This window comes from Streptomyces cellostaticus (assembly GCF_023630175.1).
In the GTDB taxonomy this organism is placed as follows: Bacteria; Actinomycetota; Actinomycetes; order Streptomycetales; family Streptomycetaceae; genus Streptomyces; species Streptomyces cellostaticus_A.
The window spans coordinates 1-57,140 of sequence record NZ_JALLIN010000033.1; the positions used below are offsets into that span (position 1 = coordinate 1).

The 57,140-nt window shown below is 70.4% G+C and carries 54 protein-coding genes (1 of these 54 running past the window's edge); 11 read left to right on the plus strand and 43 right to left on the minus strand.

What is annotated here, in order from left to right; genetic code table 11:
• The 4 genes from MXD57_RS21050 to MXD57_RS21065 all read right to left on the minus strand — a co-directional run.
• On the minus strand, positions 1–207 hold a 207-nt coding region (locus tag MXD57_RS21050), incomplete at its 3' end, for a hypothetical protein (RefSeq protein ID WP_250403274.1).
• Positions 208–469: 262 nt separating this feature from the next.
• On the minus strand, positions 470–1,246 hold the full coding sequence (locus tag MXD57_RS21055; protein ID WP_250403276.1) for a TIGR03936 family radical SAM-associated protein: 777 nt from the start codon (positions 1,244–1,246) through the stop codon (positions 470–472).
• 46 nt (positions 1,247–1,292) lie between these two features.
• Positions 1,293–2,384, minus strand: coding sequence for a hypothetical protein (locus MXD57_RS21060; protein WP_250403278.1), 1,092 nt, complete (start codon positions 2,382–2,384; stop codon positions 1,293–1,295).
• A gap of 260 nt (positions 2,385–2,644) precedes the next feature.
• Positions 2,645–3,244: a hypothetical protein gene (locus MXD57_RS21065; protein WP_250403279.1), complete on the minus strand. Its 600-nt coding sequence runs from the start codon at positions 3,242–3,244 to the stop codon at positions 2,645–2,647.
• 165 nt (positions 3,245–3,409) lie between these two features.
• Between MXD57_RS21065 and MXD57_RS21070 the strand changes: the two genes are divergently transcribed.
• From MXD57_RS21070 to MXD57_RS21080, 3 genes are all read left to right on the plus strand, one after another.
• The gene (locus MXD57_RS21070) at positions 3,410–4,657 is read left to right on the plus strand and encodes an alpha/beta hydrolase family protein (protein ID WP_250403280.1); all 1,248 of its coding nucleotides are present in this window, start codon (positions 3,410–3,412) and stop codon (positions 4,655–4,657) included.
• Between the two features lie 86 nt (positions 4,658–4,743).
• The gene (locus MXD57_RS21075; protein ID WP_250403282.1) at positions 4,744–5,097 is read left to right on the plus strand and encodes a DUF805 domain-containing protein; all 354 of its coding nucleotides are present in this window, start codon (positions 4,744–4,746) and stop codon (positions 5,095–5,097) included.
• Positions 5,098–5,490: 393 nt separating this feature from the next.
• A complete protein-coding gene (locus MXD57_RS21080; protein WP_250403284.1) occupies positions 5,491–6,402 on the plus strand; it encodes a hypothetical protein in 912 nt (303 codons plus the stop codon).
• 74 nt (positions 6,403–6,476) lie between these two features.
• Here the strand turns inward: MXD57_RS21080 and MXD57_RS21085 are convergent, their stop codons facing one another.
• From MXD57_RS21085 to MXD57_RS21095, 3 genes are all read right to left on the minus strand, one after another.
• Positions 6,477–9,128: an amino acid permease gene (locus tag MXD57_RS21085; RefSeq protein WP_250403285.1), complete on the minus strand. Its 2,652-nt coding sequence runs from the start codon at positions 9,126–9,128 to the stop codon at positions 6,477–6,479.
• Between the two features lie 113 nt (positions 9,129–9,241).
• Positions 9,242–9,517, minus strand: a complete 276-nt coding sequence (locus MXD57_RS21090; RefSeq protein ID WP_250403288.1) for a hypothetical protein — start codon at positions 9,515–9,517, stop codon at positions 9,242–9,244.
• Positions 9,518–9,602: 85 nt separating this feature from the next.
• Positions 9,603–10,484: a hypothetical protein gene (locus MXD57_RS21095; protein ID WP_250403291.1), complete on the minus strand. Its 882-nt coding sequence runs from the start codon at positions 10,482–10,484 to the stop codon at positions 9,603–9,605.
• A gap of 526 nt (positions 10,485–11,010) precedes the next feature.
• Here MXD57_RS21095 and MXD57_RS21100 point away from each other — a divergent pair.
• From MXD57_RS21100 to MXD57_RS21110, 3 genes are all read left to right on the plus strand, one after another.
• A complete protein-coding gene (locus tag MXD57_RS21100) occupies positions 11,011–11,523 on the plus strand; it encodes a hypothetical protein (RefSeq protein ID WP_250403294.1) in 513 nt (170 codons plus the stop codon).
• 201 nt (positions 11,524–11,724) lie between these two features.
• Positions 11,725–12,009: a hypothetical protein gene (locus tag MXD57_RS21105; protein ID WP_250403296.1), complete on the plus strand. Its 285-nt coding sequence runs from the start codon at positions 11,725–11,727 to the stop codon at positions 12,007–12,009.
• 129 nt (positions 12,010–12,138) lie between these two features.
• Positions 12,139–12,426, plus strand: coding sequence for a hypothetical protein (locus MXD57_RS21110; protein ID WP_250403297.1), 288 nt, complete (start codon positions 12,139–12,141; stop codon positions 12,424–12,426).
• Between the two features lie 194 nt (positions 12,427–12,620).
• Here MXD57_RS21110 and MXD57_RS21115 read toward each other — a convergent pair whose 3' ends face one another.
• From MXD57_RS21115 to MXD57_RS21140, 6 genes are all read right to left on the minus strand, one after another.
• A complete protein-coding gene (locus tag MXD57_RS21115; protein ID WP_250403299.1) occupies positions 12,621–12,965 on the minus strand; it encodes a hypothetical protein in 345 nt (114 codons plus the stop codon).
• Between the two features lie 224 nt (positions 12,966–13,189).
• Positions 13,190–13,486, minus strand: a complete 297-nt coding sequence (locus MXD57_RS21120; protein ID WP_250403301.1) for a hypothetical protein — start codon at positions 13,484–13,486, stop codon at positions 13,190–13,192.
• 138 nt (positions 13,487–13,624) lie between these two features.
• A complete protein-coding gene (locus MXD57_RS21125; protein WP_250403303.1) occupies positions 13,625–13,969 on the minus strand; it encodes a hypothetical protein in 345 nt (114 codons plus the stop codon).
• 54 nt (positions 13,970–14,023) lie between these two features.
• Positions 14,024–14,266 carry a hypothetical protein gene (locus MXD57_RS21130; RefSeq protein ID WP_250403305.1) on the minus strand — a complete coding sequence of 81 codons (243 nt, stop codon included), beginning with the start codon at positions 14,264–14,266 and terminating at the stop codon, positions 14,024–14,026.
• Positions 14,267–14,464: 198 nt separating this feature from the next.
• Entirely contained in the window at positions 14,465–15,877 is a 1,413-nt protein-coding gene (locus MXD57_RS21135) for a condensation domain-containing protein (protein WP_250403306.1), read from the minus strand.
• A gap of 382 nt (positions 15,878–16,259) precedes the next feature.
• Positions 16,260–17,891, minus strand: coding sequence for a serine hydrolase (locus MXD57_RS21140; protein ID WP_250403308.1), 1,632 nt, complete (start codon positions 17,889–17,891; stop codon positions 16,260–16,262).
• A 957-nt stretch (positions 17,892–18,848) separates the two neighbouring features.
• Between MXD57_RS21140 and MXD57_RS21145 the strand changes: the two genes are divergently transcribed.
• Positions 18,849–19,505 (plus strand): hypothetical protein, encoded by a 657-nt coding sequence (locus tag MXD57_RS21145; protein WP_250403310.1) that lies wholly within the window; start codon positions 18,849–18,851, stop codon positions 19,503–19,505.
• 172 nt (positions 19,506–19,677) lie between these two features.
• On the opposite strand, the gene MXD57_RS21150 is transcribed toward MXD57_RS21145, so the two are convergent.
• A complete protein-coding gene (locus MXD57_RS21150) occupies positions 19,678–20,169 on the minus strand; it encodes an SRPBCC family protein (RefSeq protein ID WP_250403312.1) in 492 nt (163 codons plus the stop codon).
• Between the two features lie 205 nt (positions 20,170–20,374).
• On the opposite strand from MXD57_RS21150, the gene MXD57_RS21155 reads away from it, so the two are divergent.
• Entirely contained in the window at positions 20,375–22,726 is a 2,352-nt protein-coding gene (locus MXD57_RS21155; RefSeq protein WP_250403314.1) for a sulfatase-like hydrolase/transferase, read from the plus strand.
• A 32-nt stretch (positions 22,727–22,758) separates the two neighbouring features.
• On the opposite strand, the gene MXD57_RS21160 is transcribed toward MXD57_RS21155, so the two are convergent.
• The 8 genes from MXD57_RS21160 to MXD57_RS21190 all read right to left on the minus strand — a co-directional run bounded on the left by MXD57_RS21160 (position 22,759) and on the right by MXD57_RS21190 (position 30,021).
• Positions 22,759–23,754: a formylglycine-generating enzyme family protein gene (locus MXD57_RS21160; protein WP_374114735.1), complete on the minus strand. Its 996-nt coding sequence runs from the start codon at positions 23,752–23,754 to the stop codon at positions 22,759–22,761.
• A 228-nt stretch (positions 23,755–23,982) separates the two neighbouring features.
• Positions 23,983–24,147, minus strand: coding sequence for a hypothetical protein (locus tag MXD57_RS21165; protein ID WP_250403318.1), 165 nt, complete (start codon positions 24,145–24,147; stop codon positions 23,983–23,985).
• 64 nt (positions 24,148–24,211) lie between these two features.
• Positions 24,212–25,441 carry a DUF418 domain-containing protein gene (locus tag MXD57_RS21170; protein ID WP_250403365.1) on the minus strand — a complete coding sequence of 410 codons (1,230 nt, stop codon included), beginning with the start codon at positions 25,439–25,441 and terminating at the stop codon, positions 24,212–24,214.
• 83 nt (positions 25,442–25,524) lie between these two features.
• On the minus strand, positions 25,525–25,890 hold the full coding sequence (locus MXD57_RS32045) for a twin-arginine translocation signal domain-containing protein (protein ID WP_374114736.1): 366 nt from the start codon (positions 25,888–25,890) through the stop codon (positions 25,525–25,527).
• Positions 25,891–25,955: 65 nt separating this feature from the next.
• Complete coding sequence (locus MXD57_RS21175; RefSeq protein WP_250403320.1) at positions 25,956–27,110, minus strand: low temperature requirement protein A; 1,155 nt, start codon at positions 27,108–27,110, stop codon at positions 25,956–25,958.
• A gap of 148 nt (positions 27,111–27,258) precedes the next feature.
• A complete protein-coding gene (locus tag MXD57_RS21180) occupies positions 27,259–28,197 on the minus strand; it encodes an alpha/beta hydrolase (protein ID WP_250403322.1) in 939 nt (312 codons plus the stop codon).
• A gap of 67 nt (positions 28,198–28,264) precedes the next feature.
• Positions 28,265–29,254 (minus strand): alpha/beta hydrolase, encoded by a 990-nt coding sequence (locus MXD57_RS21185; RefSeq protein WP_441350706.1) that lies wholly within the window; start codon positions 29,252–29,254, stop codon positions 28,265–28,267.
• Positions 29,251–30,021, minus strand: a complete 771-nt coding sequence (locus MXD57_RS21190; protein WP_250403324.1) for an SDR family oxidoreductase — start codon at positions 30,019–30,021, stop codon at positions 29,251–29,253. The genes MXD57_RS21185 and MXD57_RS21190 overlap by 4 nt, the downstream gene beginning before the upstream one ends.
• Before the next feature lie 331 nt (positions 30,022–30,352).
• Between MXD57_RS21190 and MXD57_RS21195 the strand changes: the two genes are divergently transcribed.
• Both MXD57_RS21195 and MXD57_RS21200 read left to right on the plus strand, forming a co-directional pair.
• On the plus strand, positions 30,353–31,240 hold the full coding sequence (locus MXD57_RS21195; protein ID WP_250403325.1) for a helix-turn-helix domain-containing protein: 888 nt from the start codon (positions 30,353–30,355) through the stop codon (positions 31,238–31,240).
• Positions 31,241–31,277: 37 nt separating this feature from the next.
• Entirely contained in the window at positions 31,278–32,141 is an 864-nt protein-coding gene (locus tag MXD57_RS21200) for a helix-turn-helix domain-containing protein (RefSeq protein ID WP_250403326.1), read from the plus strand.
• Positions 32,142–32,832: 691 nt separating this feature from the next.
• Here the strand turns inward: MXD57_RS21200 and MXD57_RS21205 are convergent.
• The 17 genes from MXD57_RS21205 to MXD57_RS21285 form a co-directional block, all read right to left on the minus strand.
• Positions 32,833–33,510: a contact-dependent growth inhibition system immunity protein gene (locus tag MXD57_RS21205; protein WP_250403327.1), complete on the minus strand. Its 678-nt coding sequence runs from the start codon at positions 33,508–33,510 to the stop codon at positions 32,833–32,835.
• A 21-nt stretch (positions 33,511–33,531) separates the two neighbouring features.
• Positions 33,532–33,831 carry an RNase A-like domain-containing protein gene (locus tag MXD57_RS21210; RefSeq protein WP_250403328.1) on the minus strand — a complete coding sequence of 100 codons (300 nt, stop codon included), beginning with the start codon at positions 33,829–33,831 and terminating at the stop codon, positions 33,532–33,534.
• Between the two features lie 52 nt (positions 33,832–33,883).
• Positions 33,884–34,372 (minus strand): hypothetical protein, encoded by a 489-nt coding sequence (locus tag MXD57_RS21215; protein ID WP_250403329.1) that lies wholly within the window; start codon positions 34,370–34,372, stop codon positions 33,884–33,886.
• Positions 34,373–34,391: 19 nt separating this feature from the next.
• On the minus strand, positions 34,392–36,086 hold the full coding sequence (locus MXD57_RS21220; RefSeq protein ID WP_250403330.1) for an RNase A-like domain-containing protein: 1,695 nt from the start codon (positions 36,084–36,086) through the stop codon (positions 34,392–34,394).
• Complete coding sequence (locus MXD57_RS21225) at positions 36,086–36,397, minus strand: WXG100 family type VII secretion target (protein WP_250403331.1); 312 nt, start codon at positions 36,395–36,397, stop codon at positions 36,086–36,088. The genes MXD57_RS21220 and MXD57_RS21225 overlap by 1 nt, the downstream gene beginning before the upstream one ends.
• Before the next feature lie 58 nt (positions 36,398–36,455).
• Entirely contained in the window at positions 36,456–36,899 is a 444-nt protein-coding gene (locus tag MXD57_RS21230; protein ID WP_250403332.1) for a WXG100 family type VII secretion target, read from the minus strand.
• 443 nt (positions 36,900–37,342) lie between these two features.
• The gene (locus MXD57_RS21235; protein WP_250403333.1) at positions 37,343–39,304 is read right to left on the minus strand and encodes a TIGR03960 family B12-binding radical SAM protein; all 1,962 of its coding nucleotides are present in this window, start codon (positions 39,302–39,304) and stop codon (positions 37,343–37,345) included.
• A 70-nt stretch (positions 39,305–39,374) separates the two neighbouring features.
• Complete coding sequence (locus MXD57_RS21240; RefSeq protein ID WP_250403334.1) at positions 39,375–40,880, minus strand: CYTH and CHAD domain-containing protein; 1,506 nt, start codon at positions 40,878–40,880, stop codon at positions 39,375–39,377.
• A 66-nt stretch (positions 40,881–40,946) separates the two neighbouring features.
• Positions 40,947–42,146 (minus strand): rod shape-determining protein RodA, encoded by a 1,200-nt coding sequence (rodA, locus tag MXD57_RS21245; RefSeq protein WP_250403335.1) that lies wholly within the window; start codon positions 42,144–42,146, stop codon positions 40,947–40,949.
• On the minus strand, positions 42,143–44,392 hold the full coding sequence (gene mrdA, locus MXD57_RS21250; RefSeq protein WP_250403336.1) for a penicillin-binding protein 2: 2,250 nt from the start codon (positions 44,390–44,392) through the stop codon (positions 42,143–42,145). The genes rodA and mrdA overlap by 4 nt, the downstream gene beginning before the upstream one ends.
• A 116-nt stretch (positions 44,393–44,508) precedes the next feature.
• Positions 44,509–45,183 carry a rod shape-determining protein MreD gene (gene mreD, locus MXD57_RS21255; RefSeq protein ID WP_250403337.1) on the minus strand — a complete coding sequence of 225 codons (675 nt, stop codon included), beginning with the start codon at positions 45,181–45,183 and terminating at the stop codon, positions 44,509–44,511.
• 13 nt (positions 45,184–45,196) lie between these two features.
• On the minus strand, positions 45,197–46,144 hold the full coding sequence (gene mreC, locus MXD57_RS21260) for a rod shape-determining protein MreC (protein WP_250403338.1): 948 nt from the start codon (positions 46,142–46,144) through the stop codon (positions 45,197–45,199).
• Between the two features lie 164 nt (positions 46,145–46,308).
• On the minus strand, positions 46,309–47,328 hold the full coding sequence (locus MXD57_RS21265) for a rod shape-determining protein (protein WP_116151120.1): 1,020 nt from the start codon (positions 47,326–47,328) through the stop codon (positions 46,309–46,311).
• 314 nt (positions 47,329–47,642) lie between these two features.
• Positions 47,643–48,056, minus strand: a complete 414-nt coding sequence (gene ndk, locus MXD57_RS21270; protein WP_104780585.1) for a nucleoside-diphosphate kinase — start codon at positions 48,054–48,056, stop codon at positions 47,643–47,645.
• Between the two features lie 63 nt (positions 48,057–48,119).
• A complete protein-coding gene (locus tag MXD57_RS21275) occupies positions 48,120–48,491 on the minus strand; it encodes a DUF4233 domain-containing protein (RefSeq protein ID WP_250403339.1) in 372 nt (123 codons plus the stop codon).
• A 10-nt stretch (positions 48,492–48,501) separates the two neighbouring features.
• On the minus strand, positions 48,502–50,016 hold the full coding sequence (gene folC / locus MXD57_RS21280) for a bifunctional tetrahydrofolate synthase/dihydrofolate synthase (protein ID WP_250403340.1): 1,515 nt from the start codon (positions 50,014–50,016) through the stop codon (positions 48,502–48,504).
• A gap of 135 nt (positions 50,017–50,151) precedes the next feature.
• Positions 50,152–52,809 (minus strand): valine--tRNA ligase, encoded by a 2,658-nt coding sequence (locus tag MXD57_RS21285; protein ID WP_250403341.1) that lies wholly within the window; start codon positions 52,807–52,809, stop codon positions 50,152–50,154.
• A 137-nt stretch (positions 52,810–52,946) separates the two neighbouring features.
• On the opposite strand from MXD57_RS21285, the gene MXD57_RS21290 reads away from it, so the two are divergent.
• Positions 52,947–53,876, plus strand: coding sequence for a hypothetical protein (locus MXD57_RS21290; RefSeq protein WP_250403342.1), 930 nt, complete (start codon positions 52,947–52,949; stop codon positions 53,874–53,876).
• A 68-nt stretch (positions 53,877–53,944) separates the two neighbouring features.
• Here MXD57_RS21290 and clpX read toward each other — a convergent pair whose 3' ends face one another.
• The 4 genes from clpX to tig all read right to left on the minus strand — a co-directional run.
• Positions 53,945–55,231: an ATP-dependent Clp protease ATP-binding subunit ClpX gene (clpX, locus tag MXD57_RS21295; RefSeq protein ID WP_199210539.1), complete on the minus strand. Its 1,287-nt coding sequence runs from the start codon at positions 55,229–55,231 to the stop codon at positions 53,945–53,947.
• 170 nt (positions 55,232–55,401) lie between these two features.
• Positions 55,402–56,067, minus strand: a complete 666-nt coding sequence (locus MXD57_RS21300; protein ID WP_250403343.1) for an ATP-dependent Clp protease proteolytic subunit — start codon at positions 56,065–56,067, stop codon at positions 55,402–55,404.
• A 70-nt stretch (positions 56,068–56,137) separates the two neighbouring features.
• Positions 56,138–56,743: an ATP-dependent Clp protease proteolytic subunit gene (locus MXD57_RS21305; protein WP_143632556.1), complete on the minus strand. Its 606-nt coding sequence runs from the start codon at positions 56,741–56,743 to the stop codon at positions 56,138–56,140.
• Between the two features lie 288 nt (positions 56,744–57,031).
• Positions 57,032–57,140, minus strand: the 3' end of a protein-coding gene (tig, locus tag MXD57_RS21310; protein WP_250403344.1) for a trigger factor. The gene runs 1,259 nt beyond the window's last position; 109 of the gene's 1,368 nt are visible here — the last part of the coding sequence; the start codon falls outside the window, past its right edge; its stop codon occupies positions 57,032–57,034.

Below are 57,140 nucleotides of genomic sequence, written 5' to 3' on the forward strand. Positions count from 1 at the left end.
CTCGGCAGGGGCCGCCACGGCCTCCGCCTCGGCCATCTCGTCCACTTCCGCGGCCGGTATGGCCGGCACGGTGACCTCGGCGGGAGCCTCGGCCGCGCCGGGCGGGCCGGCGGGGCGGGAGGCGGCACGGCGACGCCTGCGCGGCGGCAGGGTGTCGCTCGGCGTGTTCAGTTCGGAACCCTCGTTGGGTTCGGTCGGTTCGAGCATGCGGGCGTTTCTCCCGTCAGGCTCCCGGGCGCCGCGCCTGGTCCGGCGCCGGTCCCGAGGGACCGTTCACCGTTGACGTCCGCGGTCCGCGCGATGCGCGGTGACCGCCGTCCGGGGCGCGGGCGCCGCACGGGAGCACTCTGTGTCCTGTCTCGCCGGTTCCGTACGCCTTGTCGGTACGGCCTGGCGAAAGTCTTCTGGTAGGTGCGCTGCCCGACCCAGGTGGCTCCCGAGTACGAGGGCGGCGCTACGGCGGCCGTCCCTACGCGGAACCTTCCGGCGTCGGCGCCGTCGCGGCGGCGGCCGGTGCGGCCGTCAGGGCCTCGGCTGCCTCGCGGTCGGGCGCGAGCGGGTCGGTCACCGTGCCGGTCTCTTCATCGAACAGCCCCTGCGCCAGCCTGGTCACCGCTGCGGGGACCGGCGGCGCCAGGTCGGCCACGGCGCGGAGACCGGACAGGACGTCGTCGGGTCGTACGGCAGGCGTCACGTGCCGAACAACCAGGCGCAGTATCGCACAGGGCCGGTCGGTCGGCCCATCAGCCCGCGAGCCGTGCGTTTCCAGGTTGGCGACCGCCTGGCGGGCGTCGAAGGTGCGGACGCCGTTCTTGGTGGTGCGCTGCACCTCGACGGTGTCGGCCGCCATGAAGGCCTCGACGGCGCGCCGGGCGTCCAGCGGGTCGACGCCGTCCAGCCGCAGCTCCCACACGGAGGCCGTGAGCCGGTCGGCGAGTCCCGAGGTCCGTGCCTCGACCGCGTCGACGACGTCCAGCCCGGTGGGCAGCGACTCGTCGAGGAGGACGCGCAGGGTCTCGGGGTCCCGCGCCGCGGTCAGCGCGATCTCCAGGTACTCCGCCTCACTGCCCGTGCCGGTGGGTGCGGCATTGGCGTACGACACCTTCGGATGCGGTGTGAACCCCGCCGAGTACGCCATGGGCACCTCGGCGCGGCGCAGCGCACGCTCGAAGGCGCGCTGGAAGTCACGGTGGCTGGTGAACCGGAGGCGGCCGCGCTTGGTGTAGCACAGTCGGATGCGCTGCACCGCGGGTGCGGGCGGCGGGCCTTCGGGCTGTCGCTTGCCCAGTGTCCTAGTCCTTCGTGAGTGCGGTGGTACTCCTACCAAGAGTACGTGTCCCGCGGCCCGTGGGTTCCCGCCGGTCCGCGGGAGCCGCCGGCCGGGGCCCGCCGAGCAGCGTCCGCCCGAGCTCCGCGCGGGCCCGCCGCACGGTGTCACGGGCGGCGGCCCGAGCCTGCCGTACGCTCCGCCCCACCGCGCGCGCCGCCTCGGCGGCGGGCCGCAGCACATGGTCCCGGAGGACGTGCCCGGCGGGCGTGAGGACCGTCCGGTACACCTGGCGCGCCGGCTCCACGAGGACCCACCGCACGAGGATCCCCAGCACCCGCCCGGCGGCCCGGGAGATCCGCCCGGCGATCCGCCAGGCGTGTCCGAGGGCCTGCCCGGTCTCCCGCGCGACGACGGCCAGGACCCGGCCCACGGGCACCAGCACCCGGTGCCACAGGGCGCGGGCGGGCAGGACGAGCAGGACGCGGGCCGTCCGGTACAGGGCGGCGCCGGTCCCGGTGACGACGGCGGTCACGAGCCACGCCAGGGCCCGCCCCGCGGGCGCGAGCACCCGTGCGTACAGCCACCGCGCCGGGACGACCAGCAGATACCGCCCCAGCCGGGCCACGACGGCGCACACCACCGCGCCGACCGCCGCGAGCAGCAGGCCGGCGCCCTCCAGCAGCCGGGCGATCCCCCGCCCGACCGGAGCCAGCACGCGCGCGTACAGCCACCGGAGCGCGGCCCCGGTCACCCGCGCGACCCGGACGAGGCCATGCCCGAGGGGCGTCAGCACGTACCGGTACAGCCATGACCCCGGTACGACGACGAGCACGTTCCCGAGCCACCCCAGCACCTTTCCGGCGGGCACCAGGACCCACCGCCACAGCGCGACGAACGGCCACACGAACAGGGCCCGGCCGAGCCACCGCAGCGCGCGGCCGAGCGGACGCAGCACCGTGCGGGACAGGAAGCGCCCGGCGACGGTCAGCGCGTCCCACGCCAGCCGCACGGGCACCACCAGCACGAGCACGACGATCCGTACCGGAACGCGGATCGCCACGGTCAGGCACCCCTCCGCGTGCTGCGGCCGGGCGGGCGGCTTGTCGAGGTCCATACCCGTACGGACGCGGCGGGCACCCCCGTGGATGCGCCAGGTGCACAGCCCTGTGAGGTCGGGGACGCGGCCGGCCGAAGCCGCCGGGCAGGCCCTGAGGGCTGTCCCGCAATTCCCGGCGGGCGCACGAATGACGGCTACGGCACCTCGCCGCGTTGCCGGATCGCCCGAACACACCCGGTATGAGGCCGACCCTCCGCCGTGCGACGCACCGCATCCGACGCCGCGCGCCGACCCGACCGGGGATTACGGGACAGCCCTCAGGCCACGCGCGCCTTGTACGACTCCGGGTAGCGCTCGGTGAACCTGATGACCCCGACCAGCAGGACGATCGGGACGACCCAGTTGAGCCAGTCGTCCATGGACGGGTTCCGGACGGCCAGCCAGGTGGAGAGCGCCATGAGGGCGAAGACCACGCCCCAGGCCGCCGTCAGCACCCGGTTGATGTGCGCGAAGACGGGCGAGTCCCAGTACTCGCGGGGCGTCTGCTGCCGGGCGTACTGCGCCGTGAAGGGATCGGCGAACAGCGATCCCAGCGCGACGACGGCCACGACACCGTTGGAGACGACCTGGGCGTAGGTCTCCAGCCAGATGAGCTGTGAGCGGTCCAGGGCGAGCGCCAGGACCGTGATGACCGCGAAGAACACGATGCCGACCATGTCCAGGAGGTAGAACCTGCCCCGGAGCGTGTCCTTGCCCGACAGCGCGACGGCGGCGATCAGCGCGGCGAGTGCCGCGTACTGCCAGGTGCTGGGGCCGGCGACCACGCCGAAGATGATCCAGGGGGCGAACGAGAAGAACACTCCGCCCGTGCCCGCGGGCCTGCGGGTCGGTGCCCGCGTCGTCGTCTGCCGGGCCATGGGAGTCCTCCCGTCGGATGTCGGGACCGCCCCACCTCGCACCTCCATCGTCGCGTGGCCGGACGCGTGCCGCCCGTCGTGCGCGGCGGGCGGCCGGCCCCTACGGTGGGAGACGCGGTCCGGACGTGCGGGGGGATGCCGTCACGGCCTGTCCCGGGAGCCGCCATGCCCTACCGATTCAGCGAGAACGTCCAGTTCGACTACGAGATCCGGCTGGCCCTGGGCTCGGCCTGGCGCCAGGGGGCGGATCCCGGCGAGGTACTGGCCACCGCCGCGGCCGTCGCGGACGCCGACGGGCAGCGGTGGTTCGACGCCTGGGCGGGCCTGGGCCGCGCGGTCCGGGAGCAGGCCGACCGCGACACGGCGGGCGGGCACACGGTGAGCGCCCGGGACGGTTACCTGCGTGCCGCGGGCTACTTCGGCACGGCCCTGGTGGCCGTCGACGCGGTCACGGATCCCGGGACACGGCCGGTCGAGGTGTTCCGGGAGCACCGCGCGTGCTTCGACCGCTTCCTGCGGGCCTGGGACCCGCCGGCCGAGCCGGTGGCCGTGCCGTACGAGGGCACGTCGCTGCCCGGATACCTCGTCGGCCCGCCCGGCGCGGGTGGGCCGCTGCCGACACTGATCGCCAACAACGGCAGTGACGGCGCGGTCAGCTCCGCCTGGACACTGCTCGGCGCGCCGGCGGTGGCCCGCGGGTACCGGGTCCTGCTCTTCGACGGGCCCGGCCAGCAGTCGACGCTCTTCGAACGCGGGATGACCTTCCGGCCCGACTGGGAGAACGTCGTCACCCCGGTCGTGGACTTCCTCCGCGCCCGACCCGACGTCGACTCCCGGCGGATCGTCCTGGCCGGCATCAGTCAGGCCGGGTACTGGGTGCCGCGCGCCCTCGCCTTCGAGCACCGGATCGCCGCCGCGGTCGCGGACCCGGGTGTGGTCCGGGTGGCGGACGGCTGGTGGCCCAACCTGGGTCCGGAGCTGAGGGAGTTGTGGGAGTCCGGCGACCGCGAGGCCTTCGACGGCTTCCTCGGGGAGGGCCTGGCGCAGGACCCGGCGCTCGCCGCGATGTGGCGCTGGCGGGCCAAGCCGTACGGCATCGACTCGCCCTTCGATCTGCTGACGGAGATCTCCCGGTACGACGTCACGCCCGTCGCCGGCCGGATCACCACCCCGCTGCTGATCACCGAACCGGACGGCGAGCATTTCTGGCCCGGTGCTTCCAGGGAGTTGTACGACCTTCTGCCCGGCTCCGGGCAACTGGTGCGCTTCACCGAGGAGGAGGGTGCGCACCTGCACTGCGAGCCGCTGGGCCGGGCCCTGTTCGAGCAGCGTGTCTTCGACTGGCTGGACGCCCGCGTCGCCACCGCCGGGGCGTCCCTGTCACCGAACGACCACAGCCGGATAACACATTGACCAGCCCACGCCAAAGGCATGGTTTCCAGTCACCGTGACTGGTTCGATGGTAGGCCAACTGAGCTTGCCACCTGGGGGGGACAGCCATGCACTGGTACATCGACGTCCTGAAGAAGTACGCCGTGTTCAGCGGCCGCGCGCGGCGGCAGGAATACTGGATGTTCTTCCTGTTCAACATCGTCATCAGCATCGTGCTGACGATCATCGACGCGGCCATCGGCTCGAGCGTCCCCGCCGTCATCTACTCGCTCGCCACCCTGCTGCCCGGTCTCGGCGTCGCGGTCCGCCGGCTGCACGACACCGGCCGTTCGGGCTGGTGGCTCCTGATCGGCTTCGTCCCGCTGGTCGGCATGATCATCCTGATCGTCTTCCTCGCCACCGAGGGCAAGCCGGAGAGCAACCAGTACGGCCCGAACCCGAAGTACGCCCAGGCCGCCTGAGCGGGCATCGGCACGGGGGCCCGCGGGAGCCGGCGCTTCCCAGGGGTCGCCGCCGCACGTGATCGTGTTGATCACCCCGCGAGCGGTGCACGCAGGACGCTCGGCCGTGGTTTCCCGGCCGAGCGTCCGGCGTGGGCGGCCGTCGAGTCCGGCTGCTAGGCCCCCGGGGCCGTCCCGGTGCGGCCCGCGCCCACAGCGCGGCGGAGGGCCGGGAGGCAAGCCCGGTACGGCCATCGGACGCACAGTGCGGGCCCATCGGATGGAGACCGGCCGGTAACCGGCGAACCCCGGTGGCCTCGCGGGGAGTGCTGTTTCGACCTCCTGCCCGAGATGGTCCGGGGCCCTTTCGTACGGCCGGACGCTCGCGGCGGGCACGACTCGGAAAGGCCCCCCATGCTTACTCGGAAGTCAGTCGCCCGGACCGCTCAGGTGCTGTGCATAGGCGTCGCCGCCACCTTCGCCCAGACCGCGCTTGCCCCCGCGGCGTCGGCCGCCACCCTGCCGGTGGCATGCAGCCAGACCGCCCTGGTCAATGCGATCAACACGGCCAATGGCACCGCCGCGAGCGACACCCTGAAACTGGCCCGTGGCTGCCGGTACTCGCTGACCGCCGAGCTGCCCGCGATCACCTCTCCCATCGTCGTCAACGGCAACGACGCACTCATCACCCGTGCCGTTACGGCCCCCGCCTTCCGCATCCTCACCGTCGACGGCGGCAACCTGACCCTTCGGGCGCTCAGAGTCACCAACGGCGACGCCACGGGCAGCCCGATCGCGAACGGTGCCGGCGGCGGCATCGTCGTCACCAGTGGCGGCACCCTGACCGCCAGCGCCGTCGTGGTTCGGGGCAACCAGGCCAACTTCGGTGGCGGTATCAGCAACTTCAGCGGCTCCACCACGACGGTCAACGCCAGCGTGGTCTCGGACAACACCGCCGCGAACAACGGCGGCGGCCTCGTCAGCGACGGCACCCTGACCGTCAGTGCCTCGAACGTCTCGAGGAACACGGCCGGCGTCGCGGGCGGCGGCATCGCCAACATCGGACAGCTCACGGTGCGCGCCAGCAACATCAGGAACAACAACGCGAACACCGGCGGCGGGCTGGCCAACGGCGTGCCCAGTGTCGCCGGCGGCACCTCCACGGTGAGCGTCAGCAACATCAGCAACAACACCGCCGACGGCACCAACCCCGGTGGTGTCTACAACAACGGCGGCACCGTGACCCTGTACCTGAGCACGGTCTTCAACAACACCCCCAACAACTGCGCGACCAGCCCGAGCCCGGTCCCCGGCTGCTTCAACTGACCGGTCCCGCACAGCACGAGGTACCCCCTCCGGTCGATGATGCGGCTGGTGGGGGCGCCCGCGTCCGCTCGGTCTCACGCGGCGCGGGGGGACCGGCCGTCCGGCGACGGCAGGTCCTGCTCCGTCCAGAGGGTCTTGCCGGTGGGGGTGTAGCGGGTGCCCCAGTGGTGGGTCATCCGGGCGATGATGAACAGGCCCCGGCCGCCCTCGTCGTCGCTCGCGGCGTGGCGCAGATTGGGCGTGGTGTGCCCGGTGTCGGAGACCTCGCAGATCAGCGTCCGGTCGCGGATCAGGCGCACCTGGATGGGGCCGCCGACATAGCGGATGGCGTTGGTGACCAGTTCGCTGACGATGAGCTCGCTGGTGAACGCCAGGTCCTCCAGCCCCCAGTCCCGCAACTGCTTGCTGACGGCGGTACGGATACCGGCCACCCCCGCCGGGTCCGGCGGCAGCTCCCACTGGGTGAACTGGCTCCGGTCGAGCAGCCGGGTGCGGGCCACGAGCAGCGTGGCGTCCACGTCCACCGGCCCGGGCAGCAGGGCGGACACCGCCCGGTCGCACAGGCCGTCCAGGGACGTCCGGTCGCCGGCGAGCACCCCGGACAGTCGCGCGAGCCCGTCCGCGCGGCCGGCGGTGGCCTGCAGCAGGCCGTCCGTGCACAGCACGACGAGACTGCCCGGCGCCAGCCGCAGCTCCGCGCTCTGGTAGGGGGTGCCGCCCACGCCCAGCGGTGGTCCGGGGGGCAGCTCCGGGTAGCCGACGACACCCGTGTGCGGTTCGACCACCGCCAGCACCGGATCCCCGGCCCGCGCCAGGCTGCACCGGCCGGAGACCGGGTCGTACACCGCGTACAGGCAGGTCACACCCCTGGCCTCGTCGGCCTGCGATCTCCGGGGACCCGGATCGCCGTGGCGGTCGCCGCGCTCGTGCGCGGTCTGCTCGACCAGGTCCTCCAGGCGGGAGAGCAGCTCGTCCGGGCTCAGGTCGAGGCGGGCCAGCACACGCACCCCCGTGCGCAGGCGGCCCATCGTGGCGGCGGCGCGCAGGCCGTGCCCGAGCACGTCCCCGACGACCAGGCCGACCCTGGTGCCCGACAGGGGGATCACGTCGTACCAGTCGCCGCCCACCCCGGACCCGTTGTCGGCGGGCAGGTAGCGGCTCGCCGAGTCGAGGGCGGTGTGCGGTGGCAGGCGGCGCGGCAGCAGGCTGCGCTGGAGCTTGAGGGCGACCCCGTGTCCGCGCGTGACCACCGGCATCAGCAGCAGACCGAGCAGCAGGGCGCCGAGACCGATGACGGTGACCCCGCCGGTCGGCCCGAAGAGCGGCAGGTCGATGCTGGTGGAGCCGTATCCCGGGGCCGCGTAGACGTAGGTGGCGTAGACGAACAGGGCGAGCATGATGAGCCCGCCCAGGCCCGGCAGCACACCCTTGAAGACGAGGTCCTTGGTGCTGCGGTCGAGGATCTTGCGGTAGTACCAGAGGCAGGCGAAACCGGTCAGACCGTAGTGGAACGTGATGGCCAGACCGACCGAGTCGACCGAGTCGGCCAGTACGTTCCCGCTGAAGGAGGTCAGCAGCACGAGGAAGGCGACCGAGACCGCGCCCATCCCGATCGTCGACCAGGTCGGGGTGAGGAACCGGCGGTGCACCCGGGCGAACCGGGCGGGGACGGCCTTGTGCACGGCCATGGAGAAGACCGTCCGGGCCAGGGGCAGGATGGTGGTCTGGGTGGACGCCAGCGCCGAGGTCAGCACCATGAGGATCAGCAGCCTCGTCAGCACCACGCCGGTCTCACCGGCCCCGAACACGGCCTCGCCCAGCCCGGAGAGGACGTCGTCCGAGTTGCGGGCGTTGCCGAGCCCGACGCCCGAGACGCCCGCTCCCGCGAACGCCTGCGCCGAGGTGGAGACCAGCGCGTACATGATCAGGAGCAGCACCGTGGACAGGACCGCCGCGCGGCCGGGGATGCGGGTGCTGTCGACCGTCTCCTCGTTGATCGAGACGGCGGTGTCCCAGCCCCAGTAGATGAAGACCCCGGCCAGCAGGCCCGAGGTGAGGGCCTTCACCGAGGTCACCTCGAAGGGGTTGAACCAGGAGGCGGAGACGTGGAGCGCGGTGGGCGGGGCGTCGGTGTAGACCCTGACCAGCGCGGCGACGGCGAAGACGAGCAGCATCACGACCTCGAGGCAGAGCAGCCAGCGCTGCAGGGCGGCCGAGAACTGGATGCCGACGTAGCAGACCGCGGTCATCACGGCGATCCACACGATGCCGGCGACGGTGGTCCACAACCGGTCCTCCGCCAGCCCGTCCAGGCCCACCAGCCGGAATCCGTACGCGCCGGCGATCTCGGCGAGGCTCGCCATCACGATCACGTTGGCGACGACGATGCCCCAGCCGCCCATCCAGCCGGTGCGGGGGCCGAAGGCACGGGTCGCCCAGGTGAAGGTCGTTCCGCAGTCGGCGTTGCTCGCGTTGAGTTCCCGGAAGGCGTAAGCGATCAGCAGCATCGGGACGAACGACAGCATGATGACGATCGGGGCCTGCAGGCCGACCGCCGCGACGATCAGGCCCAGTGTGGCGGCGAGGCTGTAGGCGGGAGCGGTGGAGGCAAGGCCGATGACCACCGAGGAGAACAAGCCCAGCGCGTCGTTCTTGAGCCCCTTGCGACCGGCCCCCGTCCCGGGAGCGAGGCGGTCGGCGGACCCGGCGCCGCCAAAAAGCCACACACTCGATTCCAACGCCGGGTCACGGACCCCGCAACAGCGCGGGCGCCCGCGAATCCCTGGTTCGCGGGCGCCCTGCGGCCGGCCGGAGCCGGTCCGTCACCGGCCGGGGTAGGTCAGAACGCCTGGTTGTTGCAGCCCATGTTCGAGCCGAGGTGGCTCTGCTGCGCCCCGGGGTTGCCCTCGCCGTTCAGCAGGTTGCCCGCGGCGCCGGTGAGGGCGCCGACGCTGCCCAGCACCTCGATGTTCATGTCGTGCGAGCGGCACTCGACACCCTGGGTGACGTCGATGTCGTGGCCGGGCTCACCGTGTGCGAAGGCGCTGCCGGCGCCGAACGAGCCGACGCTGCCGAGCATGGCGCCCACGAGGACCGCCTTGTGGAACGTGCGCATGGGTTCTCCGTTGTTGGGGGGATGGAAACTGCGACGGATACGGATCGGGTCGTGACCGCTGGGCCGCGGGGGCCGCGGCAGGGGGTCAGCCGAGCTGGGGAAGCCCGAACTGGCCGACCGGCGGTGCCGCGATCCGGCCGAGACCGACCGGGGACAGGCCGGGGGCGGTCGGGGGCGCGACGACCGGGTTGACCAGCGGGTTCACCTGGGGATTGACCTGCGGGTTCACCTGCGGGGCGACATGCGCCGGCGGTTCCTGGCTGACGGCCGGAGGCATGGCCACCTGCGGGGCGACCTGCGGCATGACCTGGGGCATGACCTGCGGGATGACCTGCGTCGGCTGCGCGGGAGCGGGCTGCTGGTAGGGCGCCTGCTGCTGGTACGGCTGCTGCTGCGGGTAGGGCGCCGGCTGCGCGTACGGCTGGGGCTGCGGCTGCGCGTACGGCGACGCGGTGGCCTGGGCCGAGCCCTGCGACACGGCCGACGCCGAGGCGTAGCCGGTCTGCTGGGGCGCCTGCGGTGCCGGCGCGTAGGCCGGAGGAGCCTGCTGCGGAGCGGGGGCCGGGGCGTACGCCGGGGGCGCCTGCTGCGGCGCCGGGGCCGGGGCGTAGCCGGTCTGCTGCGGTGCCGGCGCGTAGGCCGGAGGAGCCTGCTGAGGAGCGGGGGCCGGGGCGTACGCCGGGGGCGCCTGCTGCGGCGCCGGGGCCGGGGCGTAGCCGGTCTGCTGCGGTGCCGGCGCGTAGGCCGGAGGAGCCTGCTGAGGAGCGGGGGCCGGGGCGTAGGCCGGGGGCGCCGGCTGCGGCGCGGAGGCCGGGGCATAGGCCTGCGGAGCCTGCTGATCCGGACTCGGCGCCGGAGCGGCGCTGCCCTGTCCGACTGGAGAATCGGCATGGCTGACGCCTACGCCGACGACGGACAGACCGCCGGCCGCCGCTACGACGAGCGCGGCCTTGTGAAGCTTGCGCATGAAACCCTCGGCCCTTCGATACCTGAAAAGGGAAAGCAATTGCGTTCGGTGCCGTCACGCGTGCAGTCGGTGCGATATTCACACCGCACCGTCGGCAGCGGCATTTCTGACCGGCACTACGGACGTCGCGTGCGGGCGGGCAGCGAAATTCCTCGCCCTGGTCGAGTTCGCAACGCTGCCTTCTCCCCGTCGGAACGAGAATTCGCGCGCCCCGGTCACGGCAGCCGAAGGCCTGTCACCCGTTTGCCACACCTCCCGGAGGAGGGATCGGGACACGCCGGAGAGGGAATCGGGGCACCCCGGAGAGGGAATCGGGGCACGTGTCCGCCCACCGGCTTTGCGTCGAATGGGTGACCCCGGGCCGGCGGCCGTATCCGCGGCCGTTCGCACCTCGTTCCCCACGGGCCGGACGCGACGGTCCAACGCAGCCGCCGGCCTCGCCGGGCGGCGGGACGTCGAAGGCCGTGCCGCCCCGTCAGCGTTTCACCAGGTTCCGCGCACAGGTCAACGAAGGACCGAGGATTCCATGCGCAAGCTTCAGCACGTCGCGCTCGTCATCGCAGCCGCGGGCGGTCTGTCCGCCGTCGGCGCCGGCCCGAGCTCCGCCGCCCCCGCCGCTTACGGCGGGACCGTTCCGACGCCCGTCTCGCAGCCGGACGCCCAGGCCGCCTCGGCCGCCTCCGCCCAGGCGACCGCCCAGACCTACGGCTCGCCGGCCCCGCAGCGGGCCCCACAGCAGGCCGCACCGCAGCGCGGTACCGAGGTCGCCCCGCAGGTCAACCCCCAGCTCAGTCCCCAGCTCAGCCCCCAGATCACGCCCCAGGCCCAGCAGACCCCGCAGGGCGGCCCGCAGACGATCAACCACGGCGGTGCGGTGACCCAGAGCAACCTCTTCCGCCCGTACCAGGAGTGCAGCCCGCAGACCCTGCTCGACGCGAACGTCCCGGTCGCTCTGCTCGCCGCCGCCGAGACCCGGGGCGTCGACTGCACCCAGGCCAACAACCAGTCGAACTCCCTGGCCAGCGCCCAGCGGTACTGACGGACACCGGCCGGCGCCCCGCCCCGCTCCGCACGCCCGACGATTCGACGATCCGTCAGATCGACTACGGGTCAAGGGGCTTCGCGACGCGACCGGGGCGCGGCGAGTCTCCGCCCCTTTGGGGGTATTCGACACTAATCTCCCGTAATTGTAGAGCGTCGATCTGCCACAGATCGCACCCCCCACTCCACCGGAGATGACATGCGCAAGCTTCGCAACGTCGCCGTCCTGGTCGCCGCCATCGGCAGCCTCGGACTCGTCGGCGGCACGGCCCAGGCCGCGGGTGGCCACGGCGGCGACCACGGTGACAGGTTCAACGTCACGCAGAGTTCGAACTGCAAGTCGCACGACCTGAACCTCGACCTCCTCGGCGAGGTCGGCCTGATGAACGGCCTGCTGGGCAACGGCCTGAACGGCGAGGGCAGCCCGGGCGCCCAGAACACCCACATCGGCTCGACCATGGGCTGCAACAACAGCGCCTTCTGAGCCCCGGTCCGGCGCACCGACGCCGGAGGGTGAATGGTCCCGGCACCGCGGCCCAGGCCCGGCACCGGGACCATTTGACGCTCCCCCAGGCCCCCTCTTCCTCCGCCCTCACCCCCACCGGGAGATCACATGCGCAAGTTCCGTACGACCGCCCTCCTCATCGCCACCATCGCCAGCGCCGGGCTCCTCGGTGCCGGCGCCGCCCACGCCGGTGAGGGCTGGGGCGGCAAGGGCGGCGACGCGTTCAACATCCGGCAGAGCAGCACCTGCACCTCGCACGACCTCAACGCCGATGTCCTGGGCGAGGTCGGCGTGCTCAACGGCCTGGGCGGCAACCTGCTGAACGGTGAGGGCAACCCGGGTGCGCAGGCCACCACCATCGGCTCGACCATGGGCTGCAACAACAGCGCCTTCTGAGCCCCGGTCCGGCGCACCGACGCCGGAGAGTGAATGGTCCCGGCACCGCGGCCCAGGCCCGGCACCGGGACCATTCGGCGCTCCCGCGGCCACCGGCCGCCGGCAGGCCGAACGGCAGACTCCGGTGCCCCGACCCGCGGGTCGGGGCACCGGAGTCTGCCGCTTTCGCTGCGGACCGTCCGGCCCGGCGGCGTTCAGAACCCGATGTGCGGCTTCCTGAAGCCCTTGGGCAGCTCCGCCCTGTTGGAACAGTCCACGACCTGCCCGGTGCTCGCGCTCTCCTCGCCCGTGATCTCGTCCGCCGAGAACACGACGTGCGGACGGTCGACCGTCGAGCAGTCCTGCTTCTGCCGGAGGACGTGCGTACCGTCCTTGTCGACATGGGAGTCGTTCTCCTGGACGCACACGGTGCCGCCAGGTGCGGTGCCGTGGCAGCCGCCCGGGAGTCCGTGGGCGTGCGCCTGGCCGGCGCCGAGGCAGAGCGCGGCGACACTCCCCACGAGCCCCGAGACGGTGGCGATCCTCTGCGTGGTGAACATGTACTGGGTTCCCCTTTCTCGAAACGGAGGCCCGGACGTCCGCGCCGGTGACCGGCTCGCTCCCGGGCCGGCATCCCCGAACAGCGCCCCCGGGAGCCGGACTTGACGTCCGGTGCGCCCGACGGCGGAACGACTGCAGCCCGGGCGCGTGCCGTTACGGCCGGCGCGCGCCCGGGCTGCTCTCGCCGCGGTGTCACCGGGACACCGCTCGACGCAGTGCGTCGTTACTGGTCCTCGCCGTGCTCGCCGTAGCCCTGCTCGGGCTCGGAGCCCCTCTCGTCCTCCTGGGGCTGACCCTGCGGCCGGCCCTCCTGCGGCTCGGCCTGCGGCCGCTCCTCGGGCCGGCCCTGCGGCTGGACGTAGTAGCCGCCACCGACGGCGACGGCGTTGGCCGAGGAGTTGGCCACCGCGCTGATCGCCGGAGGGGCGTCGTACTCGCCGGCGAAACCGGCCCCGGCGCCCAGGACGGACAGCCCGGCCACCGCCGCCGCTACGATTGCAGCGCGCTGAAACTTACGCATGGATCGACCCTTTCGTACCCGGACGGAATCGCCCGGTTCAACTACGTAGGGTGAGCGTATACACACTCTCCGTAGTTGCCGAGGATCTACACTCCCCATGTCGCACCCGCAACCCGGGCCGCGGCGGCCCTGCGCCACTCAGGGCATCAGACCGAGCAGCCCCTCCTCGTCGCCGCCTTCCGCCGGCGACGCCCCCGTCGTCGTGGGGGCACAGGTGATCTCGGGTCCGACCCGGGTGACCCCGGCGCCGACGGCGGCGGGCAGCGTCATGGGCCGCACCGGCGTACAGGTCTCCCGGTGCGGCACGAAGCCGCCCTCGGGCACCTCGCCCGTGATCCGCTGCGTGCAGCGCACGTCACCCTGGAGGTCGGGGACACAGGGCGCCGACCCCCCTGCGGCGAACGCCGGAGCGACACCGGCGCCGGCCACGGCGAGGCCGCCGACGAGTCCCGCCACGGCCGCGATCTTCATTCCGCTGAACATGTCTCGCGCCTTCCTGTGCGGGTGCGCCCGAGAACCGGTCGCACCGGACCGGACTCAGCCGTTGAAGGCGGTGTTGTACTGGCCGCAGGTGGTGTCCAGGGTGCCGGCGATTCCGAGCACGCCGAGCGGGGCGCTGTTCTCGGCCACCGTCTGCGGGCTGCACTCCTGGTAGGGGCGGTAGGAGTCGGACACCTTCGGCCCGTTGTCGTTGGTGTCGGCGACCGCCGTGCCGACGCCGACGGCGGACAGACCACCGGCCGCCACCGCCGCGATCACGACCTGCTGAAACTTGCGCATGGAACCCTCGGTCCTTTGCCTGAACAACGAATTTGATTGCCTAGCGTGATTGACCAGACACTAGCAGTAGCGGTGCGCGACATTCCACATCGCCGGTCCGGCCCGGACCGGATTGCCCCGCAGAGGTCATCACCGGGACGCCAATTGACCGCGCGCGGCCCCCGGTTGCCGAACTCGGGTGCGGTCGGCGGAAGTTCGTCAGAGGAAGGCGGGCTCGGCGACCCGCAGGCGGGCGGGCGCGGGCACGGAGAGGATCAGGTCCCGCAGCGCCTCGGCGTACAGCCGCACGTTCTTGTACGCGACCTGGGTGTCCGGGTAGCGGCAGGCGAGCCACAGGCCCTCGTGCAGGCGGTTGACCCAGGCGCAGACCTGGTCGCCGTACGACACCCGGATCAGCCCGTACGCGTTCTGCCCGGCCCAGTGGGCGGAGCCGGGGGAGGGCCGGGCGTCCATGTACGAGACGATCGAGTACATGTCGGGCGAGGTCGGGCGGAAGTCCGCGCCCAGCAGGCGCAGTACGCGGGCGAGCGGGATACGCGCCAGCGACCGGTTGTCCCTCAGCTCGGCGCGGACCGTGGCGAGCGCGCCGTCGAAGTCCCGCGCCGCGGGCACCTCGATCGGGGCGCCGCCCACGTACCAGCCGACGGAGTCCGACCACGCGGACTTCAGCCGGGTGTGGAACGGCACGACCGTGCGGTAGACGGGCGTTCCGCCCAGTTCGTGGACGATCAGGCCGGTCGCGGCCAGGACGCCCACCAGGCTGCCGCCGTAGGGCCTGCAGTACTCCTCGAACGCGGCGGCGGCGTCCGCGTCGACGAGGGGCTCGCACAGCAGCCTCTGGGTGGGCAGGGGGGCCCCGGGCCGCAGCCCGAGGTCCACCGGGAACGCCGGGAGACGTCCGTCGCACCGTCGGATGAACTCCCGCCAGCGTTCGACGATCGCGTGGGTGTCGTCGATCCCGTCCGCGCTCGTCCGCTCCTGCTCGCAGAAGTCCACGTAGCTGCCGGGGGGCGTACCGGTCACGGTCCGGCCCGTGACGTCCGCGGTGTACAACTCACCGATCTCGGCGGGGATGCGCTGGAGCGAGTAGGCGTCGACGTTGGTGTGGTCGAAGGCCATGTACACGCTGGTGGAGTCCTCGCGGACGACCGCCGCGTAGATGAGGTTCGGCCACCCGAGCGCGTCCGCCGCCACGTCGAATCGGTCCTGCAGGTACCGGATCAGGCAAGTGGTGTCGGCGAAGTCGCCGACCTCCTCCCGGTGCAGGGAAACGTCGTCCTCGCCGAGCGTGAACCGGTGCATCTCCTCGTCGGCCCACCGGAAGCCGCTGCGCAGCGTCTCGTGGCGCAACGTCCAGCCGCGCAGGGCCCGTTCCAGCGCGTCGAGGTCGGCCGATCCCGGCAGGTCGAACGCGGCGCCCAGCCAGGTGGGTACGAACAGTCCGTCCTCCCGCACCGAACGGGCCGTGCGGATGTGCGACTCCTGGATGTACGCCGGCGGTCGCGGGTCCGGCGGCAGCACCGCCGCGGCCTCGACGGTCGCAGGGCTGAACGTCCACTCGACGAGTCGTCCGGGCCGGACCTCGCAGCGCTGGATGTCAGAAATTCGCACGGTGGCGTCTCCTTCGCAGAAGACACCAGCTTGGTGAAGGGGGCGCCGCGCGCGAGCGGCGGCCGACGTGTCGCCGCCATTTCAGCGGGACGTGTGATGGGTCGAACGACGAAGCGATCATGAGGAGTTCGCCCTCGGCCGCGCCGGACGGCCGGGGCTCGGACCGGCCGTCCGGCCGTCTCGGGGGCGGCGGGCGCGGGTCCAGGGGCTCGGCGCGACGACGGCTCCGGGGCCGGCGCCGACCGGGGCGGCGGCCACCGCGAGCGGCATCGGACGGCCGGACGTCCGCCGGTGCCCGGGGTTTCGCCGCCCGGCCCTCAGCGCGGCGGCCACCCGCCCCTCAGCGGCAGCCCGACCGGGCCTCCGGGGCCGGTGGCGGGTGTCAGCGGCTGAAGGTGCCCAGCCCGTTGGCGTCGAGGTGCTCGATGGTGACGCCGGTGGCCCGGCCCGACCGCGTGTGGAAGGCGACACCGGACAGGCCGGCGGCGTTCTCGCCCCGTGTCCGGTAGCTGAAGGTGTCGCCCGTGTAGTGCGACAGGGGGAACGACATCCTTCGCGGGCCCAGCGTCATGCTCAGCCCGCCGCCGCGGTCGCCGGTGACGGTCACGGGCCCGTAGTACTCGTTCGCGTAGGTGCCCGTGTAGACGGCGGCGGCCCCGGCCGGCTCGGGGTGGGCGGGCGGCCTGGCGTAGTCCGTCGAGGAGGCACCGGTGTAGGCGGCGGCCCGCACCACCTTCTCGTAGAAGGCCGGCCAGTCGACCGTCTGCCTGCCGTGCTGGGCGATGTCGAGGAAGGCGGCGGCCACCGCCTCCGGCACGCCGATGGGCTGTCCGTTCGTCAGCACCACGATGCCGAGCCGCTCGCCGGGCAGCAGGGTGACCGCGGTCGCGGCGCCCAGGTCGAAGGCGCCGGAATGGTTCAGGCGCAGCCGTCCGCGCTCGTCGTACCCGACGTTCCAGCCGAGCCCGTAGAAGCCCGGCTCGCCGGCCGGCGCGAGGGGGTCCATGGCGACGGAGTGCGGGATGCGGGTCTGGTCGAGGGCCTTCGGGTCGACCTGCCGCCTCCCGTCGAACGTGCCGTTGTCCAGTTGCAGGCGCATCCACCTGGTGAGGTCGTCCACCGTCGAACTCGCACCGCCCGCGGGCGCCTGGCCGTCGGCGTTCTCGGTGGTGGAGGGCTTCCACCGGCCGTCGACCTCGACATGGGCCGACGCCTTGTCGGCGGCCCTGTCGTAATCGGCGCGCTCGTAGCTGGAGCGGTCCATCCCGAGGGGCTTGAACAGCGTGTCCGCCGCCAGGCGCGGCCAGCTCGTCTTCGCCGCGTCGGCCACCGCCACCCCCGCCGCGGTGAGGCCGTAGTTGGTGTAGGCGTAGCTCGCCCGGAACGGGGCGAGCGGCTCCAGCCGCAGGTGCCGGAGGATGTAGTCGCGCGGGTAGCCCAGGTCCTCCAGCAGGTCACCGGCGTGGTCGGGCAGTCCGCTGCGGTGCGAGAAGAGATCCGCGATCGTCACGTTCGCCGTCACGTACGGGTTCTTGAGCGCGAAGCCCGGGTCACGGACGGCCATCCGGTCGTCCCATCCGACGACCCCGCGCCCCACGGCCGCGGAGACGACGGTGGACGCCAGCGGCTTCGACAGCGAGGCGAGCTGGAAGACCGTTCCGGTGTCGATCCTCCCGCTCTTTCCCACCTCACGGACGCCGAAGCCCTTCGCGTACACGACCCTGCCCCGGTGGACGACGCCCACGGCGACCCCGGGGACCCCGGTCCTGCGCATCTCGTCCCGCACCAGACCGTCGAGCCGGCCCACAGCCGTGTCCACCTGCGCCCGCGTCAACTGGGGTGGCGGCTGCTTCGGTGGCGTGGGCGCGAGCGAGGTGTCGGCGGACGCACCGGTGGTCGCCGCGTCGACGCCGGTGCACCCCGGCAGGACGGCCGCGAACACCCCCAGGGACAGCGCGGCGGCGCCCACCCGGACCCGCCGGTACAGCGTTCTTCCACGACTCCGATGCGCCATGACCCAGCCACCTCGCGCTCGCCTGCCTCAGGGGCACGCCCGGCACCCTTTCCATACTCGCCACAGGCGGCGGCCCCCGGCACGCGGGCGTCCCCGAGCGGGTGAGGCCTTCGGGGCCGCCACCGCACCCGGCATGCAGGTGGAACACCCCAGAGCCTGGCTTTTCTCGCGGCAGGGCCGGACTCTCCAGGCGGATTCACGAGCGCCTCTCGCCCTGTCCGCGTCGATCGGTTCCTTCTGCGGAGACCCGACGACGCTGCGGTTCACCGCGGTTCACCGCGGTTCGCAGGGGGACCCGCGGCCCGCGTCCGCTCGCCGAGGCGTGTCCCGCGCCGTGCGCGCCGCCCACCGCCGGCTCCGGGGTGCGCAGGCCGCATTCCCCGTGGGGGTCGGGATGAGAGTTGTCGTTGGGGTCGGTGCCCGGCCACCGTTCCGTGGCCGCGTACGGCTACCGCGGTCGCGTCACCGCGCCGGTGCCCTTCGGCAACGCCAAGTGGCTCGACCACCACCGGCGGCTGATCGAGACGGCCGCGCCCTTCCCGCCGCCCGGCTCCACACCCGACCGGCCCGCCGACACGAAGCCGGTGCCCGTCGACTTCCCCGGTCCCGCACTGCCCGCCCGGGGCGCCACCGTGGTCGTCACCGGACACGACCCGGGCGAGCGGCGGGTCACGGCCGCGCAGCAGCACCGGCGCCGGCGCCAGGGCCGTCTGTGCCGTCCTGGCCGTCCCCGCCGTGTCGGCGTGGACGTCTCCGGAAGCGGCCGGTCCGTCCGGGCCGCCCCGATCGGTGCACGGCTCCGGTCGTGGTCCGGCGCCGGTCCGTGCCCCGTCCGGATGCCTGGCCCTGCGGACAGCGCCGCCGGGTGGCAACTTGGTCGTGCAGACCGCACCGGCCGACGAGGCGACCGCGAGGGCACGGCCTCTGATACCGACGACGACCACCCAGGAGGCTTTCGTGCACGACAAGCCGCTCAGAAGGATCGCCGACGAGCTGACGCGCCGGCGCCCCCACTCCTCCCACGGGGCCCGGGAAACCGTGGGACCCGACAGGTTCGGTATCGACCTCGACAGGGCCGCCCGGTTCGTGGACGGCACACTCGGAGCGGACGACGAGGCGCGGCTGGCCGAGGAGGTGGCCGAACTCCTGCCCCTGTGCTGGAACCTGCCGAACAAGGCCGTCGAGACGCTGACCCCGATCATCGACCACCTCGGCGGCCAGCGTGAACTCATGGCATGGCTGGACGGGCACGAGGGGCGACCGCGGCTGACGGCACGGATCTTCGTCCTCCTCGGCCTGCTGGACCGGTACACCGACGACGCCGCGGTGCTGGACACGATGCGCGCGGCACGCGCCCGCGACCCCTTCCCCGCCGGGCTGCGCGGAGAGCTGCTGCCGGAGACCGACGAGGAGACACTGAGCAGCCTCGCCTACCGGATCGAGAAGCGTCTCGCCGACGACGAGAAGGAGGCCGTCGCCCTGTCCCTGGCGACCACCGGATGGCTGCGGCGGATCGCGGACGACGCCGATGACCCGGATCCCTCGGTCCGCGAGCTCGGAAGTCTCATGGCGCACGTGCAGCAGGACATCGGCGAAGCCGCCACGCCGTCCTGAGGTGTCATCCACGTCCACGACCGGGGCGGACGGGCCGCCGGGCCCGCCGGCAAGGTGCCCAACCTGCCCCCTCGCCCGCCCGCCCGGACGTGCCCGGCCGCGTGCGGACGACCACCGCACCCCGGTCGCACCCACCCCGGTCGCACCCGCTTCGGTCGCGGCGGCGGCACCGTCATCCGGTGTGGCACAGGACCTCCAACCGCCCCATGCCCTCCTGGAAGAGCCTGTCGATGTGCCGGCGGCCCGCGCCCAGCAGCAGACGCACCGGGAGCGCGGCGTCGACGGCCAGGGTCCATGTGACGGCCGTCCCGCTGGTGGACGAGGGCGTCAGGGTCCACAGCTCCACCAGTGCCGACACCCCCGGCGCGTTGGCCTCGCGGGCGCAGTACGCGAAGCGGTGGCCCGGATCCCACGCGATGATCCGTTCACGGGCCCGGACGGCGCGGTACAGACGGAAGTGGCGCACGGAGCCGACGCCGTAGGGGGGCCGGCCCTCGAAGTGGACGTCGTCGGCCGGCGCGAACCAGCGGGGCCAGTTCTCCGGGCGTTCGGCGAGCTGCTCGAAGACCGCTCCGGCGGGGGCCCGCAGCTCCCGGGCGCAGGTCTGCCTGAACCGGGCACGAGCGAGGAACCCCAGGTCTTCGGGACGCAACTGGTAGCTCATGCGGTCTCGGGCCCTTCCGGTGCGGCGCGCCGCCGGCGCACCCGTCCATCGTCGCCCGGGGCCGGACGGCCGTCAGTACGGGTGCCGCCAATGGGATGACCTGATGTTCGGCGCGGTCTACCTGTCGGCGTTCGAAGGGGACCTGTCTCCCTGGGCGGCACACCGTCGCCGGGCGGCGCCAGGAGACACGAAGGAGACAGCGAGGATGGCCATTGCCTTCAAGGGTGTGATCCAGGAGGACATCCGGCAGTCGGTCCCGGACTGGGAACCGTACAAGCAGCCGCAGGCCCCGGACGGCGCGCCCAACGTGCTGTACCTGGTGTGGGACGACATCGGCTTCGGCACCTTCGACCTCTTCGGCGGTCTGGTGGAGGCACCGGCGATGCGCCGGATCGCCGACATGGGGGTGAAGTTCACCAACTTCCACACCACCGCGCTGTGCTCCCCCACCCGCTCATGTCTGCTGACCGGGCGGAACGCCACCAGCAACGGGATGGCCTGCGTCGCCGAGATGACGAGCGGCTTCCCCGGCTCCAACGGCAGGATCCCGTTCGAGAACGCCAGCCTGGCCGAGGTGCTGGTGGAGCGCGGCTGGAACACCTACGCCCTGGGCAAGTGGCACCTCGTCCCGTCGGACGAGGCCAACCTGGCGTCCTCCAAGCGGCACTGGCCGCTCGGCCGCGGATTCGAGCGCTTCTACGGCTTCCTCGGCGGCGAGGCCGACCAGTGGTACCCCGACCTCTTCCACGACAACCACCCCGTCGAGCCGCCGGCCACCCCGGAACAGGGCTACCACCTGTCGAAGGACCTGGCGGACAAGGCCATCCAGTTCATCCGGGAGGCCAAGGCCATCGCCCCGGAGAAGCCCTGGTTCACGTACTTCTGCCCCGGCGCCGGCCACGCGCCGCACCACATCTTCAAGGAGTGGGCCGACAAGTACGCGGGCAGGTTCGACGACGGCTACGAGGTCTACCGCCAGTTGACGCTGCGGCGGCAGATCGAGCTGGGGATCATGCCCGAGGGCACCGAACTCACCCCCATCAACCCCCACGGCGAACCGGAGGCCACCGGCCCCGAGGGCCAGCCGTGGCCGCTCACGGACTTCGTCCGCCCCTGGGACTCGCTCAGCGACGACGAGAAGCGCCTGTTCGCACGGATGGCCGAGGTCTTCGCCGGCTTCGTCGCCTACACCGACGCGCAGATCGGGCGCCTGCTGGACTACCTGGAGGAATCCGGGCAACTGGAGAACACCGTCATCGTCGCGGTCTCGGACAACGGCGCCAGCGCCGAGGGCGGGCCGAACGGCTCGATGAACGAGATGAACTTCTTCAACGGGGTGCCCGACGACATCACCGAGAACCTGCGCCATCTCGACGACATGGGCAGTCCGAAGACGTACAACCACTACCCGAGCGGATGGGCCTGGGCGTTCAACGCCCCGTTCAAGTACTGGAAGCGGTGGGTGTCGTACGAGGGCGGCATCGCCGACCCGATGATCGTGGCCTGGCCCAGGGGCATCCAACAGCGTGGCGAGACCCGCCACCAGTACGTCCACGCCATCGACATCGTCCCCACGGTCTACGACCTGCTGGGCGTCCGGCCCCCCGCCGTCGTCAAGGGCGTCGAGCAGAGCCCGATCGAAGGCGCCAGCTTCCGGAGGGTGCTCGAGGACCCGCAGGCGCCCCCGCCGCGCGACACGCAGTTCTACACCATGCTCGGCACACGCGGGATCTGGCACGACGGCTGGCACGCCGCGACCGCGCACCCGCCGGCGCCGTCCAACTGGAGCCACTTCGAACAGGACGTGTGGGAACTGTACGACCTGCGCGAGGACCGCTCCGAGAACCGGGACCTGGCCGGCCGGCACCCCGAGAAACTGGACGAACTCAAGCGCCTGTGGTCGTCCGAGGCGGAGAAGTACCACGGGCTGCCCCTGGACGACCGCAGCCCCGTCGAGATCCTGAACACGCCCCGGCCGCAGCTCGCCGCACCCCGGGACCGGTACGTCTACTACCCGGGCTGCGCCGACGTCCCCGAGGCCGCGGCCGTCAACATCCGCGGGCGGTCCTACAGCGTCATCGCCGAGGTACGGCTGGACACACCGGAGGCCCGCGGAGTGCTCTTCTCCCACGGCGGCCGGTTCGGCGGCCACAGCCTGTACCTGTTGGACGGGCACGTGACCTACGTCTACAACTGGCTCGGCCGCATGGAGCAGAAGGTCAGCTCCCCCGATCCGGTGGGCCCCGGTGACCACACCTTCTCGGTGGCGTTCCAGGCACACGAACGCGATCAGCAGGGCAGCACGCACGGCACGCTCGCCCTGTACGTCGACGACCGCAAGGTCGCCGAATCGGGCATCAAGACCCAGCCCGGCAACTTCTCCCTGGTCGGTGAGGGCCTCGCGGTCGGCCGCGACGCGAGCCAGCCCGTCTCCGCCGACTACGGCCCGCCGTTCGAGTTCCTCGGCGGCACGATCCGCCAGGTGGTGGTCGACGTCAGTGGAGAGGCCTTCGCCGACGTGGAGAAGGAACTGATCGGCATGTTCCACCGCGACTGACCGCGACCCGCGGACGCGGGGCCCCTCGCCCCTCAGCGAGGGGCGAGGGGCCCCGCGTCCGCGGCGCAGCGGAAACCCTGGTGACCGGTGCTGCTGTCCGGGGTGCTGGAACTGCGGGCGGCCACCCGGTACCGGCGGCAGTAGGAGGCGTGGCACAGATAGGAGCCGCCGCGGATCACCCGGGTGCCGCCGGACTCCGGACCGCGGGGGTCCTCGCGGGGGCTGCGGGCGTAGTAGTCCGGCGCGTACCGGTCGGCGCACCATTCCCAGACGTTGCCGCACACGTTGTACAGACCGTGGCCGCCCGGCGGGTAGGCCGTCACCGGAGCCGTGCCGTACCAGCCGTCGGGCCGGGTGTGCCGGTCGGGGAAGCGGCCCTGCCACACGTTCATCCGGCGCTCGCCGCCCGGCTCCATCTCGTCGCCCCAGGGGAAGACCGCCTGCTCCAGGCCACCGCGCGCCGCGTACTCCCACTCGGCCTCGGTCGGCAGCCGCTTGCCCGCCCACGCCGCGTAGCGGCAGGCGTCCCGCCAGGACACGTGCACCACCGGGTGGTCGGCACGGTCCGCGAGATCCGAGCCCGGCCCCTCGGGACGACGCCAGTGGGCACCGTGCACCTGCCGCCACCACGGCGCCGCCGCCACGGCCCGGGTGTCGGGGAAGCCGGCCGGCAGGAGCCCCGCGAAGACGAACGACCACCCGTACCGCTCGGCGTCCGTCACATGTCCCGTGGCCGCGGCGAAGGCACCGAAGTCGGCGTTGGAGACGGCGCACCGGTCGATCCAGTACGGGCCCAGGGACACCTCGTGGACCGGCCCCTCGCCGTCCCCCGGAACCGCCCACCGGTCCTGGGCCCCCATCCGGAAGACGGCCCCCTCGAGCCGCACCATGCCCTCCCGGTCCGGGCCGCCCGGACCGAGGGGCGCCCGGGCGGACCCGGACGGCGAACCGCCGTCGGGCGCCACGGGGGGAGGCCCTGACCGCGCAGGACCGCAGCAGACGGAGCGCGCCTCACCGCCCGACGTCATCCGGCCTCCCAGGGGACTCGGCTCTGCACGCGATTGTGCTGCAGCCGGGGCGCCGCGCGCGCGACGACACGGCGCCGGTCGGCCGGGACACGCGGAACGGACGTCAGCCGGCCCGCAGCGCCACGCAGGCCTCCCGGGGGGGGTGGCGAAGACGCGCAGCCGCCGCGTGGCGCCGTCCGAGTAGGGGCTCGCGCGCGGCCGGCCCCCACCGGCATCCGGCCCCGGCCGTCAGACGCGGTTGAACGGTTTCCCCGCCGCGCAGTGAGCGGGCGGGTTGTCGCCGCTCACGTCGAAGTCGGAACAGGTGAGGAAGAGGTGGTTGAACTTCCCCAGCAGGAAGGCGAGAACGCCGACCAGGATGGTGACGCCCACCGCCCCCAGGCGGTGGAACACCGGGAGCGCGGCGTAGTCGGGACCCTTTCACCCTGGACTACTGGCTGCCCACTGCGCGCCCGCCTCAATCAATCCTCTGTGCGGTCTGGGTGGCGACGTGAAGTACTTGTTCGAGAGGGCCGCGTCTGAACAGTCGGGTCCACACGGTCGCCAGCAGCATGGCCGCGCCGATGAAGCCGAGGAGCGCCGGAAGGGCGGACAGGGTCTCGTCGTCGGCGATCGCGGGCACGTACCAGACCTCGCTGAAGGACCACAGAGCGATGATGTGCAGGACGTAGGCGGTCAACGCCGTCATACCGACCGCGGCGACGGGGCGGGCCAGGGCGGTGAGGCGCGGCATCCTTTCGGCGACGGCCAGGCAGGCGGCGATGACGGCCAGAGCGACCCCGGTGTTGCCGATGATGGAGAACGTCGTCTGGGAGTGGGGTGCGGCCACCAGCAACCAGCCCAGCGGGGTGTGGTCCTCGGGCGTGCCGACCGCGTCGGACCACCAGGCAGAGGACGCCGAACCGCCGTCCGCGGCCGAGGAGATAGTGGGCAGGGCGGTCGGGACCATGTGCAGAGCAAGCCAGGAGCCGCCGTATCCCAGCAGGGCGAGCGCCCCGCCGGCGAAGGCCAGCCGTGATCCGGCGCCTGGGCGGGTGAGATCGAGCCGTGCCACCACCATGCCCGCGACGAGGAACGGGATCCAGGTGAGAACGGGGTACTCGCCTGTGAACAGGAGTTCGATGATGCCGTCCGTGTTGCTGATCAGGGCGACGGGGTCGTGTGCGATGACGGTATCCGCCCAGCCGCCGGCCTCAATAGCCGCTCTGATCACGTACAGGACCTGAGGCAGGAGCAGTGCGCTCGCGGCAGAGATGAGGGCGAGCGTCCGGGCTCCGAGCCGGTGCAGCGGGAGCACGGCCAGGAAGAGCAGCCCATAGGCGCTGAGGATCACGTCGACGTCGGTGTCCAGGGCGATCAGGGCGTAACCGAGCGCCAGCAGCAGGGCCGCACGAATCACGATCCTGGCCACTGCCTGACGACCGGCGCGACCGGTATGGGGGCGGGGGCGGCCGGTGATGATGACCAGCGAAAACCCGGCGAGCACCGCGAACAGGGCGGCGGAGCGGCCCCGAGCCGTCTCCAGCAGGAACCCGAGCGGGCCGCCGACGGCCACGGCGGGCCCGACGTGAGCGGAGAACATGCCCAGAACGGCGAGCCCACGAGCCAGGTCGATGCCGATCAGCCGGCCGACCGCGGGCGTCTTGACGGTGGCCGGCGGCTGGTCACCTTCGAATGGCGGTGACATGTCTGCCTGCTCGACCGTGATCGGAGTCATGTCTCATGAGTTCACCAGCAATCCACCCAAACCGCCCGGGCAATTCTCCGATGTCACTCTGCCTGCCGACCGAAGTCGCCCCCGCCGACCGGCGGCGCCGGCACCCGCGGATCCATCCGTCTCTCGGGCGCCCACCCGGCCGGACCCGCGTCCCGGCCCTCCTCACACTCCTCTCGGCGGTCTCCCCTGCTCGACCGGGGCTGCCACGCCGGCGGCGCCAGGGCGATCACCGCCGCTCCGATGCCGAGGATGGCCTGCGCCGCGGTGAGGAATTCCCTCCGCGAGAGCTTGCGGAACGTACGGCCGGCCCGCGCCCAGCCCGGCTTGGTGGGTGCTGAGCGTAGGTGCGCCCCGGGCGGCTTCGCGCACAGACTATTGCATTCCTGACATCGCAGACACTCCGGTGTCGGTTGAGGCATGCCGAAGTGAGGGGCGTCAGATGTCACCAGATCGTGCAGCAGACCCGAGGGCGGTGCCCTGGTGATCACATACCGGGGTTGGTCTTCAGTCTGCCTGCCAGTCTCCGATGGGCGCGTGTCAGGACCGTGGCGGTGACGATGAGGATTGCGTCGAGGAGGGCTACCGACGCCAGGGGCGGGAGCCGTACGGCGGCGATGCCGGCCACTGTGCAGACGGCGCAGGCGAGGAATCGCTCGGTCCAGGCTCCGTGGGCGGTGACTCCGTAGAACCACCCGGTGGCGGCGAGGTAGAGCGCTGGGCCTCCGAAGAGGAGCAGGGCGAGGGTGACGGAGCCGTCGCCGAGTGGGTGAGCGATGGCGAGTTCGCTGCCGACGGCGAGGGCGACCAGGGCCGCCAGAACCACGTAGGCGCTGTTCACGCCGAGGCGGACGGACCGTACAGGGTCGGTGGTGGTGGCGACGGCGGTGCTGAAGACGTCTTCGCCGCCACCGAAGTAGAGCGCCCACAGGCACACCAGGGCGGCGAAGACGCCCGCGGCGGTGAAGACGGTGGGAGTGTCAGTCATCGCACTGCCGGTGGTGAGAACGGTCTCGCCGAGCAGAATGATGAAGAAGAGCCGCAGACGTTCGATCATGTGCTCGGAATCGAAGGCGAGCTCCGGGCCGCTGAGAGTACGGCCGGGCAGCGGGTGGGCGAGCCAGGTTCCGGTGAGGTCGACGAGGGCGGCGGCTGCCCACCACCACAGGCGAGGTCCCGATCCGACCGCCGCCCCGATGATCCACAGTGGCGCGGCGGCGGTCATCCAGACAAGGGTGCGGCGGAAGTGCTCGCGCAGTGCGTCGGTGCGGCCGGTCAGAGCGGTCACAGTCCCCGCGAAGAACAGGATCAGCAGCAGCGGAACGACGAAGGCCCAGGCGCGGTCGTCAAAGGCGTGGGCGATCGCCGCGTTCATGAACAGTCCGAGGCCCATGACGATCACGATCATCCACCGGGTGACATCGCGGCGGACGTCGAGGAGCGTGGCCTCGTAGCTGGTGTACGCCCAGGTGCCGAACACGGCGACGAGCAGGACGGCTGTCTCCGCGGCGCCCCGCCACATCAGATGGTCCAGGAGGTGATGGGAAAGCTGGGAGACGGCGAAGACGAAGACGAGGTCGTAGAACAGCTCCAGCGGGGACACCTCACGCCGCAGATTCAGCGACTTGGGGACGCTGCTCATGATCGGGGTCTCCTACGTCGTGGCTGCGGGCAGGTCGGCTCGCCTGAGTCGTTCAAGGGCGGGGCGGCGGCCGGACATGGTTGCCCGGTTGCCGCCGCCGCGCAACAGCCCGCCCAGGGCGAGGGTTGCTCGGCTGGGCGGGGGGGTGTCACTGGCCGAGGTGCTTCTTGTAGAACGGGATCAGGTGATCAAGGGCGATCTTGACCGGTTCGGGCTGGTCGTACAGGTCGTAGTGCGAGAAACCTTCTGCCACGACCAGCTCCTTGTCCTTCGATGCCGCGCGGCGGTAGATCTCCAGGCCGTCCCGGTAGGCGCCGAACGCACCGGGCCTGTCTCCGACGACTACGCACATCGGCCGCGTCAGGAGAACCTCGGCGCGGTGGAACGCGTCCCAGCCGATCGCGGATCCCTGCCGGGAGAACAGTCCCTCTGTGCGGCCGCCGGGCTTCTCACCGCGCGCGGTGCGGTAGTAGTCGGTGGCCTCGGAGAGGTCGAGTTCGGTCAGACCCTGTTCCTTGGCCGCCTCGGGAGACGCGGGCAGGTACTGGGTGACCCGGCGTTCTTCTCCCTGGGCCTCGGCGGTCCGCTGTGCGGCAACGGCGTCGAGGGCGCCGATGGGGTCGTAGCCGCTGAAGGACTCGTGCATGAGACGCCCGAAGTTCACGCCTGTCACGCTGCCGACGGCCTTGATACGGCGGTCGGTCATGGTGGCGTTGATGGAGTAGCCGCCGCCACCGCACACGCCGATGACACCGATGCGGTCCGCGTCCACGTAGGGCAGCGTCACGAGATGGTCGATGACGTAGCTGATGTCCTGGGCCCGGAAGACCGGGTCCTCGATCGACCGGGGCTCACCGCCGCTGGCGCCCTGGAAGCTGGCGTCGAAGGCTATGACGACGAATCCTTCGTCCGCCAGCGCCGTTCCGTACACGTTGCCGGCTGTCTGCTCCTTGCACGAGCCGATGGGGTGAACGCTGACGACGGCGGGGTGGGTCCTGCTCTCGTCGAAGCCCGGCGGGAGGTAGATGTCAGCGGCCAGGTCCCAGGCGAGGGCCTTGACGGCGACGTGCTTGATGTTGTCGGTCATGGGTGCAACTCCTCGTCGATGAGGCGGGTCTGCGGCCGGTGGCGGCGGCCACTCGACCGGGACCTGGTCAATCCTTGTCGGCGGACTCGCCCGTCAGGTTCTCCCGGAAGAACGGGGTGGCTGCGGCGATGGCCTGGTCGACGTACTTGGGGACGTCGTAGAAGTCCATGTGCGTGCCGCCCTCGACGATCTGAAGCTGCTTGGGGCTGCGGGCGCGTCCGTGCAGTTCGGTGGACATCCAGAGCGATCCGGCTTCGCTGCCGGCCACGACGAGGATCGGCTGGGTGAGCAGGTCCTCGACCATGTGGAAGGCGTCGAAGGTGAAGATGCGCGAGACGCTCTTGGTGAACAGGAACCTGTTCTTGGCGTTGGGGTGCTGGGCGCGGGGGGTGAGGTAGTAGTCCCCTGCCTCCACCAGGTCGCGCGGGGTGTCCTCGTCCGGCTCGGTCGGGACGTAGGGCAGGAAGGCCGGTTCGGCGCCCTTGGCCGCCTCGGCTGTCCTCTGACCGGCGAGTGCCTTCAGGGTGGGCACGGCGGCGGCGTCGGAGTCGGTTCCGTACCAGCCGCGGCGGAAGCTGGTGCCGATGTTGACGGCGCTGACGGTCGTGAGGGCCTTGACGCGGTAGTCGGTCATCGCGGCGTTCACGCTGTAGCCGCCGCCGGCGCAGATGCCCAGGGTGCCGATGCGCTCGGGATCGACGTAGTCGAGGGTCTGCATGTAGTCGACGGCCGCGCGGACGTCGTCGACGCGGGCGTAGGGGTCCTCCAGGTGGTGCGGCTCGCCGCCGCTGTCACCCTGGAATGATGCGTCGAAGGCGAGGGCCACGAAGCCCTGCTCGGCGAGCTTGCTCGCGTACAGGCCGGCTGCCTGCTCCTTGACGCCGCCGCCCGGGTGGACGACGACGATCGCCGCGTGCAAGACCTTCGCGTCGAGGTCATCGGGCAGGTAGAGGTTGCCCGCCATCGCGATCTGGCCGTTGGGGAAGGTGACGGCGTCCATGGTCTGGCTCCTGGTTCCCTGTGCTGTGGTGGGGGTCGCTGTGACGTGAGGTTTCATCGAGTTCGCAGATGCCTGAGGTCGTCCTGGACCTGGGCGGGTTCGGCGTCCAGGGGCAGGTTGTCGGTGTCCTTCACGGCGTCGAGGGCGCCCGCCGCGTCGGGCCGGGCTTCCTCGAACAGGGCCGCGAAGTCGGTGGTGGTGTGGCCGGGACCGGAGAAGACCTCGAAGGTCTTGCCGATCGCGCCGTCATCGAGCAGTGCCTCGACGAGCAAGGTGCCGAGTGCCGCTCGGCTGATGTTGTCCTCGCCGCTGTCGCCCTGCTCGATCCGCAGGTGGCCGCCGCCCTTGCCGGCGTCGAGCCATCCCGGGCGGACGATCGTGTACGGGGCACCGCTGAGCCTGACCAGGCGCTCGGAGCGGCGCTTCCAGTCCAGGGCGTGGCCCCCTTCGTTGAAGGGGTGATCGCGCCGGGTGACGAAGATCGTGGTTTGCAGCACGATCCGCGGCCTGCGCTTCCCGAGCGCCTCCAGGACGTTGGCGACGCCGCCGTAGTCGATGCGCTCGAAGGACTCGGGGCGGGAGTCGTCGTCCGAGCCGTGCACGAAGATCACGGCGTCGGCGTCGCGGACGGCTGCGGTGAGTGTGTCCGGGGCCGTGAGGTCGCCCACCACGATCTGGGTACCGGGAGGCAGCACCTTTCGGGCTCGGGACTCGTTGCGGGCCAGCGCTACGGGCGCAAGGCCCCGGGCGGCCGCTGCCGCGACGACGTGTCGGCCAGTACGGCCAGTGGCACCGATGACGAGAACGTGCTCGATCGCGGACACGAGATCAACTCCTTTCACAAGCGCCGTTCCCCGGCATCGGGACTCACGGTGACGGGCCCGACGATCCGTGCCAAGGCCGACTCCGTGCCGTCGGTAACGCAGGGAAAGCGATCAACGCCTTTACGGAACTCTCTCGATTTGGCCGCATTTCGCGACCGGGGCGGGGCGAGGATGAGAAATCGACTCTCCAGCGGTTCCTGATGGGTCACAGGAAAAAAGTTCGCACGCTTGAGACTTCTCCACCAGAGGAGACTTTCATCCTGGGAGGGATCCATCCAGGGATAAAAACGTCCCTGTCACCGCGATTGCGTCCCGGGTGACACTGGTGTTCATGAGCAGCGATACGCGTCCCGGCGAGCTCGGGGCCTTCCTGAAAGCGCGCCGAGGCGAGCTGAGCCCGGGCACGGTCGGGCTGCCTGAAACCGGAGGGCGACGCCGCGTCAGCGGTCTGCGACGTGAGGAGGTCGCGAGGCTGGCGACGATCAGCACGGACTACTACACACGCCTGGAACAGGGCCGCATGCAGGCCTCCGCGCCCGTACTGAACATACTCGTGCGCGTCCTTCACCTCGACGACGATCAGCGTGCTTACATGCTCGAACTCGCAGGCCGCCCCTCTGAACGACCGGCCCGCCGCCCGCGACAGAAGGTGCAGCCACGTCTGCGACGCCTCCTCGACGACCTCGGCACCATGCCGGGGATCGTCCTCGGGCGCCGCATGGATATTCTGGCCTGGAATCCGCTCGCGGCAGCTCTCGTCACCGACTTCTCGGAAATACCGGAGAAGCACCGGAATTACATACGCCTGCTATTCAGCGACCCAAAAATGCGTGAGCTGTACCCCGACTGGCGGGACGTCGCTCATACCTGCGTGGCCCAGCTGCGAATGGAAGCCGCACGCGACCCCGACAGTGCCCGCCTCGCCTCGCTCGTCGGCGAGCTGTCGGTCCAGGACGCCGACTTCCGCCGTTGGTGGGCCGCCCACCACGTCGCCGTACGCAGCGTCGGAACAAAGCGTCTGCACCACCCCGTCGTCGGCGAGCTGAGCCTCGACTGGGACACCCTCGCTTCCACAGCCGACACCGACCAGCAGCTCGTGGTGTGGTCCGCCGAGCCCGGTTCCCCGTCACACGACGCGCTGCGCATCCTCGCCTCCTGGGCCGGTGCCCCGGGCCCTGCTCCCACAGGCGCCGGGACCGGCAGCACGCCGCCCGGCTGAACCCGCCGTCAACGCTGACCACTGCCACACTGGAACCATGAGCAGCGACAACCGGGACCCGAAGGAACTGGGAAGCTTCCTCATGGCTCGCCGGGCCGACCTGGAGCCCGCTCAGGTCGGCCTGCCCGACACCGGCGCCCCACGCAAGGTGGCGGGCCTGCGCCGTGAAGAGGTCGCGGAACTCGCCGCCATCAGTACGGACTACTACACCCGCATCGAGCAGGGCCGCATGCGGGCCTCCGCTCCCGCACTCGAAGCAATCGCCCGGGCGCTGCGCCTGACCGACGACCAGCGCACGTACCTTTACGACCTCGTCGGCCGTGCTCCAGTCGATTCCCCCGCCCGGCCGGACCGCGTAATCAGCATGCACACCCGCCGCCTCCTCGACCAGCTGACGGAATCGCCTGCCGTGGTCTTGTCCGACACCATGGACGTCCTGGGCTGGAACCGGCTCGCCGCGGCTCTCCTCGTCGATTTCGGGCAGATCCCCGAGGAGGACCGGAACTACGTCTGGCTGCTCTTCAACCACCCGGCCCTGCGCGCCCTGTACGACGACTGGGAGTCGGGGGCCCACGCCTGCGTCGCCTACCTGCGCATGCACACCGCCCGCTGCCCGGACGATCCCCGACTTCACGACCTCCTTGCCCGGATGGCCTCCCACTCCGACTTCGACCGCTGGTGGAAGGCTCGCGATGTCGCTGTCCAGGGCACGGGGAACAAGGTCTTTCACCATCCCGTCGTCGGAACGCTCACGCTGGACTGGGCGACCTTGACCAGCTCTGCCGTCCCGGATCAGCACGTGGTCATGTGGACCGCGGAGCCCGGCAGTTCATCCGAGAAGGGACTTCGCATCCTGGCGGCAGTCCCAGAGGAAGCCGGCCGGAGCCACAGCAGCTCATGAGCCTCAGGTCCAGGACCGGCAAGGTCCTCGTCCTGGGCGCCGGCGAGCAGGTCCAGCCCGCCCTCGACGCGCTCATCCCATTCTTCAGCAAGCACCTCTGAGCGCTTCGGTGCCTGTTTGCTGGCCGGGCAGCAAACAGTGGGCAAGCCCTGCCGAGGTGAGCACGAACGCCAACGAGCCCCCTTCCCGGTCAGGAAGGGGGCTCACAGGTTCATACGGTCACGCACAAGCCGATACGGACTTCAGACCCACTCCACCTCGGAAACGATGTGCAGCGAAGCCTCAGGGCCCGGCAGGGGCGTCCGGAGCGGTGCCGGCGGCGCCGACGGGGCAGGGGGCGAGACGCCGACCGCGGGCAGTGCAGCCGTCAGCTCGTCCTCGCTCGCTCCCGCCGGCGCGCCTCCACTACCCGATCGAGCGCTCCGCCCACCTCAGTGCGAGTGACCACTCGAAGCCGGCGTCGGACCCGCGTTCTTGACCGTCAGCGGCAGCAGCTTCCTGCCGGTCGGGCCGATCTGGATGGACGTGTCCATCTGCGGACATACACCAACGGGCCCACAACCACTTGTAGGGGTCATCGCGAAACGAACGAGGACGCGCTCAGCAACCGACCGCGCCGGTACTCAGTTGAGACCGAGTGGACCGGGCGGACTTCGCCCTCTTGGAGGAGCTGAGGAGGACCGCAGCGCTCTTACCCGACGACGCCCTCCACGTCCGGCCCGATGAGCAGGTCGGCGACAAGTGAGAGCCAGGCATCCGGTGAGTACGGGTCCGGAGGATCGACCTCCATGCCCAACTCGGCCATGGCGATGGCGTAGTCGGACTCATCGAGATCGAGCGCGAGGAGTTCGTGCAGTTCTCCGATCAGTCGGGCGACGAGATGCGGGTCCGTCGAGTCACGGTAGTCCTCGACGGCCGTGGCGTGGTCGGTGAACTCGTCGGGCATGTCCTGCGAGAACCAGCCGCCGAGGAACTGGCCCAGCTCGGGAAAACGGGCTTGCCACTCCCAATGGGTGGCAGGGATGGCCGGCGGCGGGACCTCCCCCGCCTCGATACTGCGCTTGATGTGGTCGGCGAGGCAGAGGAGCCACTGTTGGATCTCGCCCTCGGCAAGGCCGATGTCGGGGATTGCGTAGAACTCCCCGAGTCGCAACCGCAGCCGCCCCGGCGGATTCTCGACGTAGTCACGCAACTGTCGCTCGGCGATGGCCAGAGCCCACGGTCGGCTGTGCCAGGTCTGTCGGAGGTACGCGGTCAAGGCGGCGCCGGGCCTGTCCGGGGTGTCGTCCGCCGGATGTCCGAGGTAGGCGCGCATGACCTGGTCGAGCTCGCCATAGCGACGGTCGTGTTCGAGGGGGCTCAGGGGCACGGTGGTCAGCCTCTGCGATCGCTACAGGTAGATGGGGAAAGTGGCATGGACGGCGAAGCCGTGTGGGAGCGAGGCATCCCGCTTCAGAGTGACGCGGGCGGCCCTAACATCGATAGGTTCCCGCCCCGCCAGCATCATCGCCTGCAGGAGGACGCGTCCGACCGGCTCGGACCGGGACGGCCAGGATGCCTCGATGGTCAGGCGCGAGCGTGTCGACTGTGCGAGCCAGCGGTGGACCAGCTGCTCGTTGGCGGTGACGACCTGCTGGGTGGCCCACTGGGCGGTCTCGCGGTCGGGGTAGGTTGCGGAACGGGTGCGCACCTCGGTCCTCTCCCTTGTGCTGTGACGGCGGCGATCGGGTGATTGCCAACGGCTAGTCGTCCTCGAAACGCCAGAGAACCAGGACGTTATCGTCCGACACCCCGACCAGGCAGATGTCGATGGTGGTCCCGGCGAGGACGTTGGCGTGAAAGGACGAGGCCAAGAAGTCACCCTCTTCACCGTCTTCCGCGTGCCCATGATTGGTGAAGAAACGTGCGTCATTCCCCACGACCCCCAACAGTTCCCGCAGACAGGCGTCGCGTTCCTCATCCGGTGCGCGAAGGGATGCGGAAGGGCCGTACAGAAGAGATCCAACCGAAATAAGCCCGGCTAGCTCCATGGCCTGGCTGGGTGAGACCTCCAGGATACTGTCCCGCAACTCCTGGCGGTCGACCTGCCGGAGTACGGGATTCCCCTGGATCGCTGCCATCACCGTGTCGTGCCAGTCCGCGCCGTCGCGGGCCACGAGCGCGGCGAAGGACTGACGTTCATCGAAACGCCCCCGTGCGCACGCCGGCAGATCCACCTTCCTCTTCGTCACAGATTTTCCCCTGGTGTTCTCACGGAAGCCTCGGCATGGACGTGTAGACCACATAGGGCGGATGAAGGCCGTTCTTGTACTTGAGTACGACCTCCACCGAGTGCGCGTCCTGCGCCGCACCCGCCCTCGGGTTCGCTGATGTAATGGTACGCCCGGTCACAGAACTGAACTCCACCGGATCCAGCTTCAGAATCGAATTGTCGGCGCGAGGCTTCGAGAGCCACTTCTTGATCTTTGCCTGATTGTCTACACCTTCGTTCTGTTGGCCTGAATTAGCCGGAGGACCCACATATTCCACCGTGTCTTGCGTGTATGTCTGGGCGCCCGCCAGATCGGTGAAGCTCGAAGCAGCGGGAATCGACGGCTGATCCCTGAGTCGCTGCGCCAGCTGCTCATCGGTCTTGCCTACGTGTTTATCGATGACGTGGCTGCCGTGAATTCCTTCTTGATTCGCCAGATCGATTGGATATGCATGGTTGGCCTCGCTGTCGCCCGGCACGGTGTACAGCGGGTTTCCTTTGAAGTCGGTCAGGGCCCGCGCGCCGAACGCCTCGGCGCGGGCGGACTCCGCGATGAATGTCGGGGCGCTCGTATACGCCTCGTCCAGCGCCGACATCAGGTCATTGATGCCTCGAACCTGACGGTGAACCCGGTTGTTGTAGGTGGCGACGGCGTCGTTCATGGCGTCTTCGTCGATGTTCAGGACGATACCGACCGATACATCCGCGACCAGGCCCTTCCCCACGTGCCACAGCCCCTTCACCAGACTCTTGGCGTCCGTGACGTCCAGTTCTCGCGGATCGAGCTGCTTAATGCTGTCCAGCACGGCTTGTCGATAGATCCGGTGCAGGTCGTCACGAACGTCTTCCGCCGCCTGGGCCACGTTGTACACGGCATCGACCATGGCGTCACAGGTGTCGAACAGGACGGCGAAGACCGGGTGGCTGGTCCCTCTCTTGCGCGCGCCGTCGTTCGCCCAGTCGTAGCCATCTCGGCTCTGCCCCCAGGCGGACGTGCCCCACAGCGTGCTGCAGAACTGCCGCATCGCGTCGTACCACTCCTGGTTGGCCTGGTCGGTGATGCCGCCAATGAAGCTGGTCAACATCCCGTCCACCATGCTGAGCGTGGTCTGCGGCATCCTCCAGGTCTCAGAGACCTTATACAGCTGCAGGTGATTGGGCAGTGGGAGGATCTTCGCCGCCTTGCCCCAACGGCACTCGTGTTCCAGCAGAGGGCGCAGGATGGCGAGCACTGCGGCTTCCAGCCCTTCCAGGGCTTTTTGTGCGAAGTCTTGGCCGGCGTCGAAGTCCCCCCACTTGAAATCGGTGACCGGCCCGTACTTGGGTGGTGTGTCGATCACATGCGGAAGGGGACGCTGGGTCGCATGGCCCGTTGGTGAAGGGTGTGTGGCGGCGTCGGCCGCGACGTAGTTGTTGGCGGTGCTGGTGAATCCGACGCCGGCACCACCGACGCTCACCACGGACTTGGCCCACACCTCGAGGAATCGATTGGAGACCTTCACGTAAGCCTGGGTGAAGTCCTTCATCGCCGAGCCGTTGCCGCCGCCGTCGGGGTACCGTGCCAACTCGTCGAGAAACGCCTTGATCCCCCGGTCGAGAGGGTCCTGTTGGCCGGCCACGTTCGTGGAGACCTGGTAGAGGACCGATGGCGTCACATCGATCTTCCCCTGCCCGGGGGTCGCCGGGGTGGCCATCAGGCGGCTCCCCAGCCGCGCAGGACCGCTTTGTGTGCTGCCGCGTAATTGGCGTGGCCGGTGGTGACGTATTGGTGCAACCACTTCTGGGCCGCCTGCAGGTCCTGCGCAGAGCGGTCCCACTCGTCGAGCTTCTCGACGAAGACCTCGCGGGCTTCGCCCCTCCAGGACAGGACGACCGGTTCGACGCGTTCGTAGAGGTCGTCCAGCTTGCCGTTGAGCTGTTGCAGGATGTCTTCCAGCTCGACGGCCAGTTCATGGAGCGTGGCGAACGAGACAGATATGTGGTCGCCGTCGGCACCAGTCGACATGATTCCCCCTTGGAATCGGTGACAGTACTTGCGAGGCCGGCACTTGGCGCTGCGAGTGTCAGAAACCGTCCAAGTTGCTTCGTGGGCGGGCCAGTGCGTCGTCGGCTCCTGTATTCGGCGTGGAGAGTTTGTCGACCTCACTGTTGAGGTCCACGTGGATCCGACGCATCTGTTCGAGCACATGCAGATCGTCGGCGCTGAAGCCGTCACGACTCATCCGAACGGCTTGCTCCAGACCCGCCACCACTTCCCGGATACGCACGGCGTCGCCCGCGGCAGCACGATGGAACTCCCGGTACGCCGTTGCCGCCGGCCCCCGCCAGCCGGCCTCGATACGGTCGACGAGTTCATCCATACGCTTGATCTGTTTGTCCAGGTGGTCCTGCATCTCGCCGAGGTCGCCGGCGAGCTTGGTCAGGCCTGTAGACGACACGCGCAGGTCGGGACCGCCGTTCTCACCCACGCTCGTGTCTGGTGCCCCCATGCCGTATTCCCCCACCATGTCGGCATCTCGCGTCCCAACTGACCTTAGGATCATACGAAAGGCTCACCGAGGCGGAGGCGCAGGGCTGCCGGCAACCCGGATGGGGCTCATGTCAGCAGGGGCAGTTGTCGCGTTCAGGGCCGCCGCTATTCCTCGGTCGACACCGGCAGCACGCCCCCCAGTTCGCCTCGAACGGGTCACTCAGCTCGCTACAGGGCAGGGCTAACCAGCGGTGCGTGCGGTCGTAGACGGCCGCCGCGTGGACACCGAATCCTCATGCCCACTGCGCCTCGGAGACGATCCATGAGGCGCTCCTTGGGCTCGGCAGCGGCGTCCGAGAGGTGCCGACCGCGACGGCGGGCGGGGACGCGATACGCCGACCGTCGTCAGCGCCGCCAAAATTCTCCTCCTCGCTCGCCCCCGCCAGCGCCTCATCCCCCCGATCGAGCGCCACGCCAACGTCAGTGAGCGTGACCGCTCGCGGCTGGCGCCGGACCCGCGTTCTTGACCGTCAAGGGCAGCAGTTTCTTGCCCGTCGGACCCACCTGGATATTTGTGTCCATCTGCGGGCAGACACCGCAGTCGAAGCAGGGCGTCCAGCGGCAGTCGTCGACCTCCGTCTCGTCGAGGGCGTCCTGCCAGTCCTCCCAGAGCCAGTCCTTGTCCAGGCCGGAGTCGAGGTGGTCCCAGGGGAGGACCTCCTCGTAGGTGCGCTCGCGGGTGGTGTACCAGTCGACGTCCACGCCGAAGGAGGCCAGGGCCTTGTCCGCGCACGCCATCCAGCGGTCGTAGGAGAAGTGCTCGCGCCAGCCGTCGAAGCGGCCGCCGTCCTCGTAGACCGCGCGGATGACGGCGCCGACGCGGCGGTCGCCGCGCGAGAGCAGGCCCTCGACGATGCCGGGCTTGCCGTCGTGGTAGCGGAAACCGATCGAGCGGCCGTACTTCTTGTCGCCGCGGATCTTGTCGCGGAGCTTCCCGAGGCGGGCGTCGGTCTCCTCGGCGGAGAGCTGGGGCGCCCACTGGAAGGGGGTGTGGGGCTTCGGGACGAAGCCGCCGATCGAGACCGTGCAGCGGATGTCGTTGGACCGGGAGACCTCACGGCCCTTCTGGATCACGTGGGTCGCCATGTCGGCGATCTGCAGGACGTCGTCGTCGGTCTCCGTCGGCAGGCCGCACATGAAGTACAGCTTCACCTGGCGCCAGCCGTTGCCGTAGGCCGTGGAGACGGTCCTGATCAGGTCCTCTTCGGAGACCATCTTGTTGATGACCTTGCGGATGCGCTCCGAGCCGCCCTCGGGGGCGAAGGTGAGGCCGGAGCGGCGGCCGTTGCGGGTCAGCTCGTTCGCCAGGTCGATGTTGAAGGCGTCGACGCGGGTGGAGGGCAGCGACAGGCCGATCTTGTCCTCCTCGTACCGGTCGGCCAGGCCCTTGGCGATGTCGCCGATCTCCGAGTGGTCCGCCGAGGACAGGGAGAGGAGGCCGACCTCCTCGAAGCCCGTCGCCGCGAGGCCCTTGTCGACCATGTCGCCGATGCCGGTGATCGAACGCTCGCGCACCGGGCGGGTGATCATGCCGGCCTGGCAGAACCGGCAGCCGCGGGTGCAGCCGCGGAAGATCTCGACCGACATCCGCTCGTGGACCGTCTCGGCGAGCGGGACCAGGGGCTGCTTGGGGTAGGGCCACTCGTCCAGGTCCATGACCGTGTGCTTGGACACACGCCACGGGACGCCGGACCTGTTGGGCACGACACGACCGATCCGGCCGTCGGGCAGGTACTCCACGTCGTAGAAGGCGGGGATGTAGACGCCCCCGGTCTTCGCCAGGCGCAGGAGGACCTCCTCGCGGCCGCCGGGACGGCCCTCCGCCTTCCACTCGCGGATGATGCGGGTCATGTCGAGGACGGCCTGCTCGCCGTCGCCGATGACGGCCGCGTCGATGAAGTCGGCGATCGGCTCCGGGTTGAAGGCGGCGTGGCCGCCGGCCAGGACGATCGGGTCGTCCGGCCCCCGGTCCTTCGACTCCAGGGGGATACCGGCCAGGTCCAGCGCCGTCAGCATGTTCGTGTAGCCCAGCTCCGTGGAGAAGCTGAGGCCGAACACGTCGAACGACCGGACCGGGCGGTGGGTGTCCACGGTGAACTGCGGGACGCCGCGCTCACGCATCAGCGCCTCGAGGTCCGGCCACACGCTGTAGGTGCGCTCGGCGAGGACGCCCTCCTGCTCGTTGAGTACCTCGTAGAGGATCATGACGCCCTGGTTGGGCAGTCCGACCTCGTAGGCGTCCGGGTACATGAGCGCCCAGCGGACGTCGCACTCGTCCCAGTTCTTGACGGTGGAGTTGAGCTCTCCGCCGACGTACTGGATCGGCTTCTGCACGTGGGGGAGCAGAGCTTCGAGCTGCGGGAAAACCGACTCGACAGGCATCTCGCGAACCTTCATGAGCTGACAGGGGTGACCATTCAGCGTAACCCGCCCGGAGGGCTCCCCCGTACGCTCAGACCGACGCCCCCGAGTTGATCTTCGCCCACAGGCCGGGCAGCTCGGCCTCGGCCGCTGCCGCGCGGTGCTCCTCCCGGCCGTACAGCAGCCCGTAGGTGAAGGCGCTCTCCCCCGCGGCGTGGGCGACGGCGGCGAACTCGCGCAGGGCGTGGCGGGCCATGACGCTGTCCTGGTGGTCGCCCAGCAGGGAGGTGAGGGATTTCATCGACTTGGCCAGGGAGGCGGCGGGGGCACCGAGGGCGGGGATCGCGGCCTCGGCGGCGTAGCGGGTGCGCTTGGCCTTCTTGCGGGCCTCGTGCAGGGCGATGTCGCGTTCCCGGCCGGGTGGCAGTTCGAGCGCGTGGGTGATCAGGCGGGTGACCTTGGCGAGGTCCTTGCGTACGGCCTCGGCGAGCACCTTCGCGGGCTTCCGTGCGGCCTTCCCGCGCAGCGGCGGGTCGGCGAGGAGGGCGTCGAGGGTGTCGAGCAGGGCCTGGTGGCGGGCGGAGTCGAGGATGGCGATGAGGTGGCCCCGGGTGCTGCCGTGCCGGGCGTCGGCCCAGGAGGCGACCCGCTGGGGCACGGGGCCGAGGACCAGCTCGGACGGCAGCTCGTCCAGGGCCTTCGCGAGGCGCTCCGCCAGTACTTCCTGGTCGCGGTCGGCGCCCAGCTCGCCGGCCAGCCATTTCAGCTCGGCGGCGACCGGTGTGGTGACGGCGGGGTCGAGAACCGTGCCGAAGGTGCGGAAGGTGCTGCGCATGCGGCGGGTCGCGACCCGCATCCGGTGCACTGAGTCCGGGATGTCCCGGCGGACGGCGGGATCCCGGTCGAGGATCTCGTCGCGTTGTTCACGCAGGTAGGCCAGGACGTGGTCGCCGGCGGTCACCGGGGGCGCGGGCTTCCTGGGCCGGGTGCGGGAGCGGGTGCCTCCGGTCTGCTCCAGCGCGCGGGCCAGTTTGGACGGTGAGGCGGACGGCCGTACGCCCGCCTTGCGCAGGCGCTTGTCGACCTTGTCGAGGAGGGCGGGGTCGGCGTCGTCGGCCAGTTCCACCTCGATCTCGGTCCACCGGGTGGTGCCGCCGGCCCGGTTCAGTCGTTCGGCGGTGACCGTGTCGACGCTGGCCTCGGCCAGCAGTGTGCCGTCGGCGTCGACCAGGTGGCACACGTCACGGGCCGAGCGGAGCCGGACGACGGGGACGAGTTCGGCGCCACGGACCCGGGAGCGGACCAGGGCGGCGAGTTCGTCGGGGACGGTGTCGGACAGCGGTGCCCTGATCTCGTCGCGGACGCCGGGGGCGACCGGGAATTTCAGGTGCCATCCGTCGTCCGAGCCGCCGGTGCGGCGGCGCAGGGTGAGGGAGGCGGCGGCCAGGCGTTCGTCGGCGGTGTCGTAGTACGTGGCGTCCAGTTCGACCAGGCCCTGGTCGAGGACGTCCGCGACCGTGCCGGCGCCGGTCAGGTCGGGCAGCCCGCTCTCATCGGATTCGTACTTGCGCTCGATCTCGCGTTTCGTGTCCGCCATGCACAGAATCTAGCCGTGCTGGGCCTGCTCAGTCCCCTTTCGGGTGGTCGGGTTTCAGGTGCTCGTTCACGCGGACATCGGACGTTGCACCTTGATGGACTGGAGGAGCCCGATGGCCACCCATACCGCGAACATCGACGAGCCGCCGTAGGACACGAAGGGCAGGGGCAGTCCGGTGACCGGCATGATGCCGAGGGTCATGCCGATGTTCTCGAAGGCCTGGAAGGCGAACCAGGCGATGATGCCGGCGGCGACGACCGTGCCGTACAGCTCGGTGGAGTCGCGGGCGATGCGGCAGGCGCGCCACAGCACGATGCCGAGGAGCAGGATTATCAGTCCGGCACCGAGGAAGCCGAGTTCCTCGCCCGCGACCGTGAAGACGAAGTCCGTCTGCTGTTCGGGGACGAACTGGCCGGTGGTCTGCGAGCCGTGGAAGAGGCCGGCGCCGGTGAGACCGCCGGAGCCGATGGCGATGCGGGCCTGGTTGGTGTTGTAGCCGACGCCGGCCGGGTCGAGGTCGGGGTTGGCGAAGGCGGCGAAGCGGGCGATCTGGTAGTCGTCCAGGATGTGGAGCTGCCAGACGGCGATCGCGCCGACGGTGCCGGCGGTGATCAGGCCGAAGACCCAGCGGTTGGAGGCGCCGGAGGCGAGCAGCACGCCGAGGATGATGACCACCATGACCATGACCGAGCCGAGGTCGGGCATGAGCAGCACGATGAGGATGGGCACGGCGGCCAGGCCGAGGGACTGCAGGACGGTGCGGTGGTCGGGGTACTTCTTGTCTCCGGCGTCGACTCGGGCCGCGAGCAGCATGGCCATGCCCAGGATGATCGTGATCTTCACGAACTCCGAGGGCTGCAGTGAGAAGCCGCCGCCGAGCACGATCCAGGAGTGGGCGCCGTTGACGGTGGAGCCCAGCGGGGTCAGCACGGCGAGGATGCCGAAGACGGACAGGCCGTAGAGGATCGGCACGGCGTTGCGCAGGGCGCGGTGGCCGAGCCACAGCGTGCCGATCATCAGGGCGAGCCCGATGCCGGTGTTCATCAGGTGCCGGAGCAGGAAGTAGTACGGGTCGCCCTGGTTGATCTCGGTGCGGTTGCGGGTGGCCGAGTAGACCAGCAGGGAGCCGATCCCCGAGAGGGCCAGTGCCGACAGCAGTATGGGCCAGTCGAGCCGGCGGGCCAGTGAGTCGCGGGCGAAGAGCCTGGTCCAGCCGGCCCGCTCGGGTCCGTAGCCGGAGACGGAGAAGCTGTTGGCGCTGGTCATGTGGGCATCCTCCGGCTTCCCCTGCCGCGGCGGCGTCTACGGGTGTCGCGGTTGCCCGTGGTGGGCGACGGCGAGGTGGCCGGGGTCTGTCCGTCGTCGTTGCTGGGGTTGTCCTGCTGGGAGGCCTCGACGTCCTTGGCGGGGTCGCCGGCGACCTTCGGGGAGGCGATGGTGCCGTCGGGGCGGACCTTGGGCAGGCTCTTCTGCGGTTCGGGCAGCAGTGCCCTCTTCTTGTCGACGGAGCCGTCGCCGCCGACGCCGTAGAGCGCGCTGTAGATGTTGCGCACGGCCTCACCGGAGGCTCCGGAGCCCGTACCGGCCTGGGCGATCGTCATGATCACCGTGTAGTCCTTGGAGTAGGTGGCGAGCCAGGAGGTGGTCTGCTTGCCGTAGACCTCGGCGGTACCGGTCTTGGCGTGCAGCGGGATCTTGTCCTGGGGCCAGCCGCCGAACTTCCAGGCGGCGGTACCGCGGGTGATGACGCCGGCGAAGGCTTCGTCCATGCCCTTGAGGGTGGCCTGGCTGACCGGCAGCCTGCCGTTCTTCTTCGGCTTGATCTCCGTGACCGTCCTGCCGTCCGCGCTGACGATCGCCTTGCCGATGGTGGGCTGGTACAGGGTGCCGCCGTTGGCGACGGCGCCGTAGATCGCGGCCTCCTGGATGGGGGTGACCAGGGTGTCACCCTGCCCGATCGAGTAGTTGATCGAGTCGCCCTCGCGCATCTTGTTGCCCTCGAGGCAGTTCTCGTACGCGATCTTCTCGACGTAGCTGCCGTCCTTCTTGCCGGACTTGCACCACGCGTCCTTGTTGGCCTTCCAGTAGTCCTGCTTCCACTGCCGGTCCGGGACGCGTCCGGTGACCTCGTTGGGGAGGTCGACGCCGGTCTCCTTGCCGAGGCCGAACTGGTGGGCGGCCTTGTAGAAGTAGTCCTTCGGCTTGCCCTTCTCGGGGTTGATGCCGCCGTCGCGCTTCCACTCCTTGTCGGCGAGGCCGTAGAAGACGGTGTCGCAGGAGACCTCGAGGGCGCGGCCGAGGGAGATGGGGCCGAAGTTCTCGCCCTCGAAGTTCTTGAAGACCTGGCTGCCGACGGAGTAGGAGCTGGTGCAGGGGTAGCGGCCGTCGAAGGGGTAGCCGGCCTCGACCGCGGCGGCGGTGGAGACCACCTTGAAGGTCGAGCCGGGCGCCGCCTGGCCCTGGATGGCCCGGTTCAGCAGCGGGTATTCGGAGTTCTTGCCGGTCAGGGCCTTGTAGTCCTTGGCGGAGATGCCGCCGACCCAGACGTTCGGGTCGTAGGTCGGTGCGGAGGCCATGGCGACCACGCGGCCGGTCTTGGCCTCCATGACCACGACGGCACCGGAGTCCGCCTTGTAGTTCTCGCCGGTGATCTTGTCGTACTGCTGGCGGGCGACCTTCATCGCCTTGTCCAGTTCGTACTCGGCGACGCGCTGCACCCGGGAGTCGATGCTGGTGATGAGGTTGGAGCCGGACTCGGCCGCGTCGGACCGGGCCTTGCCGATGACCCGGCCGAGGTTGTCCACCTCGTAGCGGGTGACGCCGGCCTTGCCGCGGAGCGCCTTGTCGTACTGGCGCTCGAGGCCGGAGCGGCCGACCATGTCGGAGCGCAGGTAGGGCGAGTCGGTGTCCTTGGCCTTCTGGATCTCCTCGTCGGTGACCGGCGAGAGATAGCCGAGGACCTGGGAGGTGTTGGACTTGCCGGGGCCCGGGTAGCGGCGCACGGCCTCCGGCTCGGCGGTGATGCCGGGGAAGTCCTCGGCCCGCTCACGGATCTGGAGGGCCTGCTTGGCGGTGGCCTCGTCGGTGATCGGGATCGGCTGGTAGGGCGAGCCGTTCCAGCAGGGCTGCGGGGTCTCGGCGTCGCACAGCCGGACCTTGCGCATGACGTCGGCGGGCTTCATGCCGAGGACGCCGGCCAGCTTGGTGAGGACGGCCTCGCCGTCGTCCTTCTGCTTGAGCAGGTCGGTGCGGGAGGCGGAGACGACCAGGCGGGTCTCGTTGTCGGCGAGCGGCACACCCCGGGCGTCGAGGATGTCGCCGCGCACGGCGGGGTCGACGACCTGCTGGACGTGGTTGCCCGAGGCCTCCTTCTGGTACGCGGCGCCCTCACGGATCTGCAGGTACCACAGGCGGCCGCCGAGGGTGCCGAGAAGGGAGAGGACGAGGATCTGGATGACGACGAGGCGGATCTGGACCCGTGGGGTCCGTCCGGTCTCGGGAATGTTGGTCACTGCGGCTGTCTCCCCCTCTCAGTGCGCTGACGTGTGTGCGCGGACGCATGATGAACGATCCGCCTGTGCGGCGCCGTTCCGCCGCTTTTGCCCCGTTCGGGTGAACTCTGCGGGGTTCACAGCCTCTTGACCCCCTTGATGCGGCCGACCCTGGTGGAGCGGGTGCGGGCCTTGAGCTTCAGGGCGCCGAGGCCCCGCTGACCGCCGAGGCGCAGACCGGTGCCGGAGGAGAGCCAGCCGGAGGAGATGTCGCCGCTCTTGGCGGCGGGGCCGCCCTCGGCCAGTGGGTCGTTGTCGGAGCGACGGGCCAGCCACATGATCGCGGGGACCACGAAGGGGGCCAGCAGCAGGTCGTACAGGGCGGCCGAGAACAGCAGTCCGGGCAGGCCGACATGGCGGGCCGCGGTGTCGCCGACCAGGGCGCCGACGCCCGCGTACAGCAGGGTGGAGCCGGCGGCGGCGGCGACCACGACGGCCATCGGGCCGGTGGCGGACTTCAGCCGGCCGTTCTCCGGCTTGATGAGCCCGGCGAAGTAGCCGATGACGCACAGCACCAGGGCGTAGCGGCCGGCCGCGTGGTCGGCGGGCGGGGCGAGGTCGGCGAGCAGCCCGGCGCCGAAGCCGACGAGGGCGCCGCCGACGTGGCCGTACACCATGGCGAGGCCGAGGACGGTGAGCAGCAGCAGGTCGGGGACGGCACCCGGCAGGTGCAGGCGGGCGAGGACGCTCACCTGGATCACGAGGGCGACGACGACCAGCGCGGTCGAGAGCAGGATCCGGTTGAGGCGCATGGGGATTCAGCTCCTACTGCTGCGGCTCGTTGGTGTCGGGCCCGCCGGCCGGGGCCGAGGGGTTGACCGTGACGGTCACGGTGGGCGTCGGCGTCGGTTTGGGCTTGGCCGGCAGGACCTCGTCGCGGGGGTCCCGCTTCGGCCCCTGGACGACCACGCCGACGACGTCGAGCTTGGTGAAGCCGACGTACGGCGTGACGTAGAGGGTCCGGGTGAGGCCGCCGCCGGAGGGGTCGATCCGGGAGACCACGCCGACCGGGACGCCGGGCACGAAGGGCTTGTCGGCCTGGGAGCCGAAGGTGACGAGCCGGTCGCCCTTCTTGACCTCGGCCCTGCCGTTGAGGAGTTCCACCCGCAGCGGGCGGTCCCCCTGGCCGGAGGCGAAGCCGAGTTCGTCGCTGTTCTCCATGCGGGTGCCGACGGTGAAGTCGGGGTCGTTGGCGAGCAGCACGGTGGCCGTGTCCGGGCCGACGGTGGTGACCCGGCCGACGAGCCCGTCACCGTTCAGCACGGTCATGTCCCGTTCGATGCCGTCGTGGGCGCCGGCGTCGATGGTGATGGTCCAGGAGAAGCCCTGCGCCGACCCGATGGCGATGACCTGGGCGCCCTTGATGCCGTACTGGCCCTCACCGGCGATCTTCAGCATCTTGTCGAGCTGGTTCAGGCGGCTGCGGTTGCGGTCGTCGCTGCCGAGCTTCGCCTTGAGGGCCGCGTTCTCCTTCTCCAGCGCGGCGAGCCGGTCGTGGCGGGTACCGGAGTCACGGACGGCGGAGACGGCGTCGCCGACCGGGTCGACCGCGGACGACAGCCCGTTCTCGATCGGGCCGAACGCCGCGGCGGCGGCCTGCCGGGCACCGTCGACGGGGGAGTTCCGGCCCCCTCGGATGTCCACCGTGATCAGCGCGAACGCGATGGCGATCAGCAGGACCAGGAGCAGCCGGCTCTCTTTCGTGTCCCTCACGTGCGGCGGCCGTGCCCTTCCTCGAGTGGAATTCGGGGGCCCCGGTGGTGCGCCGATGGTGAAGCGCAGGTCCTCGGGGCCGATTTGCTGGAGCTTGTGCCTCTATGTCGACGACCCGCCGTACGAGAGGGATCGTCTCGCACGGCGGATCCGACGGAGCCGCCTCATCGGCGGGGCTGGGCGTCCAGTACCTGCTGGAGCGCCTCGAACTCCTCGACGCACTTGCCGGAGCCGAGCGCCACGCTGTCCAGCGGGTCCTCGGCGATGTGGATCGGCATTCCGGTCTCGCGGCGCAGCCGCTCGTCCAGACCGCGCAGCAGGGCGCCGCCGCCGGTCAGCACGATTCCCCGGTCCATGATGTCGCCGGACAGCTCCGGCGGGCACTTGTCGAGGGTCGTCTTGACGGCGTCGACGATGGCGTTGACCGGCTCCTCGATGGCCTTGCGGACCTCGGCGGCTGAGATGACCACGGTCTTCGGCAGCCCGGAGACCAGGTCGCGGCCGCGCACCTCGGTGTGCTCGTCGGCGTCGAGCTCGTACGCGGAGCCGATCGTGATCTTGATCTGCTCGGCCGTGCGCTCGCCGAGCAGGAGGCTGTACTCCTTCTTGATGTACTGGATGATCGCGTTGTCCAGTTCGTCACCCGCGACGCGGATGGACTGCGCGGTGACGATGCCGCCGAGCGAGATGACCGCGACCTCCGTGGTGCCGCCGCCGATGTCCACCACCATGTTGCCGGTGGCCTCGTGGACCGGCAGACCGGAGCCGATGGCGGCCGCCATCGGCTCCTCGATGATGTGCACCTGACGGGCACCGGCCTGGGAGGACGCCTCGATCACGGCGCGGCGCTCGACGCCCGTGATGCCCGAGGGCACACAGACCACGACCCGCGGCCGGGCGAGGTACCGCCGCTTGTGGATCTTCAGGATGAAGTAGCGCAGCATCCGCTCGGTGATCTCGAAGTCGGCGATCACACCGTCCTTGAGCGGACGCACGGCGACGATGTTGCCCGGTGTGCGGCCGATCATCTTCTTCGCCTCGGCGCCGACCGCGAGGATGCCGCCGGTGTTGGTGTTGATGGCGACCACGGACGGCTCGTTGAGCACGATGCCGCGACCCCTGACGTACACCAGCGTGTTGGCGGTCCCGAGGTCGACAGCCATGTCACGGCCGATGAACGACATTGAGTTCCCCATCCGGATTCATCTGGCCTTCCTGAGCTTTTGAGGGCATATCAGGTAGGCGAGGCGGGTGCTGTGACGTGAAGGCTTCCATCGTAAACGCGCCTGCACGAACGCTGCGCGAGGGTCTCCGCCATTGTCATCAGAGGGCGGGCCGCCCCGCTTCTGGAGACGGCCCATCGGGGTCACACGTTCCCCCGATCGGCACGGCATATGCCGAAGGACGGCCGAAAAGGTACGGCCGTCCCAGGTCAGGACTCCGAGCGGACCTGACGCCCTCTCAGAAAAATTCGCGGAAATTCCGCCAGGTGGGCGGCTCAGGCACGGCCCGGGAAGAAGATCTTCACCTCGCGCTCGGCGGACTCCTCCGAGTCGGACGCGTGGATGAGGTTCTCCCGGACGATCACCCCGTAGTCGCCCCGGATGGAGCCGGGCGCGGCGGCGATCGGGTCGGTCGGGCCGGCCAGCGCGCGCAGCCCCTCGATGACCCGCTCACCCTCGACGATCAGGGCCACGACCGGGCCGGACGCCATGAACTCCACCAGCGGCTCGTAGAAGGGCTTGCCCTTGTGCTCGCCGTAGTGCTGCTCCAGCGTGTCCTGGTCCAGGGTGCGCAGCTCCAGCGCGGTGATCTGCCAGCCGGCCTTGCGCTCGATACGGCTGATGATCTCGCCGGTCAGGCCGCGACGGACGGCGTCGGGCTTGAGGAGGACGAGGGTGCGCTGGCTCACGAGGGGCTCCTTACGACTGGCATGTGCGGTGGCACGAGATTACAGGGCGTGTCCCCGTCACCGTCACGCAGCGTCAGGTGTGGAAGGGCCGGGCTCCGCGGACTCCCCCTCGGCGGCGAACCTGGCCTTCGCCCGGTCGACCTTGCGCCCGTAGTGGACCGACGCCCACCACAGGGCGGCGAACACCGCGCCCATGAAGTACATCGCCGGGACGAAGACGCCGGAGGCGATCAGGGCGAGCTGCAGCGCCCAGCCGAGGGCGACGCCGCCCGGCCGGGTCACCATGCCGCACAGCAGCACGCACAGGACCATGGCGATGCCGCTGACCAGCCACACCGTGGACGTGGACAGGTCCGGGTCCTTCATCGCCACGAGGGCGGCGAACCCGATGACGAAGAACTCGCCGATCAGGGTCGATGAACAGAGCGTACGCACGGCGGACTCCTCAGCCCTTCCCCAGCAGCAGGCGGGCCTCGCCCACCGTGATGACCGAGCCGGTGACCAGCACTCCGCCGCCGGAGAACTCGCCCTCCTCCTCGGCCAGCGTGATCGCGGCCTCCAGGGCCTCGGGCAGTCGCGGCTCGACCTGGACGCGGTCCTCGCCGAACACCTCGACGGCGATCGCGGCCAGCTCGTCCGCGTCCATGGCGCGGTGGCTGGAGTTCTGGGTGACGACGATCTCGGCGAAGATCGGCTCGAAGGCCTCCAGCAGCCCGCGCACGTTCTTGTCGCCGCTCGCCCCGACGACGCCGATCAGCCGGCTGAAGTCGAAGGCCTCCCGCACGGCCTCGGCGGCGGCCTCGGCGCCCGGCGGGTTGTGGGCGGCGTCCAGGACCACGGTGGGAGAGCGCCGCACGACCTCCAGGCGCCCCGGCGAGGAGACGGCCGCGAAGGCCTTGCGCACCGCGTCGATGTCCAGCCGCTCCGCGCGCTGCGCACCCACCCCGAAGAACGCCTCCACGGCGGCGAGCGCGACGGCCGCGTTGTGCGCCTGGTGGGCACCGTGCAGCGGGAGGTAGACCTCCTCGTACTCGCCGCCCAGTCCGCGCAGCGTGAGGAGCTGCCCGCCGACGGCGATCCGCCGGGCGCCCACGCCGAACTCCAGGCCCTCGCGGGCCACCGTGGCGTCGACCTCGACGGCCTTCTTCAGCAGCACCTGGGCCGCGTCCACCGGCTGCTGCGCCAGGATCACGGTCGCGCCCTGCTTGATCACGCCGCCCTTCTCCCCGGCGATCTCCCCCGGTGTGTTCCCGAGCCGGTCGGTGTGGTCGAGGCCGATGGGGGTGATCACGGCGACGTCACCGTCGATCACGTTGGTGGCGTCCCAGGAACCGCCCATGCCCACCTCCACGACGGCCACGTCGACCGGCGCGTCCGCGAAGGCCGCGTAGGCCATGCCGGTGAGCACCTCGAAGAAGGACAGCCGGTGCTCCTGCGAGACGTCGACCATCTCGATGTACGGCTTGATGTCCTGGTACGTCTCGATGAACCGCTCGGCGGAGATCGGCGCGCCGTCCAGACTGATCCGCTCGGTGATCGACTGCACGTGCGGGCTGGTGTAGCGCCCGGTGCGCAGCTCGAAGGCGCCGAGCAGGGCCTCGATCATGCGCGCCGTGGAGGTCTTGCCGTTGGTCCCGGTGATGTGGATCGAGGGGTAGGAGCGCTGCGGCTCGCCGAGGACGTCCATCAGCGCGGCGATCCGGCTGACGGAGGGCTCCAGCTTGGTCTCGCCCCAGCGGGTGGCCAGCTCCGTCTCGACCTCGCGCAGGGCCCTGTCGACCTCGGGGTCCTCCGGCCGGGCCGGTACGCCGGCCTCGGGCGGCCCGCCCTGGGTGCGCAGGGTGCGGCTGCCGGCCTCGATCACGGCGAGGTCGGGGTCACGGGTGGTCTCGGCGTCGATGATCTCGTCGAAGCCGTCGAGGGGGTCGGGGGTGTCGCTGGTGCCGGGGTGGTCGCTCACGATGCCAGTCTACGGAGGCGCGGGGACACAGGTGGGCGAAGGCCCCCGGAGCGGTGGAGGACGCAGCGTCCGGTGGAGCTCCGGGGGCCTTGGCCGCTGTTCACCGGGCCGGCGCGCCCGCGCCGGCCGCGTCGGCTACGGCTTCGGGAGCCTGTCCAGTTGGGCCTGGATGCGGGCGATGTCCTCGTCGGCCTTGGCGAGGCGGGTGCGGATCTTGTCGACCACGTTCTCCGGGGCCTTCGCCAGGAACGCCTCGTTGCCCAGCTTGGCGGTGGACTGGGCCTTCTCCTTCTCGGCGGCGGCCAGGTCCTTCGCCAGGCGCTTGCGCTCGGCGGCCACGTCGATGGTGCCGGAGAGGTCGAGGGCGACCTCGGCGCCGGCGACCGGCAGGGTGGCGGTGGCCGTGAAGGCCTCGCCCTCCGGCTGCAGGCGCAGGAGCTGGCGGATGGCGGCCTCGTGCGGGGCCAGCGCCGTCCCGTCCAGCGTCAGCCGGGCCGGGACCCGCTGCCCCGGCTGGAGGCCCTGGTCGGCGCGGAAGCGGCGGACCTCGGTGATGACGGACTGCAGGGTCCCGATCTCCTGCTCGGCCGCCCGGTCGTGGAAGCCGTCCGGTGCGTCGGCACCGGGAACCAGCACAGCGGCCGGCCACTCGGCGATGACGACCGACTCGCCACCCGTGAGGGTGGTCCACAGGGTCTCCGTGACGAACGGGACGACCGGGTGCAGCAGCCTGAGCGTGACGTCCAGGACCTCGCCCAGGACGCGCTGGGAGACCTCGGCCGCCTCGCCGCCCGCCTGGAACGTCGTCTTGGACAGCTCGACGTACCAGTCGAAGACCTCGTCCCACGCGAAGTGGAAGAGGGCGTCGGACAGCTTGGCGAACTGGAAGTCGTCGTAGAACGCGTCGACTTCGGCGACGACCGAGTTCAGCCGGGACAGGATCCAGCGGTCGGTGGCGGACATCCGCGCCGGCTCCGGCAGGGGGCCGTCCACCGTCGCGCCGTTCATCAGCGCGAAGCGGGTGGCGTTCCAGATCTTGTTGGCGAAGTTGCGGGAGCCCTGGACCCAGTCCTCGCCGATGGGCACGTCGACACCGGGGTTGGCACCGCGGGCGAGGGTGAAGCGCAGGGCGTCGGAGCCGTACTTGTCCATCCAGTCCAGCGGATTGACCGCGTTGCCGAAGGACTTCGACATCTTCTTGCCGAACTGGTCGCGGACCATGCCGTGCAGGGCGATGGTGTGGAACGGCGGGGTGCCGTCCATGGCGTACAGGCCGAACATCATCATCCGGGCGACCCAGAAGAAGAGGATGTCGTAGCCCGTGACCAGCACGGAGTTCGGGTAGAACTTCGCGAGGCTCTCGGTCTGTTCGGGCCAGCCGAGGGTGGAGAACGGCCACAGGCCGGAGGAGAACCAGGTGTCGAGGACGTCGGTGTCCTGCTTCCAGCCCTCCGCCTCGGTGCCGGGCGGCTGCTCGTCGGGGCCGACGCAGACGACCTCGCCGCCGGGGCCGTACCAGACCGGGATGCGGTGACCCCACCAGAGCTGCCGCGAGATGCACCAGTCGTGGAGGTTGTCGACCCAGTCGAAGTACCGCTTCTCCATCTCCTGCGGATGGATCTTGACCTTGCCGTCGCGGACGGCGTCACCGGCGGCCTTGGCCAGCGGACCGACCTTGACCCACCACTGCATGGACAGGCGCGGCTCGATGGTGGTCTTGCAGCGCGAGCAGTGGCCGACGGAGTGGGCGTAGGGACGCTTCTCGGCGACGATCCGGCCCTCGGCGCGCAGCGCGGCGACGATGGCGGAGCGGGCCTCGAGGCGGTCCAGGCCCTGGAAGGGGCCGTGCGCGGTGATGACGGCGTGCTCGTCCATCACGGTGAGGGACGGCAGGTCGTGCCGCTGGCCGATCTCGAAGTCGTTCGGGTCGTGGGCCGGGGTGACCTTGACGGCGCCGGTGCCGAACTCGGGGTCGACGTGCTCGTCCGCGACGACCGGGATGGAACGGTCGGTCAGCGGGAGCCTGATGAGCTTGCCGACGAGGTGACGGTAGCGCTCGTCGTCGGGGTGGACGGCGACGGCGGTGTCGCCGAGCATGGTCTCGGCACGGGTGGTGGCGACGACGATGGTGTCGTCCCCCTCCCCGTACGTCATGGAGACCAGCTCGCCGTCGTCGTCCTGGTACTCGACCTCGATGTCGGAGATGGCCGTCAGACAGCGCGGGCACCAGTTGATGATGCGCTCGGCGCGGTAGATCAGCTCGTCGTCGTAGAGCCGCTTGAAGATGGTCTGGACGGCCTGCGAGAGACCCTCGTCCATGGTGAAGCGCTCACGCGACCAGGCGACGCCGTCCCCGAGGCGGCGCATCTGGCCGGAGATCTGACCGCCGGACTCGCCCTTCCACTGCCAGACGCGCTCGACGAAGGCCTCGCGGCCGAGGTCGTGGCGGGACTTGCCCTCCTTGCCCAGTTCGCGCTCGACCACGTTCTGGGTGGCGATGCCGGCGTGGTCCATGCCCGGCTGCCACAGCGTCTCGAATCCCTGCATGCGCTTGCGGCGGGTGAGGGCGTCGATGAGCGTGTGCTCGAACGCGTGGCCCAGGTGGAGGCTGCCGGTGACGTTCGGCGGCGGGATGACGACGGTGAACGGCGGCTTGTCGCTCTTCGCGTCCGCCTCGAAGTAACCGCGCTCTACCCAGCGCTCGTACAGCGGCCCCTCTACATCGGCCGGCGCGTACTGGGTCGGCAGTTCGGAGTCGGGCGCGGGTGGCTGCTGCTGAGCGTTCTCGGTCACGGGGGTCAGTTTAGAGGTGTCACGGGGTGGTCCCGAAACGCGTTTGTTCTGTAACGGTGCGGCCCCCGGTGCCGTGCGTCCCCGGCCCCTGCGCCAGGATGTCAGGAACACATAAGCATCTGAGGGGGCACCCAGAAATGAGCAACAACCAGCCGGGCCCGTACGGCCAGCAGCCGCCCCGCGGCCAGCCGGGCCCGTACGGCCAGCAGCCGCAGGCACCCCAGCCCCAGCCCGGCTACGGCTACCCCCAGCAGACTCCCCCGGCCCCGCCGCAGCCCGGGTACGGCTACCCGCAGCAGGGCGGTGTGCCGCAGCAGCCGGGCCCGTACGGCCAGCAGCCGGGCGCCTACCCCCAGCAGCCCTACGGCGCCCCGCAGCCGCCGGCTCCGGGCGGCGGCACGAAGAAGACGGGCCTGATCGTCGGCGCCGTCGCCGTGGTCGCGGCGATCGCGGTGGGCGCGTACCTCCTGCTGGGCGGCAGCGGCGGCTCGGACGTCGCGGACGACGGCCCCCACAAGCTGACGACGCCGGCGACGGTGCTGGGCGAGTACAAGAAGTCCAAGAGCGACAGCGGCACCATGAGCGAGAGCGACATGAAGGACGCGGAGAAGTGGGGGGTGAAGGACCCCCACGACGTCAGCGCCGGGTACGCGTCCGGTGACGCCGACAATCCGCTGAGCAAGAAGATGATCCAGTTCGGCGGTGTGTACGGCACGATCGACGACCCCGCCAAGACCGTCGACGCGATGTTCGCCTACATGAAGAGCGAGTCCCGGAAGAGCGGCGACGGCAAGGACGTCGCCCTCCAGGGCGAGCCGAAGGCGTACGAGCCGGCCGGTCTCGACGGCGCGGTCCTCAAGTGCCAGCAGGCGAAGGCTCCCACCGACTCGACGAGCGGCGGCCCGAAGGACGTCACGATGACGTTCTGCGTCTGGGGTGACCACAGCACCGTGGGGTTCGTCATGCCGATGGACATCGCGAACCTCGCCGCGGGCCGGAGCAGCGACCCGGCGGCCGACGCCGAGCTGACCGCCAAGTTCCGCAAGGAGATCCGCGTCCCGGCGTGACGCGGTGACGGCGAAGGGGCCCCGGTCGGGTTCGACCGGGGCCCCTTGGCGTGTCCTGCCAGGTGCGGCTACGCCGTCTTCTGTTCGCCCGTTCCCCGGCCGCGGGCGTCGCGGGGGATGAGGGTCGGGTTGACGTTGGAGTGGACGACGTCGGCCGTGATGACGACGCGGGCGACGTCCTTGCGGGAGGGGACCTCGTACATCACCGACATCAGGACCTCCTCCATGATGGCGCGCAGGCCGCGGGCGCCGGTCTGGCGGAGGATGGCCTGGTCGGCGATGGCCTCCAGGGCCTCACGCTCGAAGTCCAGCTCCACGCCGTCGAGTTCGAAGAGGCGCTGGTACTGCTTGACCAGGGCGTTGCGGGGCTCGACCAGGATCTGGAGCAGGGCCTCGCGGTCCAGGTTGTGCACCGAAGTGATCACCGGCAGGCGGCCGATGAACTCGGGGATCATGCCGAACTTGACCAGGTCCTCGGGCATGACGTCCTCGAACTGGTCCTTGGCCTCCAGCTCGCGCTTGGAGTGGATGGTGGCGCCGAAGCCGATGCCCTTGGCGCCCGCCCGGGACTCGATGATCTTCTCCAGGCCCGCGAAGGCACCGCCCACGATGAACAGGACGTTCGTCGTGTCGATCTGGATGAACTCCTGGTGCGGGTGCTTGCGGCCGCCCTGCGGCGGGACCGAGGCCGTGGTGCCCTCGAGGATCTTCAGCAGGGCCTGCTGGACGCCCTCGCCGGAGACGTCGCGGGTGATCGACGGGTTCTCGCTCTTGCGGGCCACCTTGTCGATCTCGTCGATGTAGATGATCCCGGTCTCGGCCTTCTTGACGTCGTAGTCGGCCGCCTGGATCAGCTTGAGGAGGATGTTCTCCACGTCCTCGCCGACGTAGCCCGCCTCGGTCAGCGCCGTCGCGTCGGCGATCGCGAAGGGCACGTTCAGCATGCGGGCCAGGGTCTGCGCGAGGAGCGTCTTGCCCGAGCCCGTGGGGCCGAGCAGGAGGATGTTGGACTTCGCCAGCTCGATGGCGTCGTCACGGCCCTGGGCGCCGCCGTTCTCGCCCGCCTGGACCCGCTTGTAGTGGTTGTACACCGCGACGGAGAGGGCTTTCTTGGCGGCCTCCTGGCCGACCACGTAGCCCTCGAGGAACTCGTAGATCTCGCGGGGCTTGGGCAGCTCCTCCCAGCGCACCTCGCTGGTCTCCGCGAGCTCCTCCTCGATGATCTCGTTGCAGAGATCGATGCACTCGTCGCAGATGTACACACCGGGCCCTGCGATGAGCTTCTTGACCTGCTTCTGGCTCTTGCCGCAGAACGAGCACTTGAGCAGATCGCCGCCGTCACCGATGCGTGCCACGGTGTGCTTCCCCTTCGCCTGGGAGACGACTGGACGCTTTCGAGTCCAGCGACTCCTGGTGCTGCCTTATGTCCGACGGTACCTTGCCGGGCCCGGTGTTCGGGTCCCCCTTGGCAGGGTTCACTTCGACGTGGATCCTGCCAAGGGGGCCCGAGCCTACGCCCCCGCGGTCAGCGGACCGCTTCGTTGTTCATCTTGCGGGTGGAGATGATCTGGTCGACGATGCCGTAGTCGAGCGCTTCCTCGGCAGTGAGGATCTTGTCGCGCTCGATGTCCTCGCGGACCTGCTCGATGTCCCGGTTGGAGTGCTTGGCCAGCATGTTCTCGAGCTGGTCGCGCATCCGGGTGAACTCGTTGGCGATGATCTCCAGGTCGGAGAGCTGGCCGCGGCCGGTGGAGCCGGCCGGCTGGTGGATCAGCACGCGCGAGTTCGGCAGCGCCATGCGCTTGCCCGGGGTGCCGGCGGCGAGCAGGATGGCCGCGGCGGAGGCCGCCTGGCCCATGCACACCGTCTGGATGTCCGGCTTCACGAACTGCATGGTGTCGTAGATGGCCGTGAGGGCCGTCATGTCGCCACCGGGGCTGTTGATGTAGATCGAGATGTCCCGGTCGGGGTCCATCGACTCCAGGCACAGCAGCTGCGCCATGACGTCGTTGGCGGAGGCGTCGTCGATCTGGACGCCCAGGAAGATCACGCGCTCCTCGAAGAGCTTGGCGTACGGGTCGTACTCGCGGATGCCCTGGGAGGTGCGCTCGACGAAGCGCGGGATGACATAGCGGCTGTCGGGCCGGGGCCCTTCGTACATACCGCTGGCGGCGCCGGGGAAGTTGGTCATGAGGGTGTTCACCGTCCTGGTGGCGTTCGGGGGGCTGGTGTCTCGGCGGTGCGTGGCGTGGCCGGGCCGGTCAGGCACCGGTGCCGCCGCCTCCCGGAACACCCGAGGCGTTCCTGATGATCTCGTCGATGAGGCCGTACTCCTTGGCCTCTTCCGGGGTGAACCAGCGGTCGCGGTCGGCGTCACGGAGGATCGTCTCGACCGACTGGCCGGAGTGGAACGCGGTCAGCTCGGTCATGGTCTTCTTGGTGCGCAGCAGGTACTGGGCCTGGATCTTGATGTCCGAGACCGTACCGCCCAGGCCGGCGGAGCCCTGGTGCATCATGATGTCCGTGTGCGGCAGGGCGAAGCGCTTGCCGGCCGTGCCGCCGGTGAGCAGGAACTGGCCCATCGAGGCCGCCATGCCCATGCCGATCGTGACCACGTCGTTCGGGATGAACTGCATGGTGTCGTAGATCGCCATGCCGGCCGTCACCGAGCCGCCCGGGCTGTTGATGTAGAGGTAGATGTCCTTGTCGGGGTCCGCGGCGAGGAGAAGCAGCTGTGCGGTGATCTTGTTGGCGATGTCGTCGTCGACCTGCTGACCGAGGAAGATGATCCGCTCGTTGAGCAGCCGGTTGTAGACCTGGTCGCCGAGGCCACCACCGATGGAAGGCTCGCCGGCGGCGGAGGGCATCAGATTCGTCACGTATCCACCTGCTCGTCTTACGACGGCGCCGGGCCGTCTCACGTCGTCCTGCCGGAGGCTTGGCTGGGGGTTTCAGGAGACTCCCCTGCCCCCGTATTCAAGGACCCTAACGCTCAGGTCCCCTCGGGGAATCCCGGAGATGACAGTGTTCGCCGGGGGCGTAGCGGCGGCGCCGCGGGGGCCGGGCGCGGATCCGGGGGGCGAACGGCGCGGGCCCCCGGGGAGCACACTCCCCGGGGGCCCGTTCTACGCGCTTCGCAGGCGCCGTGCGGGCGCTCAGCCCTCGGCGTTCTCCGCGGAGGCCTCCGACGCCTCGGCGGCCTCGGTCTCCTCCTCGTCGTCCAGGTCGACGACCTCGCCGTTGGTGTCCTTCACCGTGGCGGCG

Bases quoted from the DNA above. Each gene is read 5' to 3' on its own strand.
- MXD57_RS21060 (WP_250403278.1), bottom strand. From the start codon at position 2,384: ATGGACCTCGACAAGCCGCCCGCCCGGCCGCAGCACGCGGAGGGGTGC.
- MXD57_RS21065 (WP_250403279.1), bottom strand. From the start codon at position 3,244: ATGGCCCGGCAGACGACGACGCGGGCACCGACCCGCAGGCCCGCGGGC.
- MXD57_RS21070 (WP_250403280.1), top strand. From the start codon at position 3,410: ATGCCCTACCGATTCAGCGAGAACGTCCAGTTCGACTACGAGATCCGG.
- MXD57_RS21075 (WP_250403282.1), top strand. From the start codon at position 4,744: ATGCACTGGTACATCGACGTCCTGAAGAAGTACGCCGTGTTCAGCGGC.
- MXD57_RS21080 (WP_250403284.1), top strand. From the start codon at position 5,491: ATGCTTACTCGGAAGTCAGTCGCCCGGACCGCTCAGGTGCTGTGCATA.
- MXD57_RS21090 (WP_250403288.1), bottom strand. From the start codon at position 9,517: ATGCGCACGTTCCACAAGGCGGTCCTCGTGGGCGCCATGCTCGGCAGC.
- MXD57_RS21095 (WP_250403291.1), bottom strand. From the start codon at position 10,484: ATGCGCAAGCTTCACAAGGCCGCGCTCGTCGTAGCGGCGGCCGGCGGT.
- MXD57_RS21100 (WP_250403294.1), top strand. From the start codon at position 11,011: ATGCGCAAGCTTCAGCACGTCGCGCTCGTCATCGCAGCCGCGGGCGGT.
- MXD57_RS21105 (WP_250403296.1), top strand. From the start codon at position 11,725: ATGCGCAAGCTTCGCAACGTCGCCGTCCTGGTCGCCGCCATCGGCAGC.
- MXD57_RS21110 (WP_250403297.1), top strand. From the start codon at position 12,139: ATGCGCAAGTTCCGTACGACCGCCCTCCTCATCGCCACCATCGCCAGC.
- MXD57_RS21115 (WP_250403299.1), bottom strand. From the start codon at position 12,965: ATGTTCACCACGCAGAGGATCGCCACCGTCTCGGGGCTCGTGGGGAGT.
- MXD57_RS21120 (WP_250403301.1), bottom strand. From the start codon at position 13,486: ATGCGTAAGTTTCAGCGCGCTGCAATCGTAGCGGCGGCGGTGGCCGGG.
- MXD57_RS21125 (WP_250403303.1), bottom strand. From the start codon at position 13,969: ATGTTCAGCGGAATGAAGATCGCGGCCGTGGCGGGACTCGTCGGCGGC.
- MXD57_RS21130 (WP_250403305.1), bottom strand. From the start codon at position 14,266: ATGCGCAAGTTTCAGCAGGTCGTGATCGCGGCGGTGGCGGCCGGTGGT.
- MXD57_RS21140 (WP_250403308.1), bottom strand. From the start codon at position 17,891: ATGGCGCATCGGAGTCGTGGAAGAACGCTGTACCGGCGGGTCCGGGTG.
- MXD57_RS21150 (WP_250403312.1), bottom strand. From the start codon at position 20,169: ATGAGCTACCAGTTGCGTCCCGAAGACCTGGGGTTCCTCGCTCGTGCC.
- MXD57_RS21155 (WP_250403314.1), top strand. From the start codon at position 20,375: ATGGCCATTGCCTTCAAGGGTGTGATCCAGGAGGACATCCGGCAGTCG.
- MXD57_RS21160 (WP_374114735.1), bottom strand. From the start codon at position 23,754: ATGACGTCGGGCGGTGAGGCGCGCTCCGTCTGCTGCGGTCCTGCGCGG.
- MXD57_RS21170 (WP_250403365.1), bottom strand. From the start codon at position 25,441: ATGTCACCGCCATTCGAAGGTGACCAGCCGCCGGCCACCGTCAAGACG.
- MXD57_RS32045 (WP_374114736.1), bottom strand. From the start codon at position 25,890: ATGCCTCAACCGACACCGGAGTGTCTGCGATGTCAGGAATGCAATAGT.
- MXD57_RS21175 (WP_250403320.1), bottom strand. From the start codon at position 27,110: ATGAGCAGCGTCCCCAAGTCGCTGAATCTGCGGCGTGAGGTGTCCCCG.
- MXD57_RS21180 (WP_250403322.1), bottom strand. From the start codon at position 28,197: ATGACCGACAACATCAAGCACGTCGCCGTCAAGGCCCTCGCCTGGGAC.
- MXD57_RS21185 (WP_441350706.1), bottom strand. From the start codon at position 29,254: ATGAAACCTCACGTCACAGCGACCCCCACCACAGCACAGGGAACCAGG.
- MXD57_RS21195 (WP_250403325.1), top strand. From the start codon at position 30,353: ATGAGCAGCGATACGCGTCCCGGCGAGCTCGGGGCCTTCCTGAAAGCG.
- MXD57_RS21200 (WP_250403326.1), top strand. From the start codon at position 31,278: ATGAGCAGCGACAACCGGGACCCGAAGGAACTGGGAAGCTTCCTCATG.
- MXD57_RS21220 (WP_250403330.1), bottom strand. From the start codon at position 36,086: ATGGCCACCCCGGCGACCCCCGGGCAGGGGAAGATCGATGTGACGCCA.
- MXD57_RS21225 (WP_250403331.1), bottom strand. From the start codon at position 36,397: ATGTCGACTGGTGCCGACGGCGACCACATATCTGTCTCGTTCGCCACG.
- MXD57_RS21230 (WP_250403332.1), bottom strand. From the start codon at position 36,899: ATGGTGGGGGAATACGGCATGGGGGCACCAGACACGAGCGTGGGTGAG.
- MXD57_RS21235 (WP_250403333.1), bottom strand. From the start codon at position 39,304: ATGCCTGTCGAGTCGGTTTTCCCGCAGCTCGAAGCTCTGCTCCCCCAC.
- MXD57_RS21240 (WP_250403334.1), bottom strand. From the start codon at position 40,880: ATGGCGGACACGAAACGCGAGATCGAGCGCAAGTACGAATCCGATGAG.
- rodA (WP_250403335.1), bottom strand. From the start codon at position 42,146: ATGACCAGCGCCAACAGCTTCTCCGTCTCCGGCTACGGACCCGAGCGG.
- mreD (WP_250403337.1), bottom strand. From the start codon at position 45,183: ATGCGCCTCAACCGGATCCTGCTCTCGACCGCGCTGGTCGTCGTCGCC.
- MXD57_RS21265 (WP_116151120.1), bottom strand. From the start codon at position 47,328: ATGTCGTTCATCGGCCGTGACATGGCTGTCGACCTCGGGACCGCCAAC.
- MXD57_RS21290 (WP_250403342.1), top strand. From the start codon at position 52,947: ATGAGCAACAACCAGCCGGGCCCGTACGGCCAGCAGCCGCCCCGCGGC.
- MXD57_RS21300 (WP_250403343.1), bottom strand. From the start codon at position 56,067: ATGACCAACTTCCCCGGCGCCGCCAGCGGTATGTACGAAGGGCCCCGG.
- MXD57_RS21305 (WP_143632556.1), bottom strand. From the start codon at position 56,743: ATGCCCTCCGCCGCCGGCGAGCCTTCCATCGGTGGTGGCCTCGGCGAC.